The sequence below is a fragment of the Actinacidiphila epipremni genome (assembly GCF_012034175.1).
GTDB lineage: Bacteria > Actinomycetota > Actinomycetes > Streptomycetales > Streptomycetaceae > Actinacidiphila > Actinacidiphila epipremni.
Genome location: NZ_JAATEJ010000014.1, coordinates 1 through 57,671, shown reverse-complemented (window position 1 = coordinate 57,671; position 57,671 = coordinate 1). Strand labels below are relative to the sequence as shown.

The window sequence follows — 57,671 nt, the reverse complement described above, 5'->3', positions numbered from 1 at the left end:
CGAGCTGATGGACCGGCACGGCGTCACCGTGTGGAACTCGGTGCCCGCGCTCATGCAGGCCTGGGTGGACGCCGGTGGCCGCACCGCCGCCGGCAGCCTGCGCACCGTGCTGCTCAGCGGCGACTGGATCCCGGTGGGCCTGCCCGACGCGATACGCGCCGCCGAACCGCGCGCCCGCGTCATCAGCCTGGGCGGCGCGACCGAGGCGTCCATCTGGTCGGTGTGCTACCCGGTCGGCGCCGTCCCGCCCGAGTGGGTGCGCATCCCGTACGGCAAGCCGCTCGCCAACCAGACGCTGCACGTCTACAACGCGGCCTTCGAGCCCTGTCCGGTGTGGACCGCGGGCGACATCTACATCGGCGGCACCGGCGTGGCCAAGGGGTACTGGGCCGACCCGCAGCGCACCGCGGCGAGCTTCGTCACCCACCCGCGCACCGGCGAGCGCCTCTACCGCACCGGCGACCTCGGCCGCTACCTGCCCGGCGGCGACATCGAGTTCCTCGGCCGGCAGGACTCCCAGGTCAAGCTCAACGGCTACCGCATCGAGCTCGGCGAGATCACCGCGGCCCTGCGCCGGCTGCCCGGCGTCGCCGAGGGCCTGGTCCGGGTGGACGCCAACCCCGTCACCGGCGCCCGCCAGCTGGTCGCCTACGTGGTGGGCGCGCCCGGCTCGGAACCCGACACCGAGACCGTACGGGCCGCGCTCGCCGCGGCGCTGCCCGACTACATGGTCCCGCAGCACTACCTGCTCATCGACACCGTGCCGCTGAGCGCCAACGGCAAGGTCGACGTCTCCGCGCTGCCGACCGCGTGGAGCGAGCCGGACCAGGAGGCCGTCGAGGGCCCGCGCGACGACCTGGAGGAACGGCTGCTGGCCATCTGGCGCGAGGTGCTGCAACGCGACGACTTCGGCGTGCTGGACAACCTCTTCGAGATGGGCGCCGACTCGCTGCACGCGGTACGCATCCTCACCCGGCTGCGCGACGACCTCGGCATCGCCACCGAGGGCGACGAGGGCCTGCGGCTGCTGTTCGAGAGCCCCACCGTCACCGAACTGGCCGCCGAGCTGCGCAAGCAGGTCGGGGCGCCGGCCTGATGGCCGCGGGGACGGGCGGCTTCGCCGCCGAGCTGCTGGACCGCACCTGGGACGACGTCGTGGTCGGCGGCGGCTCGGCCGGCTCGGTGCTGGCCGCCCGGCTGTCGCAGGAGCCCGGGCGGCGGGTGCTGCTGGTCGAGGCCGGCACCGACCCCGCGCCGCAGTCCGGGCCGCCCGGCAGCCCGGTGCTGACCGGCGCCAACTGGGACCACACCGCCTCGGTCGGCGACACCGAGCCCGGCGCCGGGCGGCAGTACCCGTACCTGGTCGGCAAGGTGCTCGGCGGGTCCTCCGCGGTCAACGGCGCCATCGCGCTGCGCGGCCTGCCCGCCGACTTCGACGGCTGGGCGGCGGCCGGCTGCGCCGGCTGGTCGTGGGCGGACGTGCTGCCGTACTTCCGCGGCCTGGAGGCCGACGCCGACTACGGGGACAGCGCCCTGCACGGCGGGCACGGCCCGCTGCCGGTGCGCCGCCCCGCGCCCGAGCGGCTGTCGAAGGCCGCCGCCGCCTTCCTCGCCGGCTGCCGCGCGGCCGGCATCCCCGACCGGCCCGACCTCAACGACGGCGGCACGGGCGCCGGGCCCATCCCCGGCAACCTCGCCGGCCGGCACCGCGTCTCGGCCGCCGACGCCTACCTGGAGCCGGCCCGCGAGCGGCCGAACCTGGCCGTCGCCGACCGCGCCGAGGTCACCCGGGTACTGGTCACCGGCGGCCGGGTCACCGGTGTGGAGCTGCTGCGCGACGGCCGCGTCCACCAGGTGCGCGCCGGGCAGGTCACGCTGTGCGCCGGCGCGATCGGCAGCCCGCTGGTCCTGCAGCGCTCCGGCATCGGCGCCGCCGCCCGCTCCGCCGCGCTCGGCCTGCCCGTCACCGCCGACCTGCCGGGCGTCGGCGGCAACCTGATCGACCATCCGATGGTGCCGGTGTGGTCGGCCGCCGCCCCCGGGGTGTGCGCGGACGACGACCCCTGGCACGAGGCGATGGCCCGGATCGCCACCACCGGCGACCTGCCGGACGTCAACCTGCTGCTGGTCGCCAACGTCCGCGGCGCCGCCATCCCCGGCATCGGCGCCGTCCTCGGCTCCGACGCCGGCATCTCGGTCGGCGCGCTGCTGCTCGCCCCGCGCTCGCGCGGCACCGTCGAGCTCACCGACGCCGACCCCAAGGCCGCCCCGGCGATCCGGCTGCGGCTGGCCACCGACGAGGACGACCTGCGGCGGCTGATGAACGGCGTACGGGCCGCCTGGCGGGTGGTGCGCTCCGCGCCGTTCGCGCCGATGGCGGCCAGGACCTTCCTGTGGACCGAGCGCATGGTCGAGGACGACACGCTGCTGCGCCGCGCGGTGGCCAACTTCGTCACCCCGACCTGGCACGCCGCCGGCACCGCCCGGATGGGCCCGGCGGGCGACGACGGCGCGGTCGTCGACGAGCGGCTGCGGGTGTACGGCGTCACCGGGCTGCGGGTCGCCGACGCCTCCGTGATGCCGTCGATCGTCCGCGCCCCGACCAACCTGACCTGCATCATGCTCGCCGAACGGGCCGCCGGGTGGATGCGATGACGGCGCACGAATGACGGGGGACCAGCGATGACAGTGGACCAGCTCACCGAGGCCGTACCCGCGCCGGGCCCGGCGCCGCAGGGCGCGTCCGGCGCCTTCCCGCTCACCGACCTGCAGGCCGGCTACCTGGTCGGCGGCAGCGGCCTGATCGAGCTCGGCGGCTTCCACCCGACGATGTACGTCGAGATCGACATGGTCGACTTCGACGCGGAGCGGGCCCGCCGGGCGATCGACCTGCTGATCGCCCGGCACGAGCACCTGCGCACCGTCGTGCTGCCCGAGGGCGCCCAGCAGGTGCTCGCGCCGGAGGAGGCCGAGCCGTTCGCGCTGCCGGTCACCGACCTGACCGGGCTGCCCGCGGCCGAGCGCGAGCAGGCGCTGCTCGCCGCCCGCCGCGAGCTGTGCGACCGGGGCGTCGATCCCACCGGGCGGCGGCTGTTCACGGTCTCCGCGCACCGGGTGCGACCGCACCGCTACCGGATCCACTTCTCGATGAGCCTGCTGCTGCTGGACTCCGGCAGCACCCGCACCCTCCAGCAGGAGTGGTGGCGGCTCTACACCGACCCGGCCGCCGAACTCCCGCCGACCGGGCGCACCTTCCGCGAGTGCGTGCTCGCCCGGATCGGCTACGAGCGCACCGACGACTACGCGGCGCACTGGAAGTACTGGGCCGACCGGCTGGACACCCTGCCCGAGGCGCCGGTGCTGCCGTCCTCCGGGAAGGTCGCCACCCTCAAGGCCGGCCGCCTGGTGCGCCGCACCCACCGGCTGAGCCGCGAGCAGTGGCAGCGGCTGTCGGCCGCCTTCCGCGCCCACAAGGTGCTGCCGGCCGCGGCGATGATGCACGTCTTCGCCGAGACGCTGGGCACCTGGGCCGCCGCCCCGCACTTCTGCCTCAACGTGCTGCACCAGAACTGGGCCACCGCCCACCCCGAGACCGCCGGCGTCGTCGGGCAGTTCAGCTCCACGCTGCCGCTGGAGGTGGACCTGCGCGGCGAGGGCGGCTTCTTCGCCCGGGCCGCCCGGCTGCAGAGCCGGCTGTGGCAGGACATGGCGCACAGCGAGGTCACCGCGGTCAAGGTCACCCGGGAGCTGGCCGCCCGGCGCGGCTGGACGGGCCGGGCGGCGCTGCCGTACGTCTTCAACAGCATGCTCGGACCGGCCCGCCGCGACACCGGTGCGGCGAGCCCGGCCTGCCGGACGGTGCACAACAACCTGCGCACCCCGCAGGTGCTGATCGACAACCAGCTCGTGGACGGCCCGCACGGCGCGGTGGACTGCGTGTGGGACGTGGTGGACGAGGCGTTCCCGCCGGGCCTTGCCGACCAGATGTTCGACGCGTACGCGCGGATGCTGGACCACCTGGCCGCCCCCGGCGGGGTGACCGCCGACCCCGACCCGGTGCCGGCCGCCCACCGCGCGCTCGTGGCCGCCGACAACGCCCCCGGCGGGCCGCCGCCGCGCGGCAGGCTGGAGGACGGCTTCACCGCCCGGGCGGCCCGGCAGCCGGACGCCCCCGCCGTGATCGCCGCCGGGCGCACCCTGACGTACGGCGAACTCGACGCGCTCTCCCGGCAGATCGCCTCATGGCTGCACGCGCAAGGCGTCGGCGCCGGCAACATCGTGCCCGTCGTCATGGCCAAGGGCTGGGAGCAGGTCGCCGCCGCCCTCGGCGTGGTCCGCTCCGGCGCCGCCTACTGCCCGGTCGACGCCGGGCTGCCGGCCGCCCGGATCGGCGAGCTCCTCGACGACTGCGCCGCACGGGTCGTCCTCGGCCAGTCCCACCACCCGTACGCCGGCGGCACCCGGCCGCTGCTCGAACTCGCCGTGGACGGCCTCGACCCGGCCGCCGACCCCGGGCCGCTGCCGGCGGCCACCGGGCCCGACGACCTGGCGTACATCATCTACACCTCCGGTTCCACCGGCCGGCCCAAGGGCGTGATGATCGAGCACGCCGCCGCCCTCAACACCGTGCTGGACATCAACCAGCGCATCGGGCTCACCCCCCGCGACCGGGTGTTCGGCATCTCCTCGCTGAGCTTCGACCTGTCGGTGTGGGACGTCTTCGGCACCCTCGCGGCCGGCGCCGCGCTCGTGCTGCCCGCCGCCTCCGCCCGGCCCGACCCGCTGGGCTGGGCCGCGACGGCCGCCGCGCACGGGGTGACGGTGTGGAACTCGGTGCCGGCGCTCGCCGAGATGCTGACCGAGGTCGCCGAGGAAGCCGCCGCCGGCGCCGCCGACAACGCCGATGACGCGGGCGCGGACCCGGCCCGCCCGCCGATCCGGTCCTTCCTGCTCAGCGGCGACTGGGTGCCCACCGCGCTGCCCGGCCGGATGCGCCGGCTGTGGCCCGGGGTGCGGGTCACCGCGCTGGGCGGCGCGACCGAGGCGTCCATCTGGTCCAACTCCTACCTGGTGGGCGAGGTGGACCCGGCCTGGCGGAGCATCCCCTACGGCCGGCCGCTGCCGGGGCAGACCATGCGGGTCCTGGACCACCGGCTCGACGTGCGCCCGCCCGGCGCCGCGGGGCGTATCCACATCGGCGGGGCGGGCCTGGCCCGCGGCTACTGGCGCGACCCCGAGCGCACCGCCGAGCGCTTCGTCACCCACCCGGTCACCGGCGAGCGCCTCTACTGGACCGGCGACCTCGGCCGCTACCGCGCCGACGGCGTCATCGAGTTCCTGGGCCGGGAGGACCGGCAGGCCAAGATCCAGGGCTTCCGGGTCGAGCCCGGCGAGGTCGAGGCGGCGGTGCGGGCCTGCCCGGGGGTACGGGACTGCGCGGTCGCGGTCGAGGACGGGCCCGCCGGGCAGAAGCGGCTGGTCGCCCTGGTCGTGGCCGACCCCGGCGCGCAGCGGCCGGCACCCGCGGGGCTGGCGGCGGCGCTGCGCGGCCGGCTGCCGCACTACATGGTGCCCGGCGCGATCCATGTCGTGGACCGCCCGGCGCTGTCGGCCAACGGCAAGGTGGATGTCGCCCGCAGCCTCGCCGAGGCGCGGGCCGCCGCCCGCCGCGAGGACGCGTCCACGGGCGCGGCACCCGGCGGCCGTACCGCGGTGCGGCTGGCCGAGCTGTGGCGCACCCTGCTCGAAGTCGACGCCGTGGGGCCCGAGTCGGACTTCTTCGGCCTGGGCGGCAACTCGCTGCTGGCGCTGCGGCTGGTCAACCGGGTCGAGGCGGAGTTCGGGGTGCAGCTGCGCTTCGGCGAGATCTTCGAGACCCCGGCGCTGCTGGACCTGGCCGAGCGCATCGACCGGGGCGGCGCGGCCGGCGCCGCGGGCGGCTGCTCGGTGCCGCTGTCGGCCCGGGAGGGGCATCCGGTGCACCTGTTCCACCCGGTGGGCGGCGCGGTCAGCTGCTACACCGGCTTCGCCCGCGACTGGGCCGGCCCGGTCCGCGCCTTCCAGCACCCGGTGCTGGCCCGCGGCGGCACGGCCGGCGAGCAGGACCTGGCGGCGATGGCCGCGGGCTACCTGGCCGAGCTGCTCGAACTGGCCCCGCAGGGCCCGTATCTGCTGGGCGGCTGGTCGATGGGCGGGGTGCTGGCGTACGAGGTCGCGGGGCAACTGGCCGCGCAGGGGCACCGGGCGGCGGTCTTCATGATCGACAGCGACCTGGCGAACCTGCGGCAGCCGGCCACCGACACCGAGCGGCACCTGGAATTCCTCGCCGACCTCGCGGGCGGCGCGCTGCCGCCGGACGTCACCGAGGCGGTACGGGCCGCGTCCGGCGACGGGCTGGCGGCGGCGGCGCGCGACGGGGCGGTGCGGCACGGGCTGCTGCCGGCCGAGCTGGACCCGGCGGGCTACGAGCGGCTGATGCGGGTGCACGCCGCCAACCTCGCGGCGCTGGCCCGGTACCGCCCGGCGGCTGCGCCGGGGGTGCCGGTGCTGCTGTGCGTGGCCGGCGCGGTGGACCGCCCCGACCCCGTGCCGGCCTGGCGGGCGCTCAGTCCGGACCTGGAGACGGACGTGTGGCCCGCCGACCACTACTCCATCATGGCCGGCGGCATCGCGCAGGCCGTGCTGGAGCGGATCGCCCGGTGGGCGGGCGGATCCGCGCGATGACCGGTGGGGCGGGCCGGTGAGCCCGCCCCACCGGCCGCTACTCGTCGCCCAGTTCGGCGGTCATCGCCCGTACCAGCGCGGGCAGCCCGACGGCCAGGGCGTGCTGCTCCTCCGGGGTCAGCGCCGCCAGCCACCGCTCGTGCCGCTGCCGCATGGCCTCGGCGATCTGGCTGGCGGCCCGCCGCCCGGCGGGGGTCAGCACGACCTTCTGGAAGCGCCGGTTGTCGGGGTCACGGGCGCGCTCGACCCACCCCTTCTCGGTCATGCCGGCCACCAGCCGGCTCACGGTGCTCTTCTCCAGGCCGAGATACGAGCCGAGTTCGTGCTGGACGCACGGACCGCCGGACAGATAGCCGAGCGCCAGCGACTCCGAGAGCGAAGCGCCGAGGCCCGGCACGACCCGCGACGGATCCAGCACGCCGCGCCGCCTGAACAGGCCGTCCATCGCCATTTCCAGCACATCGTGCGGTCCGGCGGGCATTACCACCTCCGTGGGTTGCACGGGGCAACCCTTGATTGCTACGCTGCCCTACGGCAGTTGTGACGTACAACTATAGGAGCTCGTATGTTATCCGACTGGGGCCGTCTCCTGGTCAGGTTCCGCTGGGTGGCGATTGCGGCGGGGGTCGTCGTCATCCTGGTCGGCGGGGCCTGGGGAGGAGGCGTATTCAAGGTACTGAAATCAGGGGGTTTCGACGACCCGCACAACGAGTCCTCACGGGCCTCGGTGCGGATCGCCCAGGATCTCGGGGCGCGCGACGTGGATGTGGTGGTCATCTACTCAACCACCAAAACCACCGTCGACGACCCGGCCTTTGCGAATTCTGTCAACTCCACGGTCACGGCGTTGCGCGGGCGTCCGGAAGTGGCGTACGTGGCCACGTACGCGGACACCGAGCTGCCCTCGCTGGTCTCCACCGACCGGCACGCCACCAGCATCGCCATCACGCTGCGCGGCAAGGACCAGGACACCAAGTCCGACCAGTACAAGGACATCAAGTCCGCGCTGCCGGCCGCCGGGGTCAAGACCCAGGTGGGCGGCGTCGTCCCGCTCGCCGTGGTCACCGACGACATGGCGCAGAAGGACATCGAGCGCGGCGAGATGATCGCCTTCCCCGCCGTCCTGATCCTGCTCGTCCTGATCTTCGGCGGTGTCGTCGCCGCCACCACACCGCTGCTCATCGGCGTGCTGGCCATCTTCGGCGCCTTCACCGTCACCCGCGTCCTCACCGAGTTCACCGACGTGTCCACCTTCGCGGTGAACACCATCACGCTGCTCGGCCTGGGCCTGGCCATCGACTACTCCCTGCTGATCGTCAGCCGCTACCGGCGCGAGCTGGAGACCCACGAACCGGCCGAGGCCATCGCCCGCACCATGGCCACCGCCGGCCGCACCGTGCTGGTCTCCGGCCTCACCGTGGTGCTGGCGCTGTCCAGCCTGCTCATCTTCCCGCTGGTCTTCCTGCGCTCCATCGGCCTGGGCGGCATGTCCGCGGTGCTGGTCGCGATGATCAGCGCGCTCACCGTGCTGCCCGCCCTGCTGGCGCTGCTCGGCCGGCGCATCAACGCGCTGCGCATCCCGCTGCCCGGCCGCGCCCGCCGCGAGGCCGCCGCGGCCGAGGGCCACGGAGCCTGGGCGAAGCTCGCGCACACCGTGATGCGCCGCCCGGTGCTGTACGTGATCGGTGTCGTCGTCGTCCTCGGCGCGTTCGCCGCGCCCTTCCTGAACGTCCACTTCGCCGGCAACGACGAGCGCGTGCTGCCCAAGAACACCGAGGCCCGGGTCGTCTCCCAGGAACTGGCCGACCGCTTCCCCGGCGGCTCCGACGCCCCGCTGGAGGTCTTCGTCGGCCACGCCCCCGGTGCCACCCTGCAGGCCGTCCGCGACGCCGTCGCCCGCGTCCCCGGCGTCAAGGACGTCACCGTCAGCGCCACCAAGGGCGACGCGGCCATGCTCACCGTCGGCTACGACGGGCCGCGCACCGGCGACACCGCCTACGACGCCGTCCGCGACATCCGGGCCCTGCACCAGCCGCCGGGCGTCGAGGTGCTGGTCGGCGGCCGGCCCGCGATGGACGTCGACCGGCTGGCGACCCTCAAGCACGGCCTGCCGTGGATGCTCGCCATCATGGCCGCCGCCACCTTCGTGCTGCTCTTCCTGGCCTTCGGCTCGGTCCTGCTGCCGCTCCAGGCGGTCGTGATGAACCTGCTGTCGATCGGCGCGTCCTTCGGCGTCATCACCTGGGTCTTCCAGAGCGGCCACCTGTCCGGCGGCCTGGACTTCACCCCGACCGGCTTCCTGGAACCGACCACCCCGGTCCTCATCCTCGCCATCCTCTACGGCCTCGCCACCGACTACGAGCTCTTCCTGGTCGCCGCGATCCGCGAGAAGTGGGACGCCACCCACGACCCCAGGGCCGCGATCGCCGGCGGCCTGCAGACGACCGGCCGCATCATCACCGCCGCCGCGCTGCTGCTCGGCGTCGTCGTGGTGGGCTTCTCCGCCAGCGGCATCGTCTTCACCAAGATGATCGGCGTCGGCATGGTCGTCGGCATCCTGCTGGACGCCACGCTGGTGCGCGTCCTGCTGCTGCCCGCCGTGCTGCGGCTGTTCGGCCGCGCCGCCTGGTGGGCGCCGGGACCGCTGGCCCGGCTGTACGGCAGGGTCGGCATCCGCGAGTCCGAGGGGCCGGCGGCCGTACCGCAGCCGGCGTCCGCCCCGCAGTCGGAGTCGGACCCGGTCTGAGGACCCCGCACCGCCCGGCACGACGGCGGCCGGCCCCCCGCCGCGGGGGAGCCGGCCGCCGTCGCGGTCCGGCCGCGGTGCCGCCGCCGCTCAGCCCTCGGCGGGCACGTCACCGACCAGATAGACGTACATGACACTGCTGTTGACGCCGTCCACCCCCAGCAGCTGGTTGACCGCGTCGTCCATGTAGCCGCTGATGCCGATGCACGAGCGGCCCATCCACGTCGCCACCAGCGACAGGTTCTGCGCCATGTGCCCGCACTCCACCAGCACCAGGCGGTACGCGCGCAGACCGTACGAGAGCCGCTGGTGCGTCAGGTCCGCGACGGGGAACAGCCACAGCGGGCACTGCGCCGCCTCCAGCTTGCCCGTCGCCTTCGGGGCCGGCACCCGCGGGTCCAGCCACGGCGAGGTCTGCAGCAGCTGCGGGCTGATGTCGCCGGGCGACAGCAGCTCCAGCGCGTGGGCCTCGGGGTCGTAGAGGTAGGTGCCGCGCTCCACGCCCTCCACCGCGTGGCAGTACATCGCCAGCCGGATCGGGTAGTTGGCGCCGCCGCTGGGGTAGGTGCGCACCCGGTAGGACGTCGTGGTGCCGGGCTTCTTCATGTCCGACGCGGTGCCGGCGGCGTAATACAGCAGCGTGCTCAGCTCGTCCAGGGTGAAGCTGCCCTGGTAGCGGCCGTGCGTGCTGCGCCGGGCCAGCAGCACCTCGGCCAGGCCCGGGCCCTGCGGGCGGGTGCCGGGGGCGGGCAGCGCGACGGTGGTGCCGGCGCCGGGCAGCTGCTGGCGGCCGAGCACCGGGCCGATGCTCTCGTCGGCCATCTGGTCCTCGCCGCGGAAGACGACGTACTTGCTCTGCTCGTGGTAGCGCCGGTCCGAGGACCGCGCGGTGTCGGCGAAGAAGGGCTCGCGCGGCCCGTCGTCCAGCAGCGCGACCGACAGCAGCCACGCCAGGTACGCCTCGTCCGCCGCGGTCAGCCCGAGCATCCCGTGCAGCGTGGTGTGCACCAGCGCCGAGTAGACCTCGCGGGCCGGCCGCCGCAGCATCCCGGCCTGCTCCATCCCGGCCAGCCGCCCCCACGCCGCCGACTGCCACGCGAACCAGCGGGCGACGACCCCGAAGGGCGAGCCCTCCGCGATCGCGTTGGGCGCGGACGCGGCGCTGCGGACCCGCTCGGCCTGCGCCGACCAGCCGCTCTGGTCGCGCACGAAGCCGGCCTCCGCGGCGGAGCGGGCCTGCGTCTCGTCGGCGAGGCTCAGCCCCTCCTCGCGGGCCCAGGTGCGGGTGTGGCCGCGCAGCCACTGCACCGCGTCACGCCAGGTGCCGCCGGCCGCGAGCGCGCTCGCGGTCAGCAGGTCGGCGGCGGCGCGCAGCCGCCGGGCGCGCGAGCGGTGCTCGGCGAGCGTGGCGAGCACATCGGCGTTCGCCGACGTCCACAGCCGCTCCCCGACGGCCACCCCGGCGGGCCCGCCGTAGCGCGCCGGATCCAGCGGATAGTCCGACTCCTCGGCGGCATACGCCCCCGCCGGGCCCTCGACGCGCTCGCGCAGTTCGGTGAGCTGCTTGTCCTCGGCTCCGCGCAGGTGGACCAGCAGCCGGGGCCGCTCGCCCGCCTCTCGGGTGGCGTACCAGTCGGCCGCCTCGCCGCCCGGCGCGCCGGCCGCCCACGGCCGTACCGTGCCGATCAGGACCTCGTCCAGCAGCCGCGAGGCCGCGGCCGGATCCGCCGCGCCGGCCGCCGTGACGGACAGCGTCCGCCAGGGCGAGCCGGCCGTCGTGGAATTCCCCTGCTGCGTCTGCTGATGCGTGTGCCCGCTCAACTTCCCGCTCCTGCCTGCCGACCCGATCCAGCCGAGAAAGAAGCCGGCCCCGCCGGTGGCCGGGACCGGACCTCACGGGGCGAGCCTCCGGCACCGGCCGGGGGATCGTCACCGTTGAGATTGCTCGAACCGGGCCGCCGCGGCGGGGCGGGGGAGGGGCAAGGGCAGGGGCAGGCGCAAGGGCAGCGGCGCGGCGGTCAGCCGGCGGCGCCGGTGGCCGACTCGGCGCCCGCGGCCGGCTCGGGACCGGCCGCGGGCGCGGGCCGCTCGCCGGGGCCGGCCTTGAGCATCGCCTTGGCGCCGTTGAACGCGGCGCGGGCCACCAGCATGATGACCAGGCCGTTGATGACGTGCAGGCCCATCACGGCCTCGCCGCCGACCGAGCTGTGGGCGTCGTCCCGCCCGCCGATGGTGTTGATCAGGATCTGCACGGGCACCAGCGCGGCGACCAGGAAGGTGATGCCGACCAGCTTGCGCGGCACCTTGGCGATCAGCGCGGCGATGGTGGCGAGCACGGCCAGGGTCGGGATGACCATCATGCCGTTCATCTTGTGCGCGTCGAAGGTGCTGTCGGTCTGCGGCTTGGTGAAGGCCGCGACACCTGCCAGGTAGAACTGCACACCGATCGCGGCGAACAGCAGGATACACAGGACGAAGTAGACCTTGCGCATGGCGGAGGCATCCTTTCGGAATGCACGGGCGTGCCGGATCCCGGCCGCGGCGGGAATGACGCTAGTTATCCTTAACTAGGGTGTCAAGGATAGCTGGAGCGGCCCGGCAATAAGGGACGTGAGTGCGTGTCAGGAGGGGTCGCGCGGCGCCGTGTTGACGCTTCCCGCGGTGAGCAGCGACATGATCGTCGCGGTCACCAGCTCACCGGCCTCGTCGGCCTTGCGGCCTCCCGAGCCGACCTGCTCGGCGGCCAGGTGCATCAGCGTGTAGACCGTCGCCACCAGCCAGTCCAGCGGCAGGTCGGCGCGGAAGGCGCCCTCGGCCCGGCCGCGCGCCAGCAGCCGCTCGATACGGCCCAGCACCATCTCGGCGTATCCGCGCAGCTTCTCCGGCGGCAGGTTGGTCGAGGCGACCAGGTAGAGGTTGCGGTGCCGCTCCAGCACCTGCCAGGAGGAGCCGAGCAGCCGCTCCAGCACCTCCTGCGGCGGCCCGTCGTCCAGCGGCAGCTCGGCCAGCGCGTCATGGGTCTGGGCGAACGCGCGCTGCAACGCGGCGTCCACCAGTGCCTCGCGGGTGGGGAAGTGCGAGTAGAGCGTCACCCGGCTGACCCCGGCCGCGCGGGCGATGGCCGACATGTTGAAGTCCCCGTCCAGGGGCACGGTGTTGAGGGCGGCGTCCAGGATGGCGGCGATGCTCCGCTCGGCGTCGGCGCGGCGGCGCCTTCCGGAGTCGCCGCGCCTGGCCGGGGATGGATCGTGCATGGGCATGAGGATATCCGCGGGGCCGCAGCGGTCAGTGCATCGGCATGGGGCTGTCACCCAGGTCGATCGGCCCCTTGGGCAGCAGTACGGTCGCGGCGGCGGCCAGCGCCGCGGCCCCGATCGCCAGCACCCAGAACGCGTGCCGGAAGCCGGCCGGCGACGGCGCCGTCATGGCCGCGACGCTGGTGGCGGCGACCGCGGAGACCACCGCGATGCCGAGCGAGGCACCCACCTCGTGGCCGGTGTTGAAGACCCCGGAGGCCACCCCGGCGTGCTCCGGGTCGACCGACGACAGGCCGCTGGTGGTCGCGGTGACGAAGGTCGCGCCGATGCCGACCGCCGCCAGCAGGAAGCCGGGCATGAGCGTGGACCACACCCCGCCGCCGATCCCCTTCCACGCCATCAGGCCGAGCCCGATCGCGGCCAGCAGCAGCCCGCCGAACGCGGTCGGCCGCGGCCCGATCCTGCCGACCTGCTCCGAGGCCAGGTGGGCGCCGATCGCGGTGGCGAAGGCGACCGGCAGGAAGACCAGGCCGGCGTGCAGCGCGGTGTAGTGCTCGGCGTGCTGGAGGTAGATCGAGGTCAGGTAGTACGTGCCCAGCAGCGCGGCGGTCGCGAAGACCATGGTGCCCACCGCGCCGGGCAGCGGCGGGCGGCGCACCAGGCCGAGCGGCACCAGGGGCCGGCGCACCTTGCTCTCGGTGAACAGGAAGACCGCCGCCAGCACCACCGCGATGCCGATCGGCACCAGCGCGTCGGCCGAGCCCCAGCCCTTGTCGCCCGCCTTGACCAGGCCGTAGATGAGGAAGGCGACGGTGCCGGTGCCGGTGAGCGCGCCCGGCAGGTCGAGAGGGGTGCCGGGGGTGCGCGGCCGGTTCGGCACCACGGCCGGGACGGCGGCGAAGACCAGCGCGCCGACGGGCACGTTGATGTAGAACGCCCACTCCCAGCCGGGCCCGGAGGTCAGCGCGCCGCCGACGACCACGCCGACCGCGGCGCCCGCCGCCCCGATCGCGGCCCACACCCCCAGTGCGCGGTTGCGGGCCGCGCCGGTGAACTCGGTGGTCAGGATGGACAGCGCCGACGGCGACAGCAGCGCCGCCCCGACGCCCTGGGCGACCCGGGCGGTCAGCAGCTGCGCACCGCTGCCGGACAGCCCGGCGCCCAGCGAGGCCAGCGTGAAGACCGCCAGGCCCAGCTGGAAGGAATGGCGCCGGCCGAGGCCGTCGGCGACCTGGCCGCCGAGGATCAGCAGCCCGCCGAACGCCACGGTGTAAGCGGTGATCACCCAGGGTAGCGAGTCTCCGCTCAGGCCGAGCGACCCGCCGATCGACGGCAAGGCCACGTTCACCACGGAGACATCGAGTACGGCCATGAACTGGGCCAGGCAGAGCACCACGAGCGCGGGCCATCCGGCGGCCGGCGCGGCGGGCTCCTCCCGGCCGACCTGCTGGTCGGCTGCGGTTCTACTCACCACGGGACTCCTTATCCTTACACATATGTTAGGTTTACCGCAGTGAGGTCGGAGGTGCAACAGGAGAGGATTTCGGCCACCCATGTGAGCAACTTGGGAGAGCCCAGGGGACGCTCGGGCGTGCCAGCATCTGAGCCGAAACGGGCTGGGCCCGATCACGACAATCGTCCCCTGTGCCGACGTATACCGACATGGCTGGGCTGTGCCATGCCGCGAAACGCCCTGCGCGGGGGGCAAAAGGGGTGCTGGACATGAATTCATCCGCTGACTCCCCGGCGCAGGAGGGGCTTCGGCGCCGGGCGATGCTCATCGGTACCGCCGGCGGCGCCGCCGCGGCACTGGGACTCGCCGGCGCGGGCACCGCTGCCGCCGCGCCCGCCGGCTCCACGACCTCCACCGCGTCGCCCGAGGCCGCGGCCGACATCGACTGGGACAACGGCAACATCGTCGAGATGGTCATCGTGCCCGAGGCCGAGCCGATCATCCTGACCTACGTCGCCGGCAACGACGCGACGATCATCGTGCGCGTCACCACGCTGCTGCAGCACGCCTGGTTCGACGCGATCGCCCCCTACCACGCGACCGCGGTGGGCGTCACGTCCAAGCTGGGCCGCCGGCCGGCGAGCGAGGGCGTGACCAACCGCAACAAGAACATCGCGATCATGTACGCCTCACTGCGGCTGCTCAGCGGCATGATCCCGGCGGCCACCGCCCAGTGGCGCGCCCTGCTGGCCAAGTACGGGCTGGACCCCGACAACACCACCAAGGACCTCCGCACCCCCGCGGGCATCGGCAACGTCGCGGGCCAGGCGGTCGTCGACAGCCGGCTGCGCGACGGCATGAACCAGACCGGTGACGTCGGCCGCAAGTACCACCCCATGCCGTACCACGACTACACCGGCTACGTGCCGCGCAACACCGCCTACGAGCTGCGCGACCCCTCGCGCTGGCAGCCCAACATCGTGCCCACCGACAAGCAGGGCCAGTGGCGGGTGCAGGAGTTCATCAACCCGCAGCTGATGTACTGCCGCCCGTACACCTTCAAGGACGTCACCAAGTACAAGCTGCCCAAGCCGTACAAGAGCGACGTGCACAACTGGCGGGACTACAAGGCGCAGGCCGACGAGATCCTGTCGATGCAGGCCGGTCTGACCGACGAGCAGAAGATGACCGCCGAGACCTTCGACGACAAGTTCATGGCGCTCGGCATCTCGGTCGGCATGGCCGGCGCCGAGAAGAACCTGCCGTTCGACGACTGGTTCCACTTCCACATGATCACCGCCGTCGCCGTCTTCGACGCGCTGATCGCCGCCTGGTACAACAAGAACGTCTGGGACGCCGTCCGGCCGGTCAACGCGATCCGGCACATCTACGGCGACAACAAGGTCAAGGGCTGGGGCGGCCCGGGCCTCGGCACGGTCAGCATGAAGGCCACCGAGTGGCAGAGCTACCTCGACATCCCCGACCACACCGAGTACCCGTCGGGCTCCACGACGCTCTACCACGCCCACTCGCAGTCGGCGACCCGCTTCCTCGGCGGCGACGCGATCGACCTGCACTTCCCCTTCCCCAAGGGGTCCTCGCGCATCGAGCCCGGCGTCACCCCCGCGCAGGACATCGAGCTGCACTTCACCTCCTGGAAGGACTTCGCCGACGTGGCCGGCATGAGCCGCGCCTACGGCGGCGTCCACTTCACGGCGGCCGTCCATGCCGGTGAGCAGCTCGGCCCGCAGTTCGGCGACCTCGCCTACGAGTTCGTCATGAAGTACGTCAAGGGCCAGGTCTGACCGGTTTTCGCAACACGAGCACCTTCACCCTCCCGACTCGCGACAATCGAGGTCCGATGAGCATCCGAACGTTCGTGTCCACCCGCAGCGCCGCCGTCGTCGCCGCGACCGCCATGGCGTCCGTGGTCGCCATGGCCCTGCCGGCCGCCGCCCACACCCCGGTCATCCTCACCGCCCAGGACCGGCTGCCCTGGGTCGCGCCGCTGGTGCTCCAGGGCACCGACCCGATGGGCCTGTACGGCACCGTGGACATACCCGGCGACGTGCGGTCGGCGCAGCTGCACTTCACCAAGGGCGAGGAGGTCAGCATCGCCCTGATCATCCCGGACGAGGCGCCCGAGAACATCCTCACCAAGGCCCAGCTGCCCACGATCACCCTGATCGACCCGAAGCTGCACGTCACCGAGATCACCCCGGAGCTGCGCGTCCCGATCACCGACGACGACAGCGGCAACGACTTCATCATCCTGGCCAGCTACGACACCACCGCGGTCACCGGCACCTACTCGGTGATCGTCTCCGCCCACGCGCCGGAGCGCTTCGCGCTGTCCACCGGCATCGAGGACACCGGCTTCCACGGCCTGGCCCGCGCCACCGTCGCCGACGAGGACGCGGTGCAGGAGTGGTACGACACGCCGGCCGCCGCACCGCACCACCACGGCTGACGCCGGGGGCCTCGCGACCACCGGTCGATGAACCCTGACGCACCGTCCGTCCGCCGTCCGCAACCCGCCTCGCGCGCGGGTTGCGGACTGCGGCGTGTTCACCCACCGGAAACCGCGAGACAGGAACGAAGACACCCCCAGTGACCGCCAACCTGATCACTTTCGACCTCGTCGCCCTCGTCCTCACCGCCGCCGCCTGGATCGCGGCCGGCGCCACCGCCGCCTCCAGACTCGCCCTGCCCGCCGCCGGGCTCACCGCGCTCGGCCTGCTGCTCACCGTCGCCCGTATCGCGCTGACCGTGCTGCTCGGCACCGACGGCGGCTGGTGGTTCGTCCAGGAGAAGGTCGTCCTGGAACTGCCCCTCCAGGTGGTCACCGCCGCCGCTGCCGCCGTGCTGAGCGCGCCCCGGCTGATCCGGCCGGCGCTGGCCCGCGGCACCCTGGAGGGCGAGCCCGCGCCGGTCGCGGTGCCGCTGTTCACCGCCGGGTACGCCGCCGCCGCGGGCCTGGTCGTCACGCTGCTGATCGGCTATCCGGCGACCGCCGCCGTCGCGCTGCTGACGCTCGCGCTCGTGGTGCTCGCGGGGCTGGTCACCTGGCGGCTGCTGGACACCAGGCCGCGCGGCATCCGGCTGAGCGCCGGGGGAGTGGCCGCCGTCGTCGGCGTCGCCGGCGTCCTGGCCACCTTCGCCGGCGCCCCGGCGACCGACGCCGGGGGCGGCCCCGCGGTCGCCTACCCGGCCGCCAAGGGCGCCTCCGTCGCCTCGCTCACCGGCCCCGCCGCCCCGCAGCCCGGCGGCACGGTGCGCCGCTACACCCTCGACGCCAGGACCGCGACCGTGAAGCTCGCCTCGGGCAGGAAGGTCTCCGCGTGGACCTTCAACGGCACCGTGCCCGGCCCGCCGATCACCGCCACGCAGGGCGACCTCGTCGAGGTCACGCTGCACAACACCGACATCGCCGCGGGCGTGACCATCCACTGGCACGGCTACGACGTCCCGGCCGCCGAGGACGGCGCCGCCGGGCTCACCCAGGACTTCGTCGCCCCCGGCAAGACCTTCGTCTACCGCTTCCTCGCCGAGCAGACCGGCACGTACTGGTACCACACCCACGAGGACTCCAACGAGGGCGTGCAGAAGGGGCTCTACGGCTCCCTCGTGGTCACCCCGCGCGGCACGACCCCCTCGCCCACCGACCTGACGCTGCCGGTGCACACCTTCGCCGGCGCCACCGCCGTCGGCGACCACGACGGCGTCGACACCCGGCAGCTCGCCGCCGGCAGCCCGGTGCGGCTGCGGGTGATCGACACCGACAACGTCACCCACCGGCTGGCGCTCGCCGGGGTGCCCTTCACCCTCTCCGCCGTCGACGGCAACGACGTGCACGGGCCGGGCCGGCTGACCGGGACCGCGCTGAGCCTTGCCGCGGGAGGCCGCTACGACCTCGCCTTCACCATGCCGTCCACGTCCGTCGCGCTGCTCGTCGACGACGACACCTCCGACGGGCTGCGCCTGGTCCCGGCCGGCACGAAGGCCGCCGCCGCACCGGACACCGCCGGCTGGCCGGAGCTCGACCTGACCTCGTACGGCACCCCCGGAACCCCCGGGACCCCCGGCGCCCAGCCGCTCACCGCGGCGAGCCGCTTCGACCGCCGCTTCACGCTGGTCCTGGACCGCGGGCTGTCGCTGTCGGGGCAGACCAAGGGCCGCGACTGGACCATCAACGGCCATGCCTTCCCCGACGTGCCGACGCTCGTGGTGCGCAAGGGCGACGTGGTGGAGATGACGGTGGTCAACCGGAGCCTGGCCACGCACCCCTGGCACCTGCACGGCCACTCGGTGTGGGTGCTGTCCAGGAACGGCGATCCGGTCAGCGGCAGCCCGCTGAAGATGGACACCTTCGACGTCAAGCCCGGCGAGGTGTGGAAGGTCGCCTTCACCGCCGACAACCTGGGCCTGTGGATGGTGCACTGCCACAACCTGGTGCACGCCTCGCAGGGGATGTCGATGAACCTCGCCTACGACGGGGTCACCGACCCGTTCGACATGCACCAGATGCACGGCGACTGACGCCGGCCGCCCCCTGAGGACGACCCGCCCGCGGACCGCGCCGAGACGCGTCCGCGGGCGGAGTCATGCGGAGGGGAACCGTCTGCGAAATTCAGCCGTTCGGCGCAGCCGGCACGGCGGTGCAGGACCGGATGGCGCGCCGGCCGGCCGCCACCGCGACCACCGAGACCGCGAACTCGGCCGCCACCAGCAGCCAGCCGGCCCGGTAGCCGCCGTGGTCCGACAGCAGGCCGAAGGCGCTCGGGCCGAGCACGAAGCCGGCGAAGAAGCCCATCGACACCAGGCCCGAGGCGTGCCCGGTCCTGCCGAACCCGCCGCCCTGGGTGACCGCGACCATCGTCACGGCGTTCGCCGCGGCGGCCGAACCGCCCAGGCCCACCGCGCCCACCCAGACCAGCCAGTGGCCGCCGGTCGCCACCGGGATCAGCACCGCGAAGACGATCGAGGTCAGCGCCAGCACCAGCAGCGACCAGGGCACGTCCGCCATCTTCCCGGCGTAGCGCGCCCACAGCAGCCGGGAGGCGACCCCCGACACGCCGATCGCCGAGATCAGCCAGCCCGCCTCGGTGCTGCCCAGCCCCAGCCGCTCGTGCGCGTACAGGGCCAGGTAGGTGTTGAGCGAGGCGAGCCCGGCGCCGATGAAGAGCGAGTAGCCCATGAGCCACTGCGTGGCCCGGTTGGGCGGCGCCGGCAGCGCGAACGCCCGGCCCTGGGTCCGTGCCGCGTCGCGCGGCAGGCCGATGGCCGCGAGCGCGGCGACCGCCGCGATCGGCACGACCAGCAGCACCGCGGTGCGCCAGGACGTCCAGCGCGCCAGGCTGGGCAGCACCAGGCCCGCGGTGAGCGCGGCCAGCGGCACCCCGGACTGCTTGACGCCGACCGCGAACGCCCGCTGCTGCGGCGGCACATGGGCGGCTATCAGCTTGTTCGTCGAGGGGTTGGACAGCGCCTGCGGTATGCCGGCGAGGAAGACCGCGACCAGCAGCAGCCAGTACGTGTGCCCGGCCGCGACCAGCGCGAAGTCCAGCGCGATCAGCGTCGTCAGCAGGATGAACGCGCGCCGGGCGCCGAAGGTGTCGGTGAAGTGCCCGGCGAACAGCGACAGCACGGTCGCGGTGCCGAAGGCCGCCGAGGTCAGCGCGCCCAGCTGCGACTTGGTGATGTGCAGATCCGCAATGAGGAACGGCGCGAGCGAGCCGATGGTGTAGAGGATGAACATCGACAGGCCCATGCCGCCGGCCAGCAGCGGGACCAGTACGCGCGGCGGTGCCTTCGCCGGTGCGACGGCTTTTTGTACCGAGTCGGTGGTCATAGGCCCTTCTCCTGTCGGTCGGTGGGCGCACCGGGGGACATCAGCCTTGCCGCAGCGCCGTGGATCCTCGACTCCTGGATTGCGCCCGCCCGGCCGCCGGGCACGGGGGCGCGCACGCATGACGGACGGGACCGCCGTCGTCCACGGCGTCCCGTCCGCGAGGGGTGGTGCGTGCTGCTCAGACCGCGCCGGGCATGCCGTTGCCGGCCAGCGCCGCGAGGTCCTCCTTGCGCATCTTGATGGCGAACACCGACACCAGGAAGGCCACCCCGATGATCACCACGCCCGCCAGGTAGGCGGTCGTGACGCCGTGGGTCAAGATGGCGTCGGCCCACTTCGCCGGCAGCGCCTGGGTCTTGGCGAAGGCGGCCTTCTGCGCGGCGCTGCCGTGCGCCATGAAGTCCGCGATCTGCTTCTTGCCCTCGGTGCGGCCGGCCGAGCTGTTGACGGTCACCAGTATCGACAGGCCCAGCGCGCCGCCGACCCCCTGCATCGCGTTGAGCAGCCCGGAGGCCGCGCCGACCTGCTCCTGGGAGATCCCGGAGACCGCGGTCAGGGTGAGCGTGACGAAGGTGAGCCCCAGCCCGAGACCGAAGACGATCATCGGCCCCATGACGCCGCTGACGTAGTCGCTGCCGGGGGAGATCTGGGTGAACCACACCATCGCCACCGTGGTGATCGCGGTGCCGGCGATCAGGAACGGCTTGGGCCCGAACCGCGGCAGCAGCTTCTGCGCCAGTGTCGCGGCCACGCCGATCGCGGCGGTCACCGGCAGGAAGCCGATGCCGGTCTTGATGGCGCTCCAGTCCAGCACCGTCTGCACATAGATGACCAGGAAGAACACCAGCCCGAGCAGGCAGCCGCCGAGCGCGAGCATGATGACGTAGCTGCCGGCCCGGTTGCGGTCGGCGAACAGCGACAGCGGGGTGATGGGGTTGGGGGTGCGGCGCTCCTGCACCACGAAGGCCGCCAGCAGCACCACCGCCGCGACGAAGGCGCCGATCGTCCAGCCGTCCCGCCAGCCCTGGTCGGCGGCGCGGATGAAGCCGTAGACCAGCGAGGCCATGCCGAGCGTCGAGGTGAGGGCGCCCGCCAGGTCGAAGCGGCTGGCCTGCTTGGGGGACTCGTCGATGTACAGCGGCGCCAGCAGCGCCACGGCGAGCCCGATCGGCAGGTTGACGAAGAAGATCCAGCGCCAGTCCAGATACTGCACCAGCAGCCCGCCGGCCAGCAGGCCGATCGCGCCGCCGCCGCCGGAGACGGCCGCGTAGACACCGAACGCCTTGGTGCGCGCCGGCCCTTCGGGGAAGGTCGTGGTGATCAGGGCCAGCGAGGTGGGGGAGGCGATGGCGCCGCCGACGCCCTGCACGGCGCGGGCGGCCAGCAGCTGCCAGGGCTCCTGGGCGAATCCCGCCGCCAGTGAGGCGAGGGTGAACAGCGAGATGCCGGCGATGAACACCTGCCGCCGGCCGAGGATGTCACCGGCGCGCCCCCCGAGCAGCAGCAGCCCGCCGAACGTCAGGGTGTACGCGTTGACCACCCAGGAAAGGCCCGAGGTGGAGAAGTTCAGCGCGTCTTTGATGTGCGGGTTGGCGATGTTCACAATCGTTGAATCGAGAACCACCATCAGCTGGCAGGTCACGATCACCGCAAGCGCGATTCCGGGCCGTCCGGCCCGGCGGGCGGCGCCCTGGGCCGAGGCAACGGATAACTGGTCCGTAGTCAAGAGTGCTCCTGTTGTGGTCCGGTGATTCCGGAGGGGCGGGAACGGATCACTGTCAGCGTGGCACCCGTGCCATGCCATGCGCCAGTTGTACAGGTCAACTCTCCCATAAAATTGAGCAATCGTGGCGATGACCCGCCACGAGCCCCCGCGCAAGACTCGAAGCCCCTGCCACGCCAGCCCCGCGGCATGGCACGACCCGACGGAAGGAACACCGTGTCGGAGCAGATCAAGGACCTGGTGGGCAAGCTCTACGACGGCCTGAGCAAGGCGGACGTCGAGGCGATCGTCGCCCTCTTCGACCCCGCGGTGGAGATCGAGACGCCCCCGTCGCTGCCGTGGTCCAAGGGCAGCTACACCGGTATCGAAGGCGCCGTCGCGTACTTCACCAGCGCGCTGGAGTACCTGGAGGAGACCGGCTTCATCGTCGAGCAGGTGAAGGTCGACGGCGACTGGGCCGCGGCCATCGGCCGCTGGACCGGCCGCTTCCGCGCCTCCGGCGGCGAGTTCGACGTCGCCTTCGTGCACTTCTGGGACTTCCGCGACGGCAAGGTCGTCAAGGGCTCCGGAATTTCCGACACCGTCGGGATCGTCCGCGCGTACGCGCCCGAGTCGCTGCCCGCCGCGGGCTGACAACCGCATTCGCCCTTTGCCAAGTCCTTGCCGATTATTTCCCGTGGCCGAAGTGCGGGAAGCGGCCGGTGAGACAGAGCAATGCGGAAGTCGCAGCCGGCCGCCCCGGTTCCTACGATCGGCTCACGGACCAATCTGAGGAGGGCCTGTCGTGGCTGCACAACGAAAGGCGACCGCACCGCAGGAGGCACCGCGGGAACGCATACGCGCGGATGTGTGCGTGATCGGCTCCGGCATTGTCGGGCTGATCAACACGCTTGCGATGGCCAAACGCGGACTGTCCGTCGTCTGCGTCGACCAGCCCTCCGAGAAGCAGCTGTCGAGCTACAAGGTCGGCGAGTCGCTGCTCATCTACACCAATGCGTTCCTGCGGGTGCTCGGCGAACTCGACGACGAACTCAACGACTCCTTCCACAAAGCCGGCTTCTGGATGGCCTACGGCATGGAAGGCCGGACGAGTTTCGACGAGAACGTCTCCGAGTGGGCCTTCGAGAGCGAACTCCCGCAGCGCTGGATCGACAACTACTACGACCCCAGGTTCGCCCGGTACATGTTCCAGGACTCGCAGATCGTCCGGCCCGAGATCGAGGCCGTGCTGCGCGACCGGGTGCGGAACACCGAGGGCGTGACCTACCTGGACCGCGGCCTGGTACGCGAGGTGGACCTGGGGTCCGGCGACGGCGACCACCTGCTGACCTGGATGTCCCGGGACCGCAGCGAGAGCGGCGAGATCGCCGCCCGCTGGATCGTGGACTGCTCGGGCCGGGCGCAACTGCTGGCCAAGAAGTTCGGCCACGACACCCCGCTGCGCGACGACTTCAGCACCACCGCCGCCTGGGCCCAGTTCCAGAACTGCACCGACGACCTGTTCGACGAGCGCTGGCAGTACGAGTTCGCCGACGGCGTCGTCACCCGCCGGGACCGCAACACCCTGCACCTGTGGGGCGAGAACTACTGGATCTGGATCATCCGGCTGACCGGCGACCGGGTCAGCGTCGGCGTCTCCTACCACCGCGGCCGGCCCCCGGAGGACGGCAACGCCCGGGACGTCTTCTGGAAGATCCTGCGCCGCTACCCGGTCCTGGACTGGCTGCGCGAGGACGACGTCCTGGAGTTCAGCGCCTACAAGGACGTCCAGCACATCACCGACACCTTCGTCTCCGACCGCCGCTACGCCATGGTGGGCGACTCCTCCTCGATCATCGACGCCTACTACAGCCAGGGCATCTCGCTGTCCATGGTGGGCTCCTGGCACATCGCCAACATCGCGATGCAGGACGTCAAGGACAACCGGCTGGACACCGACTACATCGACCACGTCAACAACTCGCTGACCGCCGACTGGCGGATCATGCGCTCGATGGTCCAGTCGAAGTACAGCCCGGCGATCGCCGACAGCCGCTTCTTCCTGCTGGACCACCTGCTGGACCTGACGATCTTCGGCGCCGCCATGCTCGGCCGCTTCCGGGCCACCCGCTGGCTGCTGGAGACCGACGGCCGGATCGCCGCGGAGAAGGACGAGCACCGCCGGCTGCGCAGCGGCCTGACCCGCCGGCTCTACCTGTCGCAGTCCGCGCCCTTCCACCGGCTCGACCCGCAGCGCGTCGCGACCATCGTCGAGAACTGGCACAAGGGCCTGGAGCGCCGGGCCGTCTGGCGCCTGGAGCACGGCGAGAAGCTGCCGTCGATCAAGTCCGTCCAGCGCGCCTACGCAGCCCTGCCGGAGCTGTGGCGGCTGCCGTTCGCGGAGAAGGCGCCGCGGCCGGACCTGTCCATGACGCCCAGGGACGAGCCGGAGTGGACGTACGTCAAGGGCAACGAGTACCGGCCGCCCCTGATGGCCGTCTCCGGCACCATGCTGGTGGCCCTGCTCACCGCGGGCACCGCCTACGACATCGCCGACACGCAGTACCGCAAGCTGCGCCGGACCTGGCGCGGCCTGCGGGCGATGCGCGGCCGGCGCTGAACCACCACCACCGTCACCACCCCCACCACCGTCACCACCCGGGCCGCCACCGGCGCAGGTCCGCCGCGCCCCGCACGGTTCCAGAATGCATATAGAAATCAGTCAGACCCCGCGCGGAATAATATTTCCCAGTGCGGTTGATGAGCGCAACCGACCAGAAGTCGAAATGCCGCTGCGCGGTAGAAGGACCGCGACCGGATCGGACTAGCGGAAGGTCTTCGCATGCGACCCAATCTCTACGGGGTACCGGAAGAATACGATGTCATCGTGATCGGCGGAGGGCCGGCCGGTGCGACGACCGGCGGGCTTCTCGCCAAGCAGGGCCACAAGGTGCTCGTGCTCGACCGCGAGCGTTTCCCGCGCTACCACGTCGGCGAATCGCTCATCCCCGCCTTCATGCGCCCCATGGAGGAGCTGGGAATCACCGAGCGCATGGACCAGCGGGGTTTCGAGCGCAAGTACGGCGGCACCCTGGTGTGGGGCAACGAGCAGGTCCCGTGGAACTTCTCCTTCGTGGAGGGCACCCGCTACCCGCACGCCTTCCACACCCGCCGCGCCGACATGGACTCCCTCATCCTCGACCGGGCCCGCGAGCTCGGCTGCTTCATCCTCGAGGACTGCACCGTCAAGGAGCCCATCGAGGAGGACGGCCGCGTCACCGGTGTGCGCTACACCATGCGCGGCGCCGACAAGCCGTACGAGGCCAAGGCCAAGCTGGTGATCGACGCCTCCGGCCAGTCCCGGCTACTCAGCCGCCGGTACGCCGACGTCACCTGGCACGAGGAGCTGCGCAACGTCGCGGTGTGGACGTACTTCGACAACTGCGAGCGGCTCGCGGGCGACGAGTACACCAACATCCTCATCGAGGGCCTGGACGACGGCTGGTTCTGGGCGATCCCGCTGGACAAGGGCACCATCAGCGTCGGCTACGTCACCCGGTCCTCGCTGGCCGGCCAGTCGGACGAGAAGCTGCCCGACCTGTTCATGTCCGAGGTGGAGAAGTCCACCAAGCTCAAGCGGATGCTCGGTCCGGCCAACCAGGCCGCCGGCTGGCGCTCGGCGCGCGACTGGTCGTACACCAGCACGCAGTTCCACGGCAACGGCTGGGTGTGCGTGGGCGACTCCGCCGCCTTCGTCGACCCGCTGTTCTCCACCGGCGTGGCGCTGGCGACGCTGGCCGGCAGCGTGCTGTCCAAGATCGTCCACCAGATCCTGGAGCACCCGCACATCGAGGCCGAGGCGCTCAACCGCTACGCCGGCGCCTACCACAACTTCTTCGACGAGATCCGGCTGTTCGTGGAGCGGTTCTACGACCGCACCAAGTACAAGGAGTTCTACTACAGCCTCGCGCAGGAGATGGTCGACCCGGAGAAGGAGCGGACCCCCTCCGCCGACTTCGTGCAGCTCATCTCGGGTCTGAGCGGCAAGCACCCGATGCTCAACCTGCACCTGGAGGACCTCATCGGCGACGAGGCCGCCGCGGAGTTCACCGCCTCGGCCTGACCCGCCGGGCACCCGACATCCACAGCCGGTCCGCATCCATGCCCATGCGGACTGGCTGTGGATTTCCGGCGTCCTCCCGCGCTTTTCCCGGAAACGAAATACCGGTGAAACGGAAGCGGGGTGGCAGCCGTTCACCCCTAGCCCGTGGTAGGGGTTTTCCCTCCCGAATTGCGCCGGTCGGATCAGGGGGTTTTCCCGGCGGAAGCGCGCTCCGTAGGGTAGTGGCGGGCGCGGTGTTTTCCGCGGTTCCCCCCGACATTCCACGTGGCTGTTGACGACCGCCCCGGTCAATTCCGCCGGGCACGACGAAAAGGCTACCCATGCACGCGGACACTGCGTACGGACCGGAAGACCTGATCGCCATCGTCGGCATGGCCGGACGATTCCCGGGCGCCCCGGACACCGAGAGCCTGTGGACCCTCCTCATGGAGTCCCGCGAGGCGATCGTGCCGGTACCCGCGCAGCGCTGGGACACCGGCCGGCCGCTCGACCCGGACAAGGACATCCAGGCGGTCGGCGGCTTCCTCGACGGGGTGGAGAACTTCGACGCCGCCTTCTTCGGCGTCTCGCCCCGCGAGGCCGCGGCCATCGACCCGCAGCAGCGGCTCATGCTCGAACTCGGCTGGCGCGCCCTGGAGGACGCCGGCCAGCGCGCGAGCGACCTGGCCGGCACCCGCACCGGCGTCTACGTCGGCGCCAGCTGGCACGACTACGAGCTGCTGCGCATCCACCGCGGCGCCCGCCCCACCCCGCACAGCCTCTACGGCAACGCCCTGGACATGATCGCCACCCGGATGTCGTACTTCCTCGGCGCGATCGGCCCCAGCCTCACCGTCGAGACCGGCTGCTCCTCCTCGCTGGTCGCCCTGCACCTGGCCGCCCAGGCGCTGCGGACCGGCGAGGTCGAGGCGGCCCTCGTCGGCGGCGTCAACCTCATGCTCGACCCGCATGTCACCATCGGCCTCACCCACTTCGGCGGGCTGTCGCCCGACGGGCGCTCCAAGGCGTTCTCCAAGTACGCCAACGGCTTCGTACGCGGCGAGGGCGTCGCCGCGCTCTACGTCAAGACCCTCGCCCGGGCGCTCGCCGACGGCGACCGCATCCACGCCGTCGTCCAGCGCACCGTCGTCAACAACGACGGCGGCGGCGACAGCCTCGTCACCCCCAGCCCCGCCGGCCAGCGCGACCTGCTCACCCGCGCCTACCTCGCCGGCGAGCGCCCCCTCGTCCCGTCCTACGTCGAGGCCCACGGCACCGGCACCGGCCGCGGCGACCCCATCGAGGCCACCGCCATCGGCGAGATACTCGGCGGCAAGCGCGCCCCCGACGACCCGCTGTTCATCGGCTCGATCAAGACCAACATCGGCCACCTGGAAGCCTGCGCCGGCATGGCGGGCCTGTTCAAGCTGCTGCTCGCACTGCGCCACCGCACCGTCCCGCCGAGCCTGCACGCCGAGGAGCTCAACCCCGCCATCCCCTTCGACGAACTGGGCCTGCGGGTCGCCCGCGAGGCCGTCGCGCTGCCCGCGGACGGACCCCTGCACGTCGGCGTCAACTCCTTCGGCTGGGGCGGCACCAACGCCCATGTCGTGCTCACCACCCCGCCGCAGACCCTCGCCACCCCGCTGCCCGTGCCGCCCGCCGCGCCCGCCACCGGGCTGCCCGTCGTGCTGCCGCTGTCGGCCAAGGAACGCCCGGTGCTCGCCACCCGCGCCGCCGACCTGCTCGCCGCCGTGCCCGCGGACGCCTCCGGCGAGGTGCTGTCCGCGATCGCCGGCACCCTCGCCAAGCGGCGCGACCACTTCCCCGTACGCGCCGCCGTGGTCGCCGCCGACGCCGCCGAACTCGCCGCGTCCCTGCGGGCGGTGGCCGGCGCCGCCGACACCGAACCCGAGGCGCCCGGCGTCGTCACCGGCCGGGCCGTGCCCCGCCGCCGGGTCGCCTTCGTCTTCCCCGGCCAGGGCTCGCAGTGGAAGGACATGGGCCTGGCCCTCTACCGCGACAGCCCGCTGTTCGCCGACGTCGTCGCCCGCTGCGCGCAGGCGCTGCGCCCGCACTGCGACTGGGACCTGCTGGAGATCTTCGCCGGCCGGGCCGGCGACGAGTGGACCACCCGTATCGACATGCTCCAGCCCACCTTGTGGGCCATGTCGCTGGGCCTGGCCGAACTGTGGCGGGCCGCCGGCGTCGAGCCCGACGTCGTGCTCGGCCACAGCCAGGGCGAGATCACCGCCGCCACCGTCGCCGGGATCCTCTCCTACGAGGACGCCGCGCTCGTCATGGCCCGCCGCAGCGCCATCGCCCGCCGCACCTCGGGCCAGGGCCGGATGCTCGCCGTCGACCTCGACCGCGAGAGCGCGCTCGCCGCGCTGGAGGGCTTCGAGGACACCGTCTCGCTCGCCGTGCACAACGGGCCCAGCTCCTGCGTGCTGTCCGGCGAGGAGGACTCCGTCCTGGTCCTGAAGGAACTGCTGGAGGCCGACGGCACGTACTGCCGGCTGGTCAACGTCGACTACGCCTCGCACAGCCCGCAGATGGACCCGCTGCGCGAGGACCTGCTCGCAGCGCTCGCCCCCGTCCGGCCGCGGGCCGGCACCACCGAGCTGATGTCCACCGTACGGGTGCGCTCGCTCGACGGCCCCGAAATGGACGCCGCCTACTGGGTGGAGAACCTGCGCAGCCCGGTGCTCTTCGCCGACACCATGGGCGCGCTGCTCGCCGACGGCGTCACGCATGTGGTGGAGATCAGCCCGCACCCGGTGCTCGCGCCCGCCGTCGAGCAGATCGCCGCCGAGATGCCCGACTCGATGGCCGTCCTCACCACGCTGCGCCGCGACCAGGGCACCCCCGCGCACTTCGCCCTCGCCCTGGCCCGCGCCTACACCCGCGGACTGGAGCCCTTCGCGGCGCTGCCCGGCGACCCGGGCGTGCCGCTGCCCGGCTACCCGCTGCGGGAGGACCCGTACTGGCCGCAGGAGCGGCGCGGCGGCACCGGCGCCGCCCGCGGCTTCGACGTGCCCGTCACCGCCGTCCCCGGCACCGACGACACCTGGCAGGCCGCGCTCGAACTCTCCCTGACCGACCAGCCCTGGCTCGGCGACCACCGCGTGTACGGCACCGCGGTGCTGCCCGCCGCGGCGACGCTCTCCGTCGCCCTCGACACGATCGGCCGCCGCACCGGCGCGCTGCCGGCCCGGCTGGAGAAGGTCACCTTCGACCGCGGCGTGACCCTCGACGACGGCGTGACCCGCCTCACCGCCCGCTGGCGCGAGGACATCACCGGCGGCGGCGGCTTCCGCCTGCTCTCGCTGCCCGAGGACGCCGACGCCTGGCAGCCCAACGCCGCGGCCCGCGCCGCCGTGACGCGGGGGCAGGAGGCCGCGCCGCAGTTCCCGGCGTGGGCGCAGGACGCCGCCGGCGCCGCGCCGGACGCCGCCGGGGACCTCGGCGCCGAGGTCGACACCGCGGACTTCTACAAGGCGTGGGCCGCGCGCGGGCTCGAATACGGCGACGCCTTCCAGGGCATCACCGCGCTGCGGCGCGGGCCCGGGCGGGAGGCGCTGGGCGACATCCGGCTCGCCGACCGGCTGCGCTCCGGCGCCCGGCCCGGCACCCTGCACCCCGCGCTGTGGGACAGCGCCCTCCAGGTCGCCCTCGCCCTGCACGACGACACCCCGGCCGGCACCGCACTCGTCCCGACCGCGATCCGCCGCGTCGTGACGTACGCGGACCTCGCCGAGCCGGTGACGCAGGTGTGGTCCCACGCGGTGCGGACGCCGGACGGCCGCACCGACGTCACCCTCTACGCCGCCGACCGCACCCCGCTGCTGGCCATGGAGGGCGTCGACCTGCTGCCGCTGGCCCTCGGCGACGCGGCCAACACGGTGGAGGGGGAGCGGCTGCACCGGCTGGAGTGGATCGAGCTGGGGGCGGAGAGCGCTGAGGGCGCGGAAAGCGGCGGGGGGACGGAAGGCGCCGAGGATGCCGCGGAGGCCGGGACGCCCGGCTCGGCGGCGGGTGCGCACGCGGCCGGCACGCCCGGCAGCGCGGCCGGCACCGGCGTGGCACCCGCCGGTACGGCCGGCGGAGCCCTCATCGGCGACGGAGCCGCGGCTGTCGCCGGCACCTGGGCCGTCGTCGGGCACGACGGGCTCGCCCGCGGGCTCGGCGCCGTGCTCGCCGCGGCCGGCGCGCGGAGCGCCCCCGCCGAGGCGGCCGACTCCGTCGTCTTCGCCGTGCCGCCCGCCGCAGCCGGGCAGGACGCCCAGCGGGCCGCGCTGGAGGAGCTCACCGCGCTGGTCCCGGGCCTGGCCGACCGCACCGCGCCGCCCGCGCTGACCCTGGTCACCGTCGGGGCGCAGGGCCCCGCCGAGGGCGACCTGCCCGACCCCGGGGCCGCGCTGTTCTGGGGCTACGGGCGGGTACTGCGGCGCGAGCACCCGGAGCTGACGCCGCGGCTGCTGGACCTCGACGGCTCGGCCGCCGACCCCGCGCAGGGCAGCGCCGCCGCGCTGGCCGCCGAGGACGGCGAGGACCAGACCGCGCTGCGCCAGGGCCGCCGGTTCGCCGCCCGGCTGCACCGCGGCGAGCCCGCGCCCGGCGCCGCCGACACGCTGCCGCCCGCGTACACCGCGCCGCAGCCCTTCACGCTGGAGCCCGCCGTGCCCGGCACCGCCCCGCTGGCCCTGCCGCTGACCCGGCGCGCACCGGGCGAGGGCGAGATCGAGATCGAGGTCACCGCGTCCGCCCTGACCGGCTCGTGCGCCGGCCGGGTCACCGCGACCGGCCCCGGCGTCGAGGGCTTCGCGCCCGGCGACCGGGTCGCCACCCCCGGCACCGGCGCGCCCGCGAGCCATGTCACGGTCCGCGCCGCGCTGGTGCGGCCCGTGCCGGACGGCCTCGACGACACCGCAGCCGCCCCGCTGCCGCTCGCGCTGTCGCTGGCCGGCTACGCCCTCGCGCACCTGGGCCGGCTCGACACCGGCGAGTCGGTGCTGGTCCATGTCGCGGACGGCGACGCCGCCGCCCGTACCGCGGTCCTCATCGGCCGGCTGCTCGGCGCCCGGGTCCTGGCGACCGCGCCCTCCGCGGCCGTACGGGAGGCGCTGCGGGCCGCGGGCGTCGCCGACGTCTTCGACAGCGCGGACCCGGCGTGGACCGACCAGGTGGCCGCGGCCACCGAGGGCCGCGGCGTCGACCTGGTGATCGGCCTGCCCGCCGGCACCGCGCCCGACGCCGGCGCGGCCGTACTGGCCCCCGACGGCCGGCTCGTCGTCCTCGGCCCCGTCGCCGCGACGCAGGGCCCGCTGCCCGACGGGCTCACCCTCGCCTCGGTGGACGTCCAGGGCCTGCTGGAGCGGGCCCCGGCCCGCTTCGTCCGCGCCCTGGACTCCGGCTGGAAGCTCGTGGCCGGGGGGAAGTTCCCGGCACTGCCGGTCGCCGCCCGCGGCTTCGCGGAGGCCGCAGACACAGCGGCGGACTCCGCGGCGATCCCCGTGCTCGTCGGCCCCTCCACCGTGGAGGCCGTCAGCGCGGTGCCGCTGCCCGGCGGCCGGTTCCGCCCCGACGGCACCTACCTCATCACCGGCGGCCTCGGCGAACTGGGCCTGTCCCTCGCGCAGTTCATGGCCGAGCGGGGCGCCGGGCGGCTCGCGCTGCTCGGCCGGTCCGCGCCCCGCCCCGAGGCCGCCGCCCGTATCGAGGCGCTGCGCGCCACCGGCGCCGAGGTCGTCACCCTCGCCTGCGACGTCGCCGACCGGGCCGCCCTCGACGCCGCCCTCGCGGACCTGCGCACCGGCGCCCACCCGCTGCGCGGCGTCGTGCACGCCGCCGGCCTCCTCAACGACGCCACCATCCGCAACCTGACCCCGGCCCAGCTCGACGACGTGCTGGCCCCCAAGGCCGGCGGCGCCGCGAACCTCGACGCCGCCACCGCCGCCGACCCGCTGGACCTGTTCGTGCTGTTCTCCTCGGCCGCCGCCCTGGTCGGCAACGCAGGACAGGCCGCCTACGCCGCCGGCAACGCCTTCATGGACGCCCTCGCCGAGTCCCGCCGCCGCCGCGGCCGGCCGGCCCTCAGCGTCCAGTGGGGCCCGTTCACCGGCATCGGCCTGGCCGCCCGCGACGAGCAGCGCGGCGACCGGCTCGCCGAACGCGGCATGGGCGGCTTCCCCGCCGCCGACGCCTGGCCCGCGCTGCTGCGGATGCTGGAACGCGGCGACACCGTCACCGGGTACGTACCGATCCAGCTGCGCCAGTGGTTCGACGCCTACCCCGACACCGCGGCGCTGGGCAGCTGGCAGGACCTCTACGCCGCCTCCCGCGACAACACCGCCGCCACCGGCGGGGAGTTCCTGGCCGCGCTGCTGCGCACCGCCCCCGCCGAGCGCACCGCCCCCGCCGAGGACAAGATCCGCGAACTGGCCGGCCGCATCCTGCGGATGGACCCCGCCCGGGTCGAGCCCGACACCCCCTTCAAGGCGCTGGGCCTGGACTCGCTGATGAGCCTGGAGCTGCGCAACCGCCTGGAGGCCGCCTTCGGCCTCAAGCTCTCTCCCACGCTGCTGTGGGCCTACGGCACCCCCCGCGCCCTGGCGGGCGCGCTGTGCGGGCAACTGCCCGCGACGGACGGCACCCGAGCCGACGCGACGGCCTGACCGACAGCGAGGACACCCACCATGGACGACAAGAGCACCGCGGCGCCGGCCAAACAGACCCCGCTCACCCGCGCGCTCGACACCATCCGCCAGCTCCGGCAGCGCCTCGACGAGCAGCAGGGCAACCAGCCCGTCGCCGTCGTCGGCATCGGGCTGCGGCTGCCCGGCGGCATCGAGGACCTGGACGGCTACTGGGCGGCGCTCGCCGAGGGCCGCGACCTCGTCACGACGATGCCCGAGCACCGCAAGGGCCCCTTCGGCGCCGAATGGGACGGGCTGCCGCAGCGCGGCGGCTACCTCGACGAGGTGCTGGACTTCGACGCGGCATTCTTCGGCATCAGCCCGCGCGAGGCCCGCCACCTCGACCCGCAGCACCGGCTGCTGCTGGAGGTCGCCTGGGAGGCGCTGGAGGACGCGGGCCTACCCGCCGACCGGCTCGCCGGCAGCCGCACCGGCTTCTACCTGGGCATCATGTGGCAGGACTACCGCGACTGGCTCGCCGGCGAGCCCGACGCGTACTGGACCACCGGCAACGGCCACAACTTCGCCGCCGGGCGCATCGCCTACGCGCTCGGCCTCAACGGACCCGCGCTGTCGGTCGACACCGCCTGCTCGTCCTCGCTGGTCTCGGTGCACCTGGCCGTGCAGGCGCTGCGCCGCGGCGAGTGCGAGACCGCTTTCGCCGCCGGCGCCAACCTGATGATGTCGCCGCGCTCGATGCGGCTGGTGCAGGAGACCCGCTCGCTGTCCCCGGACGGCCTGTGCCGCACCTTCGACGCCCGGGCCGGCGGCTTCACCCGCGGCGAGGGCTGCGGGGTTCTGGTGCTCAAGCGCCTGGACCACGCGTTACGCGACGGCGACCGGGTGCACGCCGTGATCCGCGGCACCGCCGTCAACCAGGACGGCCGCTCCGGCGGCTTCACCGCGCCCAACGTGCTCTCGCAGGGCGCGGTCATCGAGCAGGCGCTCGCCGAGGCGGGCCTGGAGCCCGCCGACATCGGCTACGTCGAGGCGCACGGCACCGGCACCGCGCTCGGCGACCCCATCGAGATGGAGGCCCTGGCGATGACGCTGGGCCGCCGCAACGGGGGCAGGCAGGTGCAGGTCGGCGCCGTCAAGACCAACCTGGGCCACCTGGAGTCCGCCGCCGGCGTCGCCGGCCTGGTCAAGGCCGTGCTGTGCCTGCGCGAGCGCAAGATCCCGCCGCTGGTGCACTTCCGCACCCTCAACCCGCGCATCGACCTTTCCGGCACCGGCATCACCGTCCCCGCCGAACTCACCGACTGGGCACCGGAGTCCGGGCAATATGCGGGCGTCAGCTCGTTCGGCATGAGCGGCACCAACGCGCATGTCGTGCTCGGCGCCGCCCCCGAGGCAGCCCCCGTCGACGTCCCGGCGCCGGCCGGCTTCCCGGTCTCCGCCCGCACCCCGGAGGCGCTGCGCGCGCTCGCCGCCCGCTACGCCGCGCACCTGGACACGCTGGACGGCGCGGACTACCCGGCGTTCGCCGCGAGCGCGGCGACCGGGCGGACCCGGATGGAGGAGGTGGCGTGGATCGCCGCCCCCGACGCGCGGAGCGCGGCGGCCAAGCTGCGGGCGCTGGCCTCCGGGGCCGAGGAGCCCGCCCCGGTGCCGGACGGGCTGCCGGAGGCGCCGCGGGTCGTCGCCGCCCTGCCGCCCTACCCCTGGCAGCGCCGCCGCTTCGCCCCCGAGGCGGCGGAGCCGCCGGCCGGCACTGCGGCGCCGGCGGCCACGCCCGCGCTGCCGGTGCACCACCGGCTGACGTGGACGCAGCTGCCGGCGCCGGAGCCGGGGGCGGCGGGGGCGCTGTGGGGGACGCCCCCGCGGGCCGCCGCGGCGCCGGACGCGGGCGGCACGGATGCGCCCGGGGCCGCGCGGGCATCCGCGCCCGGGGCCGCGCCCGCCGCGCGGTTCGTGCTCGCCGGGGACGACGCCGGGCTGCTCGGCCGGCTCGCCCGGGCCGCCGACGCCGCCGGGGTACGGGGCACGCTGCTCGCGCCGCCCGGCGTGGACGTACCCGACGGGTGGGCGCACCAGGAGCCGCCCGGCGACGCCGCCGGGTGGGACGGCTTCTGGGCCGCCGCCCCGGCCGGGGACGGGACGGCCCTCGTCCTCGTGCCCGCCGCCGCCGACTTCACCGACTTCACCGACGGCGCCGGCCCCGGCCTCACCGCGCCCGGCGCCGCCCAGTGCGCCGCCGTCACCACCGCGGTCGCCGCCCTCGCCCGCACCGGGCACGGCCGCGCCACCGTCGTGACCTCGGCCGTACGAAGGACCGCCGACGAGCCGGCGGTGCGGGCCGGGTCCGGCGGCATGCTGCACGGCCTCGGGCCCGTCCTCGGCCTGGAGTTCCCCGAGACGTGGGCCGGCCTCGCCGACCTGCCGGACGCCCCCGACGACGCCGACCTCGCCGCGCTGCTCGGCCACCTCGCCGCCCAGGCCACCACCGCCGAGCCGCTGGAGGACCTCACCGCCGTCCGGGCCGGCGCCGTGCACGCCGCCCGCCTCACGCCCGCCGAGGCGCCCGCGCCGCCGCGGGTCACCGCCGACGCCACCTACGTCGTGACCGGCGCGCTCGGCGCCGTCGGCCGCGAGCTGACCGACGCGCTGGTCCGCCAGGGCGCCCGGCACCTGCTGCTGCTCGGCCGCCGGGACCGCGCCGCCCTCACCCCCGAGGCCGCCGCCTTCCTCGACCGGCTGGAGCAGGCCGGCGTCCAGGCGGTCTACCGCGGCGGCGGCAGCGACACCCCGCAGGCCCTGGAGGCGGCCCTGTCGGCGCTCAGCCGCATGCCGGCCGTACGCGGCGTCGTGCACGCCGCCGGCGTCGTCCACCACACGCCCGCCGCCGAGCTGACCGCCGAGGGCATGCGCGCCGAGCTCGACGCCAAGGCCGCCGGCGCCTGGTGGCTGCACCTGGCCTCCCGCGACTGGCCGCTGGACTTCTTCGTCCTGGTCTCCTCGGTCTCCTCGGTGTGGGGCACCGAAGGCCACGCCGCCTACTCCGCCGCCAACGGCGCCCTCGACGCGCTCGCCGCCCACCGGCTCTGCCTCGGCCTGCCCGCCGCGAGCGTCGCCTTCGGCCCGTGGGACCTGGCCGGGCAGGGCATGGCCGACACCGAACTGCGCGAGCGCTCCGCCCGGCTGGGCATCGGCGCCCTCGACGCGACCGCCGGCCGCGCCGCCCTGACCGCCGCCGCGCCCGGCCCCGACGGGCTGCTCATCGCGTGCCCGCTGGACACCGCCCGGCTGCGCGCCACCATGGCGGTGCTGCGCCCCCGCGGCCTGCTCACCGGCCCCGCCCGGCCCCCGGCGCCCGCCGCCCCCGGCGTCCCCTCCCTCGCCGCGGAACTGGCCGCGCTGCCCGAGCGCGACCGCGCCGAGGCCGCCCGCGCCCACGTCGCCCGGCTCGTCGCCCGCCAGCTCGGCCACGCCGACGCCGCCGACCTGCGCACCGACGTCGGCTTCTACGACCAGGGCCTGGACTCCATCACCGCCGTCGACCTCGCCGTCTCCCTCAGCGCCGCGTTCGGCACCACCGTCCAGGTCACCGACGTCTTCGACCACCCGACGGTCGCCGCGCTCGCCGCCCACCTGCTCGCCGGACCCGCCGCCCCGGCCGCCCCGGTACGCCGCCCGGCGGCGCCCGCGCCCGTACGGCAGACCCCGTCCGCCGCGCCCGGGGAGCCGGACGCGCCGCACGGCGACCGCAACGCCGAGCCGGTCGCGATCGTCGGCATGGCCGGCCGCTTCCCGCAGGCCCCCAGCGTCGAGGACTTCTGGACGCTGCTGGCCGAGGGCCGCGACGGGGTGACGGCGCCCCCCGAGGGCCGCTGGGACGAGGCGACCCTCGGCTCGGAGCGCATCACCACGCTGGAGGGCGGCTACCTCACCGACGTCGACCTGTTCGACTCCGCCTTCTTCGCCGTCCCCGCCCGCGAGGCCGACAGCCTCGACCCGCAGCAGCGGCTGCTGCTCGAATCGGCCTGGCACGCCCTGGAGGACGGCGGCATCCCCCCCGAGCGGCTGCGCGGCACCCGCACCGGCGTGTTCGTCGGCATCGGATACGCCGACTACGCCCGGCTGCTGGCCCGCGGCGGCATCCCGCACATCGACGCCTACTACAGCACCGGCACCGCCCTGAACGCCGCGGCCGGCCGGATCGCGTACACCCTCGGGCTCAACGGCCCGGCGATGGCCGTCGACACCGCGTGCTCCTCCTCGCTGGTCGCGCTGCACCTGGCGGTGCGGTCGCTGCGCTCCGGGGAGAGCGACACCGCGCTCGCCGGCGGCGTCAACATCCTGCTCGACCCCAGCTCCTGGACGGCCGTCAGCCAGGCGCACATGCTCTCGCCGACCGGCCGCTGCCGCACCTTCGCCGCCGACGCGGACGGCTTCGCCCGCTCCGAGGGCGTCGGCGTGCTGGTCCTCAAGCGGCTCTCCGACGCCCGCCGCGACGGCGACCGGGTGCTCGCCGTCATCCGCGGCAGCGCCGTCAATCAGGACGGCGCCTCCTCCGGCCTGACCGTGCCCAACGGCACCGCCCAGGAGGCGATGCTCACCGCCGCCCTCGCCGACGCGGCCACCGAGCCCGGCGAGGTGTCGTACCTGGAGGCGCACGGCACCGGCACCTCGATCGGCGACCCCATCGAGGTCGGCGCCGCCTGGCGGGTGCTCGGCGCCGGCCGCGACGCCGGCGACCCGCTGCTGCTCGGCTCGGTCAAGAGCAACGTCGGCCACTGCGAGACCGCCTCCGGCATGGCCGCGGTCTTCAAGACGGTGCTGGCGCTGCGGCACGAGACCATCCCCGCCGACCTGCACTTCGGCGCCCCCAACCCGCATGTGCCGTGGGACGCCATGCACGTCAAGGTCGTCGACAGCGCCCACCCCTGGCCGCGCGGCGACCGGCCGCGCGTCGCGGGCGTCTCCGGTTTCGGCTTCACCGGGACCAACGCCCACCTGGTGCTCTCGGACGCGCCGTCGTCCCCCTTCCTCGACGACGCGTCCGAGACCGGGCCGCAGCCCGGTGAGACCGCCGCGTACGAGCACCACCTGCTGCCGCTGTCCGCCCCCGACGCCGACGGCGTGCAGCGGCTGACCGCCGCCTGGCGCGAGCGGCTGGCCGGCTGCGCCGACCAGGACGTGCCCGCGCTGGTCGCCCGCGCCGGCGCCGGCCGCAGCCACTTCCCGTACCGCAGGGCGGTCACCGGCCGTGGCCGCGAGCAGCTGCTCGCCGCCCTCGACGCGCCCGGCGCCCCCGCGCAGGGCCGCCCCGGCGGCCCCAAGGTGGCCTTCCTCTACACCGGCCAGGGCAGCCAGTTCTTCGGCATGGGCCGCGAGCTGTACGAGACCGAGCCGGTCTTCCGCGAGGTCTTCGACGCCTGCGACGCCGTCGTCGCACCCTCGCTCGGCGCCTCGCTCACCGACCTCGTCCTCTACGGCGACGACCGCACCGCGGTCAACGAGACCCGGGTCACCCAGCCCGCGCTGGTCACCCTGCAGACCGCCCTCACCGCCCTGTGGGCCTCCTGGGGCGTGACACCCGCGGTCGTGCTCGGCCACAGCGTCGGCGAGATCTCCGCGGCCATCACCGCGGGCGTCGTCGACCGCGCCACCGGCCTGGCGCTGATCGCCGAGCGGGCCCGCCTCATGCAGGGCACCCGGCGCGGCGCGATGCTCGCCGTCGCCGCCCCCGAGGAGCAGGCCCGGGCCTGGACCGAGGGCCTGGAACTGGACGTCGCCGTGCTCAACGGCCCCGAGGCCACCGTGATCTCCGGCGACCCCGACGCCGTGGACGCGCTCGCCGCCCGGCTGAAGTCCGAGGGCGTCAAGGCCCGCAGGCTCACCGTCTCGCACGCCTTCCACTCCCGGCTGCTGGACCCGGCGATGGACGACTTCAGCGCCGCCTTGCGGGAGTTCACCTTCGCCGACCCGCACACCCCGCTCATCACCAACGTCACCGGCCGGCTCGCCCGGCCCGGCGAGATCGACGCCGGCTACTGGCGGCGGCACGCCCGCGGCACCGTCCGCTTCCTCGACGGACTGCGCCAGCTCGGCGAACTCGACGTGGACGTCTGCCTGGAGATCGGCCCCGACCGCACCCTGGTCAACATGCTCAAGGGCGCCGGCGTCACCCCGCCGCGCGGCACCGCCACCAGCCTGCGCCGCGGCTCCGCCGACCGGGCCGCCCTGCTCAACGCGGCCAAGGTGCTCTACGAGGCCGGCCAGGACCTCCACTGGGCCCGCCTGCACCCCGCGCCCGCCCACGACGGCACCGCGCCCCGCTACCCCTTCGCCCGCACCCGGCACTGGGCGCCCGCCGAGCTCGCCGCCCTGCCGCCGGCCGCCGCGCCGCAGCCGCAGGCCGGCCCGCCGTGGGGCACCCGGCTCAACTCGCCCGGCCTGCGCGGCCGGGTGTGGCGCACCGAGCGCACCACCGCCTACCCCGCGCACCTCACCGACCACCGGCTGTTCGGCGTGGTCTCCGTGCCCGGCGCCTCGCAGACCGCGACCGCGCTGTCCGCACTCGGCGAGGGCGGCGCCCCGGTCGAGCTCGCCGACCTGTACTTCCCGCGCGCCCTGGTGCTGCACGACGGCGAGACCTACGAACTCCAAGTCGTCGACGACCCCGACACCGGGCAGGTGAGCATCCGCAGCCTGGTCGACGCCGCCCGCGGCGAATGGCAGCAGCACCTGTCCGCCCGCGTCCTGCCCGCCACGGGACCCGCCGCCACCGCCCCCGACCCGCAGCGCTTCGCCGCCGCGGCCGAACGCCGGCTCACCGGCGAGGACTTCTACGGCCACCTGCGGGCGCTCGGCTACCACCTCGGCCCGTCCTTCCGCTGGATCGACGAGGTGTGGATCCGCGGCGACGAGGCCCTGATCCGCTACGCCACCCCCGACGACCCGCGCGAGGACCCCGCCTCGTACGAGATCCACCCCGGGCTGCTGGACTCGGTGCTGCAGAGCGCCGTGGTCTTCGCGGTACGCCCGGCCGCCGAGGGGCTGCCCGAGGAGGAGGCCGCGCTCGCCATCCCCTTCGCGCTCGCCCGGGTGTCCTTCCCCGGCCGCCCCACCGCCGGCCGCACCCTGTGGGGCCACATCACCGCCACCCGGCACAGCGCGGACGGCGACGGGCTGATGCAGGTCGAGTCCGCGGACCTGCACCTGTTCGACGACACCGGCCGTACGGTGCTGGCCGCCGACGACTTCCGCTTCCGCCGCGCCCCGCGCACGGTGCTGGAGCGCTCGCTGCGCGGCGGCGTCCCGCACGCCTACCAGCTCGTCTGGCGCGACACCCCCGCGCTGCCGGCCGCCGACACCGCCGCCCGCCCGCTGCGGATCGCGCTGCTGGGCGGCGAGGGCAAGGCCGGCCGGGCGCTGCGCGACGCCCTGGAGGCCCGCGGCCACCAGGTGGTCGCATCCGGCGCCGAGCTGGTCGTCGACGCCCGCTTCGCCGAGGACGCCTGCGCCCCCGCGACCGCGCAGACCGCGCTGGCCGCAGCCGGCCGACTCGCCGGCTCCCTGCGGGAGTCCGACCTGCCCTACGCGGTGCTTGCGCCCGAGGCCGACGAGCATGCGCCCGTCACCGAGGCCCTGTGGGGCATGCTCGCCTCCGTCGAGGCCGAGCAGCCCGGCCGGCTGCTGCTGCGGCTCACCCTCACCGCCGACTGGCAGCCCGCCGTGGCCGCCGCGGCGCTGGAACGGGAGACCGCCGCGGCCGTGGCCGAGCCCCGGCTGCTGATCGGCGCGCACGGCGTACGGGCGGCCCGGCTCGCCGCCGCGGCCGAGACCGGCGACGGCGCCCCCACCGGCGGGGCCGCGCTGATCACCGGCGGCCTCGGCGCCCTCGGCCTGAGCGCCGCCCGCACCCTCGTGGGCGCCGGCTGCACCGCCGTCACCCTCATGGGCCGCTCCGAGCCGGGCCCCGACACGCAGGCCGCGCTCGACGAACTGGCCGCCGGCGGCGCCAGGGTGGCGACCGTACGCGGTGATGTCACCGAGCCGGCCGACTGCCGGGCCGCGATCGCCGCCGCCGGCGCCCACGCCCCGCTGCGGGCCGTGCTGCACCTGGCCGGCGCCACCGCCGACCGCTCCTTCGACCAGCTCACCGCCGACGACTTCGCCGCCGTCTTCGCCGCCAAGGCCGCCGGCGCGGAGAACCTCGCCGCCGCACTCGGCGAAGGGGGAGGGGACGGCGACCGGGGCGAGGGGGCCGCGCTGGTGCTGTTCTCCTCCGCCTCCGCCGTCCTCGGCTCCGCCGGCCAGGCCAACTACGCCGCCGCCAACGGCTTCCTCGCCGGGCTCGCCCGCCGGCTGCGGGCCTCGGGGGTGCGGGCGAGCGCCGTCGACTGGGGCCCGTGGATCCCGGCCGGCGGCGGCGGACTGGCCGACTCCGCCGCCGCCCGGGCCGCCGTCGCCCGGCAGGGCCTGCGCCCGCTGGGCGACGACGAGGCCGGCGACCTGCTGCTGGCCGCCCTCGGCGGCACCCCGCAGCGCCTGGTCGCGGTCGCGCTGGACGCCGACGCCTACGCCGAGGCGCGGGCCGCCCGCACCGGCGGCGCCCTGGCCGGGCTGCTGGACACCGCCCTGCTGCGCCGCCCGGCCCCGCCCGCGAGCAGCCCCGCCGCGGGCACGCCCGCACGCGGATGGCTGTACGAGGACCTGGCCGCGCTGCCCGCCGAGGACCGCGACGAGCAGCTGCGCGCGCAACTGCGGCGGATGGTCGCGGCCACCGTCGGCGCGGAGACCGCCGCCGACGACGACCTCGGCTTCGCCGAGGCGGGCCTGGACTCCATCATGATCATCGACCTGCGGGGCGCCCTGTCCGAAGCGCTCGGCCGGGACTTCCCGGCGACCGTCGCCCTCGACCACCCGACGGTCGCCCGGCTGGCCGCGCACGCCCTCGGCGTGCTCTTCCCCGCACCCGCCGGGCCCCCCGTACCCGACCCCGGCACACCCCCCGTCCCCGGCGACGACGCCGGGACGGACACCCCGGACCTCGCCGGCGACCCCGGCGGGCAGGCCGGCGCGGATCTCGCAGGACTGTCCTTCGACGAACTGCTGCAGGCCGTACAAGCAGACGTGACCCGAGAGAAATGAGGCGGGAAACCATGGACGCCGATCAGATACGCCGGCTGATGGAGGACCAGCTGAGGCACTCCCGCCGCCTCCAGGCCAGAATCCAGGAGCTGGAGGAGGAGCGGCGCGCCCCGCTGGCCGTCGTCGGCATGGCCCTGCGGCTGCCCGGCGGCCTCGACTCGCCCGAGGGCTACTGGGACTTCCTGCGCGGCGAGGGCACCGCCTACGGGCCGATCCCCGAGGACCGCCCGGGCCTGCGCGCGGTCTACGACCCGGTGGTCGGCAAGCCCGGCCGCTCCTACGCCGACCAGGCCGGCTTCCTCGACGACATCGCGCACTTCGACGCCGACTTCTTCGGCATCTCCCAGCGCGAGGCCAAGCTCCTCGACCCGCAGCAGCGGATGCTGCTGGAGACCGCGTGGGAGGCGCTGGAGCGGGCCGGCATCCCGGTACGCCGCCCCGACCGGCTCAACGTCGGGGTCTACCTCGGCATGATGGCCTCGGAGTACCTGGAGCGGCTGGAGGACCGCAGCGACACCAGCGGCATCGACCCGTACTTCACCACCGGCGGCGGCCTGTGCTTCGGCGCCGGGCGGATCAGCCACACCATGGGCTTCAGCGGCCCGGTGCTCAGCGTCGACACCGCCTGCTCCTCGTCGCTGACCGCGCTGCACCTGGCCGCCCGCGGCCTGCGCGCCAAGGAGTGCCGCTACGCGCTGCTGTGCGGCTCCAACCTGCTGCTGTCGGCGAACCTGATGGTCTCGCTCAGCCAGACCAGGGCGCTGTCGCCGACCTGCCGCTCGCACTCCTTCCTCGCCTCCGCCGACGGCTACGGCCGCGGCGAGGGCGTCGGGGTGCTGGTGCTCATGCGGCTCGCCGACGCCGAGGCCGAGGGCCGGCCGATCCTGGCCGTGCTGCGCGGCACCGCCGTCAACCACGACGGCGCCGCCTCGGGCCTGACCGCCCCCAACGGGCCCGCGCAGCAGGAGGTCATCCGCGCCGCCCTCGACGACGCCGGCGTCGACCCGGCCGAGATCGGCTGGATCGAGGCGCACGGCACCGGCACCGCGCTCGGCGACCCGATCGAGGTCGGCGCGCTCGACGGCGTCATCGGCGACGCCGTGCGCGCCCGCGGCTTCCCGCTGCCCATCGGCAGCGTCAAGTCCCGGCTCGGCCACCTGGAGGCCGCCTCCGGCATCGCCGCGCTCATCAAGGCGGTGCTGATGCTGCGGCACGGCGAGATCCCCGCCGCCGCGAGCCCCGACGACGGCCCCCTCAACCCGCACATCCCCTGGGACACCCTCGGCTTCACCGTGCCGCGCGCCAACCAGCCCTGGCCCGAGCAGCTGCCGCGCCGCATCGCCGGCGTCAACTCCTTCGGCATGAGCGGCACCAACGCGCACGCCCTGCTGGAGGCGTACGACACCGGCGCCGCCGCGGCGGACGCGCCCGCCGGGCCGGGCGCGGTGGACGGCGGGCCCGAACTGCTCACCGTCTCCGCGAAGGACCCGGTCGCGCTCGGCATCCTCGCCGGCCGGCTCGCCGACCGGCTGCGCAAGGGCGATCCCGCGCAGGCCCCGTCGCTGTGCCACACCCAGCGCTGCGGCCGGGCCGCCCACCCCGTACGGCTCGCGGTCACCGCGACCTCCGCCGCCGCGCTCGCCGACGAGCTCGACGCCGCCGTCGAGGGCCTGGCCCACACCGCCGCACCCCGCGCCGACCGCACCCCGCGCGACCTGACCCTGCTGCCCGGCGGCGACGAGGCCGCCCTCACCGCCGCGTTACGCGAGCTGGTGCGCGCCTACCCCGCGCTCCAGGGCGACCAGTCGCAGCCGCCCGCCGCCGGGCTGGCCGCGCTGCTCGGCCGGTTCGGGCTGCGGGTCGGCCTCGGGGCGGCCGGCGCGGGACCCGCGCGGCTGACCTGGCAGTCCGCCGGCCGCCCGCACACCGCCCCGCTCACCGGCGAGCGCCCGCAGGACGCCCAGGGCCTGCTGCTGGCCGCGCTCGCCGCGCTGTTCACCGCCGGCGCCGAGCCGCGCCTGGACGCCCTGCGCGCACCCGGCGCCGAACTGCTCGGCGACCTGCCCACATACCCCTTCCAGCGGCGCCGGTTCTGGATCGACGAGCCCGCGATGTTCGGCGCCGGCGCGCAGCAGGGCGGCGACGGCGGGGGAGCGGCGGCCGGCGAGGCCGCGCCCGACCCGCTGGACACCGCGGCCGTCGAGGCTTTCCTGCTGCGGCAGTTGCAGGACGTGCTGCACGCCGACGAGCCGCTGGACCCGGAGCTGTCCTTCCTGGACGGCGGCGGCGACTCGTTCATCTCGACGCTGTTCATCACCCGCGTCGAGGAGCACTACCGCTTCGGCCTGACCGCCGAGGAGCTGCCGCTCGACCTGCCGCTGACCGAACTGCTCGGCTCGCTGGCCCGCGACATCACCGCGACCGCGCAGGCCGAGCGGGAAGGGGCCGGCCGCAGCGGGGCCGAGCACGCGGGAGCCGCGTGATGAGCGGAGGCTCGCTCGCCGACCACACCATCGGCGCCTTCGTCCGCCCGCGGGTCCTGAGCGACCCGCGGGTGCGGCTGGTGGTCGTCCACCACGCCGGCGGCTCGGCGGCTGCGTACTTCCCGCTGAGCCGGCTGCTGCCGGACGACTGGGAGCTGCTGCTGCTGGACCTGCCGGGCCGCGGCAAGAGCCACACCCAGCCGCCGCTGGCCGACATGTCCCGGCTCGCCGCCTGGGCCGCCGACCGGCTGCGCCCCTGGACCGGCGACGTACCGCTGGCGCTGTTCGGCCACAGCCTCGGCGCGGTCGTCGCCTACGAGGCGGCGCTGCTGCTCCAGGCCGAGGGCCGCCCGCCGGTGTGGCTGGGCGTCTCCGGCCGGGCCGCCCCCGGCCACCCGGTGCCCGACGGCCTGCCCGACACCGAGCTGCCCGACGACGAACTGATGCGCCACCTCACCGACATGGGCGGCATGCACCCCCGTATCGCCGAACTCCCGGACTTCAAGGCGCGCTTCCTGCACCTGGTGCGCAACGACCTGCGGGCGGTGGCCGACTACCGCCCCGACCCCGCCCGCCCGCCGCTCGGCATCCCGCTCACCGTCTTCGGCGGCAGCGACGACCATGTCGCCCCGCCCGGAACCCAGGTCGGCTGGGTCGCCCAGACCCTGTCCCGGTTCGAGCGGGTCGTCGTCAACGGCGGGCACTTCCACTTCCTGGGCCCGGCCTTCCCCGACTTCGCCGCCCTGCTGACCGAGGAGATCTCCCAGGCGCTGCGGGTGGCCCCCGACAACCCCTGGGAGTACCGCACGAGCGACGCCTGACATCGCGGGCAACCGCACATCGCGAGCAACCACGACGAACCGCGCGCCCCCACCAGCACCCACGATGGACTGCGAGCCACCACGCGGAACGACAAGGAACCGCAGGGAACCATCTAAGGAAGGGAAGGTTCCGGCCATGACGCAGCATCCCGTCCCCGACATACGCCCGTTGATGAGCGCGTTCCCGACCGGCGTGTCGGTCATCACCTCGCTCGGCGCCGACGGCGTGCCCTGGGGCATGACCTGCACCTCGCTGTGCAGCGTCGCCCTCGACCCGCCCACGCTGCTGGTGTGCCTGCGGCGCGGCAGCCCGACACTGCAGGCCGTCCTGGAGAGCGGCGCCTACACCATCAACCTGCTGCACCAGGCCGCCCGCGGCACCGCCGAGCTGTTCGCCTCCGGCGACCCCGAGCGGTTCGACCGCACCCCGTGGACGATGGACGGCGACGCGTGCGGGCCGCACCTGGTCGAGGCCGCGCACACCATCGCCGACTGCCGGGTCGCCGACGTCCACGAGATCGGCGACCACGCGGTCGTCATGGGCGCGGCCGTCGCCGTCAGCCAGCTGTCCTCCCAGTGGCCGCTGCTGTACGGCATGCGCCGCTACGGGGCCTGGGCCGAGTCAGGACAGGACGTCCACCTCTACTATGACTTCATCTCCTGACCGGGCGGCCGGCACGGTCGCGCCCCCGGCATCCCGAGCGGCCGAACGCCCGCTCCAGCTCACCGCACAGGCCGCAGGGCAGCTCACCCTGGACGCGATGTTCGCCCGGGTCGCCGCCCGGCGGCCCGACCACACCGCGGTACGGGTCGGCACCGGGCGGCTGACCTACCGCGGCGCCGAGCAGCGCGCCCGGCAGCTGGCCTCGCTCCTGGTCCTGGGCGGGATGCAGCTCGGCGACCCGGTCATCATCTCCTCGGCCGACCACCGGCGCTCGCTGATCGCGCAGCTCGCGGTGCTCAAGGCCGGCGGGGTGTGCGTGCCGGTGCCGGCCGGCACCCCCGACTCGGCGCTGCGCGACATCGCCCGGCTCAGCGGCGCCCAGACGGTGCTGTGCGGGCACGCCCAGCGCACCGCCTTCGGCGACGTGGCACTGGCCCTGCCGATGGACGACCCGGCCACCTGGCAGCGCGCCGAGGCCGTACGCCCCGACGGGTCGCTGCCGCGCTCCGGCCCGATCGACCCGGCGTACCTGCTGATCGCGCCCGGCACCGGGGCGGTGCCGGGACCGGTCGGCGAGCTCGTCGACCACCGGGCCTGGCAGCTGGCCTCCGCCGCCCGGATCCAGCGGGTCGGGGCGGCCGAGCACGGCGTCGAGATCCGGCAGCCCGCGCCCGGCGGGCCCGCCGCGCTCGCCGCGATGTGGTGGGCGGTCGCCTCGGCCGGCACGCTGTACTGCGGCCCGCCCGACGGCGCGCTGACCCGCTCGCCGGCCGCGGTCCTCACCCCGGCCGAGTACGACCGGCTGCTCGTGCCCGGCACCGCGGGGCCGCGCACGGTGGTGCTGCTCGGCGAGCCGTGCCCGGCCGAACTCGCCGCCCGGCACCGCGAGCTGCTGCCGGCGTCCCGGCTGTGGGCGGAGTTCGCGCCGTGCGCCGGCGCCCTGCCGTGGACGGCCCGCGAGCTGACCCGCGAGGAGGGCAGCCCGGACCGGCGGCGGCGCGGGCGCAGCGTCGGCCAGGCCGTCGCCGGCGTGCGCATCGAGGTGCTCGACGAGCGCGGCGGCTCGGTGCCGCCGGGCGGCGCCGGCGAGGTGTGCGCGGTCGGGCCCGCGCTCGCCTTCGACCGGGTCTTCCCGACCGCCTCGGGCCGCCCCGGCAACCCCGACCCGGGCCCGGTCCTGCACTCCGCCCTGCGCGGCCGGCACGGCCCGGCCGCCGACGTCACCGTGCTGCCCGCCGTGTGACCGGGCCGCCCCCGCGCCAGGGGGCGGCCCGCGGCACGTACGGCCGCTCCTCGGGAGGACGGCACAGGGAAAGGCCCCGCCGGACCTGCGGCGGGGCCTTCCTGCGCGGTGCCGGGGGGCTTCCCCGCGGGGCCTACTCGGCGCGGGCGGCGGGGGAGTGGCGGGCCGCCAGCAGCGAGCGGACCGCGGGGCCCGGGCGGAAGATGGACGTCGGGCGGGCCAGCAGGTGCTGCATGTCCAGCAGCGTCATATGCGCCTCACGGGACACGTGCGTGGCGAGCATCAGCTGCCGGACGTACCGGTTGACCAGCGCCGTGCCCGCCGGACGCGGGCCGACGGTCTCGGGGTACATGAAGTCGCTGCCGGTGGACATCTGCCACGGCGTGGCCAGCACGTGCGCCACCCGCCGGTAGTACGCCCGCGCCATCGCCGCCGAGGCGCGCCGGTGCTCGTCGAGGGTCCGGCCGAGCGCCACCGCCTCCATCGCGCCGGTCGTCATGCCCTGGCCGTAGAGCGGGTTGAAACTGCAGATGGCGTCGCCGAGGGCCACGTAGCCGGTCGGCAGTGTGCGCAGCCGCTCGAAGTGCCGGCGCCGGGCCTGGGGATAGGTGAACTTGTGGGCGCGCGGCCCGTCCAGCGGCTCGGCGGAGGCCAGCAGCTTGGCCACGTGCGGGTCGGGCAGCGACTCGGCGAACTGCATGAAGCCGTCCGGGTCGGTCGGCGCGTGCGAGCGGTGCCAGCCGCCGAGCGTGACCATCCACCGGTCGCCCTCGACGGCGAAGACCGCCGCGGCGCGCTTGTCGTGCGGTGGCACCGCCGACATCAGGTAGAGCAGCCCGCCGCCCTCGCCGCCGATCCGGTCGCCGGGCTCGCGGCGCAGCACCCGGGTGGTGTAGCCGACGTCCACCTTGAGCTTGGTGACGGCCGGCGCCGGGCACTCCAGCCGCGCCAGCCACGCGTCGGTGCGGTCGCCGCTGCGGCCGGTGGCGTCGACGACCAGGTCCGAGCGCAGCACCTCGTTGCCGTCCAGGACCACGCCGCTGACCCGGCCGGCGGTGCCGTGCAGGTCGATCACCGAGACCTGGTCGCGGATCGTCACATTGGGCAGCGCCCGCACCCGCTGCCGTACCGTGTGCTCCAGGTACGCCCGGGTCAGGCTGATGCCCAGCTTGCCGCTGCTGAAGCGGGTGCGCAGCGCGCCCATCTGATGGAAGAGCAGGTCCCACCCGGCGTCGTAGGGCACCGCACCGCCGCGGATCAGCTCGTCGGTGAGGCCGGGGAAGATGCCGTCCAGCACCTGCCGGCCGCTGATGAGCAGCGCGTGCGCATGGCCGCTCTGCGGGACGCCGCGGCGGTCCGACGCCTCGTCGGGCAGGGTGTCCCGGTCGATGACGGTGATCCGTTCGAAGCGCCCGGAGAGCACCGCGGCGGCGTTCAGCCCGCCCATGGAGGCGCCGATCACGACCGCGTGTCCACCTATTGTGCCCACAGATCCTCCAAGGCCTCGCGACCAACTGGACAAAGAGCAGACTCGGACCAAAGAAGTCCACTGTCGATTCTTCGTCCCAGGAGGGGAAGGGGCATCTCCCGTATTGCTTGCCTGCCCTTGCGCGGCCAATGCCGGGCCGCGCAAGGGGAACTAGCAGTTGAAGAGATTCGGAACCGCGAGTCCGAGCTGCGCCCGGTCCGGCTCGATTACCCGGAGTTTCGACGGCGCCGACAAAACCACATCGACGTTGACGACACTGCCGGGTGTTATCCGAAAGGGCCCGGCCTGCCCCACCACGACATCATGGCGCCCGCCGCCCACGGTCCGGGAAACCGCCTCGATCAACCAGCTCCCGGACGGGATGTGGGCGATGTTCCAGGGATCGGTGGAGTTTCCGCTGCGGCAGCAGCGGGTGGCTTTACGCCCGACCGCCGACATCGGAAACGCGGCGATGTAGACGGGCTCGCGGGTGAGCCCGTCACTGCGGAGGGTCCGGCCGGTCACCGAGCCGTAGGTGAAGTACGTCGGCGCCTCGGTGCCCGTCACCATGTCGACGATACCGCTGCCGAGCGAGCTCAGCCGCCGGTACTTGCCCGGCGAGACCCCGGTGACCTTGGTGAACCGCGAGGTGAACGCCCCGAGGCTGGCGTAGCCCACCTCGTCGGCGATGTCCGCTATGCTGCGCTCCGACTTCAGGAGCTTGCGCCGGGCCTGCTCCATACGTACTGCGAGCAGGAAACCAGATGGAGTCAGTCCGGTCTCCTGGTGGAACAACCTGGCCATGTGGCAGGGGCTCAGCCTGGCCATCCGCCCGAAGTCGGCGATGGACAGGTTGCCCTCAAAGCCCTCATGAATGCCTTGAACCACCCATTCGATCTCGGTCCGCACCCGTGCTCAGCCTCCCCGTATTGGGCCGCACGTGACAACTCGGTCACGATAACCACCCGCGATGTTCGAGGTCAAGGCATGCCAGGCGCACGGTTGTCGAACGGAACTGAGCAATCCGGGCGATGCGTACACCGCTACCTGGCACGCACGCTGGTGGTGTCTACTCGAATGAGCAACGAGGTCTGGACGGGGGATCATGCAGCTGGAATTGTTAGGCCCCATTCGCTTCTGGCGACACGGTGAGGAGGTGTCACTCGGCCCTCCCAAGCAGCGCGCGGTGCTCGGCCTGCTGGCCGGCCGGCTCGGCGAGGTCGTCAGCGTCGAGCAGATCGTCGACGGGGTGTGGGGCCGCGACGTCCCGCAGTCCGCCGCCAGCGGGGTGCACACCTACGTGGCGGGCCTGCGCCGGGTGCTCGACCCGGCCCGCGGCCGGCGGGCCTCGGGCGGCGTGCTGGTCTCCGGCAGCGGCGGCTACTGCCTGCGGCTGCCCGCCGAGGCGGTCGACGCTCAGCTGTTCACCCGTCACCACGCCGCCGCCCGCAACCTGCTGGCGAACGGCCAGACGGAAGCGGCCATCGGCCAGTTGGAGCGGGCGCTGGGCCTGTGGCACGGGGACGCGTACGCCAGCGTGCCGGGCCCCTTCGCCGAGATCGAGCGGGTGCGGCTGACCGAGGCACGGCTGGTGGCGGTGGAGGAGTGGGCCGATCTGCTGCTGACCGCCGGCTGGCACAACCAGGTGATCCCGGCGCTGGTCGGGCATGTCGGGCGGGAGCCGCTGCGCGAGCGGCTGCGGTCGCTGCTGATGCTGGCGCTCTACCGCTGCGGGCGCCGGGCGCACGCGCTGGGGGTCTACCGGGAGACCCGGGAGCTGCTGATGAGCGAGCTGGGAGTGGAGCCGGGCCCGGAGCTGACGGCGCTGCACGAGCAGATACTCAACGGGCACCCGGCCCTGATGCCCCGTACGGTCCCCGGCAGCGTCCAGCTGCTGCGGTCGATGACGGCGGCGCCGGCCGGCGGTGCCGACGGCTGGTCCGCGGCCGAGCCGCGCCCGCGGCCCCAACTGCAGCCGCAGCAGCTCCAGCCCCAGCCGCAGCCCCAGTTGCAGCCGCAGCCCCAGCCGCCGGCCAGGATCGCACCGGCCCCTGCGGCCGGGGCGACCGCCCGCAGGGTCCCGTACGCCCGGCGGCCGGCCGGCTACACCGCGGTGGCGGAGGGCTCGCGGTAGTCCTGGCGGAGCTGCTGGTGGACCGTGAACGGGATCTGGTGCGGCAGGGCGAGCAGCACCGGCGGGCGGAACCACTCGGCGGGCCGCGGGGTGAGGATGGTCCGGTCGTGCCGCTCGCCGTGTGCCCCGTCCTGCTCCCGGATCACGAGCGGCCCGGTACAGTCCACCAGCTGCACCGGTTGCCGCCACTGTCTGCTGCGGCAGCCGGCGGAGCCCGCCTCGGGCAGCGAGGCCGCGTGCAGGTACCAGGTGCCGGCCGGCACCTCGGCGAGCCGGAAAGGGCCCGGCGCCTCCAGCGCCGTGCTCACCACCGGTTGGCCCTGCAGGATGGGGCTGTCGAACAGCCCGACGAAGACCTCGGCCCGGCCGGTGCGCCAGGGCCTGACATAGCCGGAGACGGTGCCCCGGCCGGTGCCGGCCGCCGGCTGCACGAGCGGCAGCGGGACGTCGGTGGCCGCCTGGCGGTACTGCGTGGGCGGCAGGCCCACCGACTCGGTGAAGCGCCGGGTGAAGCTGCCGATGCTGCTGTAGCCGACCTGCGCCGAGATGTCGGACACCTTCAGTGACGTGTCCAGCAGCAGCCGCTTGGCCTCGGCCAGCCGCACGGCGCTCAGGAAGCGCCCCGGGGTGACACCCGTCGTCCGCCGGAAGGAGCGCAGGAAGTGGAACTTGCTGACCAGCACCATTCGCGCCAGTTCGTCGAGGGTGAGCGGCTCTCCGTACTTGTCCCGGATGACCGCCACTGCGCGCTGAACTATGTACTCCATGAAACAACTCCCAGGTCGTGAGGGTTCATTCGAAATACTCACAAACCGACGGGGCAGCCAGAGTGGCGCACGACCGCATAAGGAAGTACTCGGGTTAATCACTTATTTCGCGCCTGTTATCGGCGCGCAAATAGCACGTTTCATCCCAGAGTCCCCCGTGAGTTCCCGTCACGCTCTGTGCTTTAGAGGCGGTACTGTACCGGTGTGGCGTGAGTTGATCCTTGCATCTGAGCCGCCCCGGTGTCTTCTTCATCCTTGCGAATCGGCTGGCCGGAGCCGATATTCGCAGGTCAGGGCGTTCCAGTGGGCATATAGACGCTCTTTAGGGGCGGCCCGCAGAATCGACAGACGCCACGTGGAATCGTAGAGCAAGGTTGTACCGCCACCCGGCGGCGCGCAGTGACGACGGACGCTCGCGGCAACCGAGAGGCCCACTCATGTCGAGTCACGAAGTGCAGATGTTATTCGCTGACCTCGCCTTAATCGTGATCGTTGCACGTGTGCTCGGCCGTGTCGTCGCCCGTTTTGGGCAGCCTGCGGTGATCGGTGAGATCCTCGGTGGAATTCTGCTCGGTCCTACGGTTCTGGGCGGCGCGGTCGACTCGGTCTTCCCCGCGGGAGTACGTCCGCTGCTGACCGGGATGGCCGATGTCGGTGTCGCGCTGTTCATGTTCACCGTCGGCCTGGAGATCGAGAGCCGGCACCTGCGCGGCCGGAGCTGGCTGACCACCGGATCCGCCCTGGGGTCGACCCTGGTGCCCTTCGGCCTCGGCATCGCGCTGGCGTTCTACCTGCTGGACCAGCACCCCACCGACCGGCACGGGGTGTTCATCGTCTTCGTCGGCCTGTCGGTGTCGGTGACCGCCTTCCCGGTCCTCGCGCGCATCCTCACCGACCGCGGCCTGTCGCGTACCGCGCTCGGCGGTATCGCGCTCGCCAGCGCCGCCGTCGTCGACGTCATCGCCTGGACCGGGCTCGCCGGGGTGCAGGCCGTCGCCGCCGACGACGGCAACCACTGGAAGCTGAGCCTCGCGGTCCCGTACGGGCTGGCCGTCGTGCTGCTGGTACGCCCGCTGCTGCGCCGCCTGGTCGGCGACGGCACGCCCATGCGCCCGCAGCACCCCAGCGCCGTGGTCGTCGTCATGTGCGGCATCCTGCTGTCGGCCGCGGCCACCGAGGCGATGGGCCTGCACTTCATCTTCGGCGCGTTCATCTTCGGCCTGGTCACCCCCAAGGGCGCGGCCGTGCACGCCTTCCACGGCGAGATCACCGACCACGTCGGCCGGATCTCCGGACTGCTGCTGCCGGTCTACTTCATGGTCGCCGGCCTCGGCGTGGACCTGCGGCACTTCGGCGTCACCCAGGCCGGCGAGCTCGGCGTCATCCTGCTGGTCGCGATGGTCGGCAAGTTCGGCGGCACCTACCTCGCCGCCCGGCTGCTGAAACTGCCCGCCCGCCCGGCCGCCGCGCTCGCCGCGCTGATGAACACCCGCGGCCTGACCGAACTGGTGATCCTCGGCGTCGGAAAGCAACTCGGGCTGCTGGACGGCCCGCTGTACTCGCTGATGGTCGTGATGGCCGTCGTCACCACCATGATGACCGGCCCGCTGCTCACCCGGATCTACCACCGCCCGGTCGAGGTGCCGGACCCGGCGCCCAGGGCCCGCTACCGCGACGCCGAGAAGGTGCCGTCGGCGTAGCCGGCGACACGGGGAGGAGCACCGATGCGGCTCATCGAACGCGACGGCGAACTGGCCGAGCTCGCCGACCTGCTCGCGCAGTCCGCCGCGGGCACCGGCGGCGCCGTGCTGATCAGCGGCGCCATGGGATGCGGCAAGTCCGAACTGCTGACCGCGCTGGTCAAGCGCGCCTCGGAAGAGGGCTATGTCGTCCTGGACGCCGTCTGCTCCGCCGCCGAGCAGCGCTCACCCGGCGGGGTGCTCAACCAGCTGCTGCGCTGCACCGCGCCGCTCACCGGCACCGGCGACACCGCCGGCGTCTCCCCGCTGCTGGAGCAGGTCGGCGCGTTCCCGCCCGGCGCCGACCAGGAGACGCTCAGCGACGAGGCGTCGTTGCACCCCGCCGTCACCGAGGCGCTGCGCCGCCTGGTGCGCTGGGTCCTCGGCACCGCCGAGCACACCCCCGTCCTGGTGTGCGTCGACGACATCCAGCTCGCCGACGACATCTCGCTGTACTGGCTGCTGCAACTGGTACGCCAACTGCGCTCCGCCCGGATCGCGCTGGCCCTCACCGAGTGCCCGCTGTCCCGCCCCGTCTACCCGCGGCTGCGCGCCGAGCTGATGCGGCAGCCCCACTACCGGCGCATCACGCTGGGCCCGCTCACCCCCGCCGGCGTCACCGCGCTGACCGCCGACCACCTCGGCCGGCTCGCCGCCCACGAACTGGCCGCCGAATGCCACGCCGCCACCGGCGGCAACCCGCTGCTGGTACGGGCGCTGGCCGAGGACAACCTCGGCGCCGCCCCCGGCCACCGCCACCACTCCGACGTCCGGCTCGTCTACGGCGAGGCCTACCGCGACATGTTCCTCAGCCTGCTGCACCGCGGTCGCGGCCCGCTGCTGCGCCTGGCCCAGGTCCTCGGCGTCCTCGACGGCGACCTCGGCGACGCCCTGGTGCCGCCCGGCGCGCTGCTGGACGCCGAACCCGCCGAGGTCGCCCGCGCCGAGCAGGCACTGGAGGCCGCCGGGCTGCTCAACGGCCGCAGGCTGCGCGGCCCCGCCGCCCGGCAGGCCGTCCTGGACAGCCTCAGCGCCGCCGAGCGCGGCGACCTCCACCAGCGCGCCGCCCAGCTGCTCTACCGCGAGGGCGCCTCCGTCACCCGGGTCGCCGCCCACCTGCTGGCCTGCGACGAAGCCGGCCAGCCCTGGGCCGGCACCGTGCTGCGCGAGGCCGCCGAACGCCACCTGGCCGGCAACCGCCCCGCCGAGGCGCACGCGTGCCTGGACGCGGCCCTGCGCATCTGCGCGGACGAGAGCGAGCAGGTCAGCCTGAAGGCGCTGCTGGCCTCCACCGCCTGGGCGCTCAACCCCTCGATCAGCGCCCCGCACCTCGGCGAGCTCGCGGTCGCGCTGCGCGACGGCCGGCTGCCCGACCGGCACGCCCTGATGCTCGCCAAGTACCTGCTGTGGCACGGCAGGTTCGACGAGGCCGTGGACGCCGTGCAGCGCATGGTGGAGCGCGAGGAGCACGCCGACCCCGGCTGGGCCGTCGAGGTCCGCGCCACCCGCGAGCTGCTGTCCGCCTCCTACCCCGTGCTGGTCGGCCGGGAGGCCCGCGGCCGGCGCCCCGCCCCCAGCGTCGGCCACCGCAACCGCTCCGACGAGGACCCGCGGGTGCGCGGCGCCGCCGCCCTGTCGTACGTCCTCGCGCACGGCCCCGACGACGCGGTCGCCGCGGTCGCCGAGGAGGCCATGCGGGCCATGCGGCTGGGCAAGAACACCCAGGAATGGCTCATGTGCGCCGTCGCCGCCCTGGAGTTCTCCGACAAGCTGGAGGCCGCCGGCAGCTGGTGCGACCACTGGCTGGAGGAGTCCCGGGCCCGGCACGTACCGCTGTGGGTCGCCGAGTTCTCCTCGCTGCGGGCCGGCATCGCGCTGCGCGAGGGCCGCCCGGTACGCGCCCGGCTGCTCGCCGAGGCCGCGCTCGCCCAGGTGCCGGCCGACAGCTGGGGGGTGTGCATCGGCGGGCCGCTGGCCAACCTGGTGCAGGCCGCCACCGACACCGGCGACGTCGAGGCCGCCGCCGCGTACCTGCAGTTCTCCTTCCCCGAGGGGATGTTCTCCAGCCGCTTCGGCCTGTACTTCCTGCAGGCCCGCGGCTCCTACCACCTGGCCACCGGCCGCCCCTACGCCGCCCTCGACGACTTCATGGCGTGCGGTGACCTGATGACCCGCTGGGGCTTTGACCAGCCCACGCTGGTGCCCTGGCGCAGCGAGGCCGCCCGCGCCCACGTCATGCTCGGCGACCAGGGGCGCGCCCACGCCCTGGCCCGCGAGCAGATGGACATGGTCGACCTGCGCCCCACCCGGGCCCGCGGCATGTCGCTGCGGGTGCTCGCCGCGGCCGGCCCGCCGGCCGCGCGCGTGCCGCTGCTCAGCGAGGCCGTGGAGGTGCTGAACGTCTGCGGCGACCGGCTGCAGCTCGCCGGCGCCCTCGCCGACCTCGGCCGCGCCCACACCGAGTCCGGCCGCCCCGGCCGGGCCCGCGGCCCCCGCGAGTCCGCCCTGCGGCTGGCCCGCGAGGCGGGCGCGGCGACCCTGGAGCGCGAACTGCTGGCCGAACTCGCCGGCAGCGACTCCCCGGCCGGCGAGCGCGACCCCCGGCTCGCCGGCATCGCCCAGCTCAGCGGCGCCGAACGCCGGGTCGCCGTGCTGGCCGCCCGGGGCCACACCAACAAGGAGATCTCGCAGAAGCTGGTCATCACCGTCAGCACGGTGGAACAGCACCTCACCCGGATCTTCCGCAAGCTCGGCGTGACCACCAGAACCCAACTGCCGGCCGAGAGCACGCTGGCGGCAGTTCCCGACCGGCAGACGTGTTGACAAGGAAGGCTAGGTGAGGGACGTGCAGCAGTCCACATCCGCCCACGCGCGCAGCAACGAATACGACGTGGCCATACTCGGCAGCGGCATGGCCGGCGGTCTGCTCGGCTCGGTGCTCGCCCGCAACGGCGTCCGCGTGCTCCTGCTCGACGCGGGCACCCACCCCCGGTTCGCCGTGGGCGAGTCGACCATCCCGTACACCTCCGGCATGACCCGGCTGCTCGCCGACCGCTACCAGGTGCCCGAGCTCATGCCGCTGTCGAGCTTCAAGGGCATCCAGAAGCACGTCACCCGCTCGTGCGGCCAGAAGCAGAACTTCGGCTTCGTCTACCACCGCGAGGGCGAGAAGCAGAACCCCCAGGAGATCAACCAGCTGGTCGTGCCCTCGGCGATCCGCACCGAGACCCATCTGTTCCGCCAGGACATCGACGCGTACCTGTTCAACGTCGCCGTCAAGTACGGCGCCACGCCGCGCCTGGGCACCCGTATCTCCGACATCGACATCGACCCGGCCACCGGGGCGGTGCTGCGCGCCGACAGCGGCGAGGAGTTCCGCGCCAAGTACGTCGTGGACGGCAGCGGCTTCCGCTCGCCGCTGGCCGAGCGCTTCGGCCTGCGCGAGACCCCGACCCGCGCCAAGACCCACACGCGCTGCATGTTCACCCACATGATAGGCGTCAAGCGGTTCGACGACTCGCCCACCGCCCAGGCGCACGACAAGCCCAACCCGTGGCACAACGGCACCCTGCACCACGTCTTCGACGGCGGCTGGCTGTGGGTCATCCCCTTCGACAACGCCGAGGGCTCCACCAACCCGCTGTGCAGCGTCGGGCTCACCTACGACCCGCGCAAGTTCCCCAAGGGCGACCTGAGCGCCGAGCAGGAGTTCAACGCGTTCCTGCAGCGCTTCCCGGAGATCGCCTGGCAGTTCGAGGGCGCCAAGGCGGTCCGCCCGTGGGTGTCCACCGGGCGGCTCCAGTACTCCGCGCACCAGGTCGTCGGCGAGCGCTTCTGCCTGACCTCGCACGCCGCCGGCTTCATCGACGCGCTGTACTCGCGCGGCCTGACCAACACCCTGGAGGTCGTCAACGCCCTCGGCTGGCGGCTCATCGCCGCCTCCCGCGACGGCGACTGGTCGATGGAGCGGTTCGGCTACGTCGAGGCGCTCCAGCAGGGCCTGTTCGACTTCCACGACGACCTCGTCTACAGCTCCTTCGTGGGCTTCCGCGACTACGAGCTGTGGAACGCGGTCAACCGCACCTGGATGCTCGGCACCATGCTCGGCAACGTCATGCTGGAGGACGCCTACTACCGCTTCATCAAGAGCGGGCGCGACGACGTCTTCCTGGAGCTGGAGCAGTCCAAGTACCCCGGCTCGCCGCTGCCGGTCAGCGCCGGCTTCAACGACATGGGCCGGATCGCCCGCGAGCAGTGCCAGCTCGTCGAGGAGGGCAAGACCGAGGCGCGAGCCGCCGCCCACAAGATCCTCGACCACATCAGGAACGCCGACTTCATCGCGCCCTCCTTCCGGCTCGGCGAGCGCGAGAGCCGCTGCTTCAACATGTCGCCCGGCAAGATGGCCCGCAACGCCGTCTGGTGCCGCCGCGAGGCCCCGCCGGAGATCGGCCCGCGCATGATCAACGCCAGCAAGGGCCTGGTCCGGATGCGCCTCAAGGGCGGTGAGTGACGCGCCGCGCTGAACGTACCCGACGGGGCGGCCGGCGTGGCCGCCCCGTCCCGATCCGGCCGTCAGGAGGCCCAGTAACGTGACCAGCCAGGTCGAAGAGGTGCAGCACCCGTCGGCCGACACACCGTCGTCCGCCGCGCCGTTCGGTTCCACCAAGAAGGTCCAGAGCGTGGATCGTGTGATCATCCGGTTTGCGGGTGATTCCGGTGAT

30 protein-coding genes (1 of these 30 running past the window's edge) are annotated in these 57,671 nt (G+C 74.2%); 20 read left to right on the top strand and 10 right to left on the bottom strand.

The window, feature by feature from the left end:
• The 3 genes in view from HCN08_RS18165 to HCN08_RS18155 are tightly spaced (at most 27 nt apart) and all read left to right on the top strand, a layout consistent with a single transcriptional unit that may run on beyond the window.
• Positions 1 to 1,096 carry the end of a non-ribosomal peptide synthetase gene (locus HCN08_RS18165; protein ID WP_167984180.1) on the top strand. Its footprint begins 2,279 nt before the window's first position, so only the last 1,096 of its 3,375 coding nucleotides appear in the window; the start codon falls outside the window, past its left edge; it ends in the stop codon at positions 1,094 to 1,096.
• Positions 1,096 to 2,655: a GMC family oxidoreductase gene (locus tag HCN08_RS18160; protein ID WP_167984179.1), complete on the top strand. Its 1,560-nt coding sequence runs from the start codon at positions 1,096 to 1,098 to the stop codon at positions 2,653 to 2,655. Before HCN08_RS18165 ends, HCN08_RS18160 begins: the two co-directional genes overlap by 1 nt.
• Positions 2,656 to 2,682: 27 nt before the next feature.
• Entirely contained in the window at positions 2,683 to 6,723 is a 4,041-nt protein-coding gene (locus HCN08_RS18155) for a non-ribosomal peptide synthetase (RefSeq protein WP_167984178.1), read from the top strand.
• Between the two features lie 37 nt (positions 6,724 to 6,760).
• Here HCN08_RS18155 and HCN08_RS18150 read toward each other — a convergent pair whose 3' ends face one another.
• Positions 6,761 to 7,204, bottom strand: a complete 444-nt coding sequence (locus tag HCN08_RS18150) for a MarR family winged helix-turn-helix transcriptional regulator (protein ID WP_167984177.1) — start codon at positions 7,202 to 7,204, stop codon at positions 6,761 to 6,763.
• A gap of 84 nt (positions 7,205 to 7,288) precedes the next feature.
• Here HCN08_RS18150 and HCN08_RS18145 point away from each other — a divergent pair, with 84 nt between their 5' ends.
• Positions 7,289 to 9,469: an MMPL family transporter gene (locus HCN08_RS18145; RefSeq protein WP_167984176.1), complete on the top strand. Its 2,181-nt coding sequence runs from the start codon at positions 7,289 to 7,291 to the stop codon at positions 9,467 to 9,469.
• A gap of 90 nt (positions 9,470 to 9,559) precedes the next feature.
• Here HCN08_RS18145 and HCN08_RS18140 read toward each other — a convergent pair whose 3' ends face one another.
• The 4 genes from HCN08_RS18140 to HCN08_RS18125 form a co-directional block, all read right to left on the bottom strand.
• The gene (locus HCN08_RS18140) at positions 9,560 to 11,290 is read right to left on the bottom strand and encodes a SagB family peptide dehydrogenase (protein ID WP_167984175.1); all 1,731 of its coding nucleotides are present in this window, start codon (positions 11,288 to 11,290) and stop codon (positions 9,560 to 9,562) included.
• A gap of 197 nt (positions 11,291 to 11,487) precedes the next feature.
• Positions 11,488 to 11,961 (bottom strand): DUF6220 domain-containing protein, encoded by a 474-nt coding sequence (locus HCN08_RS18135; protein WP_167984174.1) that lies wholly within the window; start codon positions 11,959 to 11,961, stop codon positions 11,488 to 11,490.
• A 129-nt stretch (positions 11,962 to 12,090) separates the two neighbouring features.
• A complete protein-coding gene (locus HCN08_RS18130) occupies positions 12,091 to 12,723 on the bottom strand; it encodes a TetR/AcrR family transcriptional regulator (RefSeq protein WP_167984173.1) in 633 nt (210 codons plus the stop codon).
• A gap of 31 nt (positions 12,724 to 12,754) precedes the next feature.
• Positions 12,755 to 14,197: an MFS transporter gene (locus HCN08_RS18125; RefSeq protein WP_167984172.1), complete on the bottom strand. Its 1,443-nt coding sequence runs from the start codon at positions 14,195 to 14,197 to the stop codon at positions 12,755 to 12,757.
• Positions 14,198 to 14,448: 251 nt separating this feature from the next.
• Here HCN08_RS18125 and HCN08_RS18120 point away from each other — a divergent pair, with 251 nt between their 5' ends.
• The 3 genes from HCN08_RS18120 (at position 14,449) to HCN08_RS18110 (ending at position 18,718) form a co-directional block, all read left to right on the top strand.
• Complete coding sequence (locus tag HCN08_RS18120) at positions 14,449 to 15,984, top strand: DUF6851 domain-containing protein (RefSeq protein ID WP_167984171.1); 1,536 nt, start codon at positions 14,449 to 14,451, stop codon at positions 15,982 to 15,984.
• Positions 15,985 to 16,040: 56 nt separating this feature from the next.
• Complete coding sequence (locus tag HCN08_RS18115; RefSeq protein ID WP_167984170.1) at positions 16,041 to 16,649, top strand: hypothetical protein; 609 nt, start codon at positions 16,041 to 16,043, stop codon at positions 16,647 to 16,649.
• 140 nt (positions 16,650 to 16,789) lie between these two features.
• Complete coding sequence (locus HCN08_RS18110) at positions 16,790 to 18,718, top strand: multicopper oxidase family protein (protein WP_167984169.1); 1,929 nt, start codon at positions 16,790 to 16,792, stop codon at positions 18,716 to 18,718.
• A gap of 91 nt (positions 18,719 to 18,809) precedes the next feature.
• Here HCN08_RS18110 and HCN08_RS18105 read toward each other — a convergent pair whose 3' ends face one another.
• Entirely contained in the window at positions 18,810 to 20,030 is a 1,221-nt protein-coding gene (locus HCN08_RS18105; protein WP_167984168.1) for an MFS transporter, read from the bottom strand.
• A 178-nt stretch (positions 20,031 to 20,208) separates the two neighbouring features.
• Positions 20,209 to 21,756, bottom strand: coding sequence for an MFS transporter (locus HCN08_RS18100; protein ID WP_265738230.1), 1,548 nt, complete (start codon positions 21,754 to 21,756; stop codon positions 20,209 to 20,211).
• A 213-nt stretch (positions 21,757 to 21,969) separates the two neighbouring features.
• Here HCN08_RS18100 and HCN08_RS18095 point away from each other — a divergent pair, with 213 nt between their 5' ends.
• The 9 genes from HCN08_RS18095 to HCN08_RS18055 all read left to right on the top strand — a co-directional run bounded on the left by HCN08_RS18095 (position 21,970) and on the right by HCN08_RS18055 (position 46,842).
• The gene (locus HCN08_RS18095; RefSeq protein WP_167984166.1) at positions 21,970 to 22,386 is read left to right on the top strand and encodes a nuclear transport factor 2 family protein; all 417 of its coding nucleotides are present in this window, start codon (positions 21,970 to 21,972) and stop codon (positions 22,384 to 22,386) included.
• Positions 22,387 to 22,537: 151 nt separating this feature from the next.
• Positions 22,538 to 24,352, top strand: coding sequence for an NAD(P)/FAD-dependent oxidoreductase (locus tag HCN08_RS18090; RefSeq protein WP_167984165.1), 1,815 nt, complete (start codon positions 22,538 to 22,540; stop codon positions 24,350 to 24,352).
• 222 nt (positions 24,353 to 24,574) lie between these two features.
• A complete protein-coding gene (locus tag HCN08_RS18085) occupies positions 24,575 to 25,855 on the top strand; it encodes an NAD(P)/FAD-dependent oxidoreductase (protein ID WP_167984164.1) in 1,281 nt (426 codons plus the stop codon).
• 320 nt (positions 25,856 to 26,175) lie between these two features.
• Complete coding sequence (locus HCN08_RS18080) at positions 26,176 to 32,511, top strand: type I polyketide synthase (RefSeq protein ID WP_167984163.1); 6,336 nt, start codon at positions 26,176 to 26,178, stop codon at positions 32,509 to 32,511.
• A 21-nt stretch (positions 32,512 to 32,532) separates the two neighbouring features.
• The gene (locus tag HCN08_RS18075) at positions 32,533 to 41,631 is read left to right on the top strand and encodes a type I polyketide synthase (RefSeq protein WP_167984162.1); all 9,099 of its coding nucleotides are present in this window, start codon (positions 32,533 to 32,535) and stop codon (positions 41,629 to 41,631) included.
• An 11-nt stretch (positions 41,632 to 41,642) separates the two neighbouring features.
• Positions 41,643 to 44,114: a type I polyketide synthase gene (locus HCN08_RS18070; protein WP_167984161.1), complete on the top strand. Its 2,472-nt coding sequence runs from the start codon at positions 41,643 to 41,645 to the stop codon at positions 44,112 to 44,114.
• The gene (locus HCN08_RS18065) at positions 44,114 to 44,935 is read left to right on the top strand and encodes a thioesterase II family protein (protein ID WP_167984160.1); all 822 of its coding nucleotides are present in this window, start codon (positions 44,114 to 44,116) and stop codon (positions 44,933 to 44,935) included. The genes HCN08_RS18070 and HCN08_RS18065 overlap by 1 nt, the downstream gene beginning before the upstream one ends.
• Positions 44,936 to 45,071: 136 nt before the next feature.
• The gene (locus HCN08_RS18060) at positions 45,072 to 45,599 is read left to right on the top strand and encodes a flavin reductase family protein (RefSeq protein WP_167984159.1); all 528 of its coding nucleotides are present in this window, start codon (positions 45,072 to 45,074) and stop codon (positions 45,597 to 45,599) included.
• Positions 45,583 to 46,842, top strand: a complete 1,260-nt coding sequence (locus HCN08_RS18055; RefSeq protein ID WP_167984158.1) for an AMP-binding protein — start codon at positions 45,583 to 45,585, stop codon at positions 46,840 to 46,842. The genes HCN08_RS18060 and HCN08_RS18055 overlap by 17 nt, the downstream gene beginning before the upstream one ends.
• A 133-nt stretch (positions 46,843 to 46,975) precedes the next feature.
• On the opposite strand, the gene HCN08_RS18050 is transcribed toward HCN08_RS18055, so the two are convergent.
• Both HCN08_RS18050 and HCN08_RS18045 read right to left on the bottom strand, forming a co-directional pair.
• Positions 46,976 to 48,304: an FAD-dependent oxidoreductase gene (locus tag HCN08_RS18050; RefSeq protein WP_167984157.1), complete on the bottom strand. Its 1,329-nt coding sequence runs from the start codon at positions 48,302 to 48,304 to the stop codon at positions 46,976 to 46,978.
• A gap of 177 nt (positions 48,305 to 48,481) precedes the next feature.
• Positions 48,482 to 49,219 (bottom strand): helix-turn-helix domain-containing protein, encoded by a 738-nt coding sequence (locus HCN08_RS18045; RefSeq protein WP_167984156.1) that lies wholly within the window; start codon positions 49,217 to 49,219, stop codon positions 48,482 to 48,484.
• Between the two features lie 247 nt (positions 49,220 to 49,466).
• Between HCN08_RS18045 and HCN08_RS18040 the strand changes: the two genes are divergently transcribed.
• A complete protein-coding gene (locus HCN08_RS18040) occupies positions 49,467 to 50,444 on the top strand; it encodes an AfsR/SARP family transcriptional regulator (protein ID WP_322974526.1) in 978 nt (325 codons plus the stop codon).
• On the opposite strand, the gene HCN08_RS18035 is transcribed toward HCN08_RS18040, so the two are convergent.
• Positions 50,414 to 51,211 (bottom strand): helix-turn-helix domain-containing protein, encoded by a 798-nt coding sequence (locus HCN08_RS18035; RefSeq protein WP_167984155.1) that lies wholly within the window; start codon positions 51,209 to 51,211, stop codon positions 50,414 to 50,416. The genes HCN08_RS18040 and HCN08_RS18035 overlap by 31 nt on opposite strands.
• 485 nt (positions 51,212 to 51,696) lie before the next feature.
• Between HCN08_RS18035 and HCN08_RS18030 the strand changes: the two genes are divergently transcribed.
• Genes HCN08_RS18030 through HCN08_RS18020 form a run of 3 tightly spaced genes read left to right on the top strand, consistent with a single transcriptional unit; the run spans position 51,697 to position 57,460 of the window.
• Positions 51,697 to 52,911 (top strand): cation:proton antiporter, encoded by a 1,215-nt coding sequence (locus HCN08_RS18030; protein ID WP_322974525.1) that lies wholly within the window; start codon positions 51,697 to 51,699, stop codon positions 52,909 to 52,911.
• A gap of 24 nt (positions 52,912 to 52,935) precedes the next feature.
• Positions 52,936 to 55,773 (top strand): helix-turn-helix transcriptional regulator, encoded by a 2,838-nt coding sequence (locus HCN08_RS18025; protein ID WP_167984153.1) that lies wholly within the window; start codon positions 52,936 to 52,938, stop codon positions 55,771 to 55,773.
• Positions 55,774 to 55,786: 13 nt separating this feature from the next.
• Positions 55,787 to 57,460, top strand: coding sequence for an NAD(P)/FAD-dependent oxidoreductase (locus HCN08_RS18020; protein WP_322974524.1), 1,674 nt, complete (start codon positions 55,787 to 55,789; stop codon positions 57,458 to 57,460).
• The last annotated feature ends 211 nt before the right edge of the window (positions 57,461 to 57,671 follow it).

What these genes read in the sequence shown, in the direction of transcription:
- HCN08_RS18160 (WP_167984179.1), top strand. Translation starts at nt 1,096, where the DNA reads ATGGCCGCGGGGACGGGCGGCTTCGCCGCCGAGCTGCTGGACCGCACC.
- HCN08_RS18155 (WP_167984178.1), top strand. Translation starts at nt 2,683, where the DNA reads ATGACAGTGGACCAGCTCACCGAGGCCGTACCCGCGCCGGGCCCGGCG.
- HCN08_RS18150 (WP_167984177.1), bottom strand. Translation starts at nt 7,204, where the DNA reads ATGCCCGCCGGACCGCACGATGTGCTGGAAATGGCGATGGACGGCCTG.
- HCN08_RS18145 (WP_167984176.1), top strand. Translation starts at nt 7,289, where the DNA reads ATGTTATCCGACTGGGGCCGTCTCCTGGTCAGGTTCCGCTGGGTGGCG.
- HCN08_RS18135 (WP_167984174.1), bottom strand. Translation starts at nt 11,961, where the DNA reads ATGCGCAAGGTCTACTTCGTCCTGTGTATCCTGCTGTTCGCCGCGATC.
- HCN08_RS18130 (WP_167984173.1), bottom strand. Translation starts at nt 12,723, where the DNA reads ATGCACGATCCATCCCCGGCCAGGCGCGGCGACTCCGGAAGGCGCCGC.
- HCN08_RS18120 (WP_167984171.1), top strand. Translation starts at nt 14,449, where the DNA reads ATGAATTCATCCGCTGACTCCCCGGCGCAGGAGGGGCTTCGGCGCCGG.
- HCN08_RS18115 (WP_167984170.1), top strand. Translation starts at nt 16,041, where the DNA reads ATGAGCATCCGAACGTTCGTGTCCACCCGCAGCGCCGCCGTCGTCGCC.
- HCN08_RS18105 (WP_167984168.1), bottom strand. Translation starts at nt 20,030, where the DNA reads ATGACCACCGACTCGGTACAAAAAGCCGTCGCACCGGCGAAGGCACCG.
- HCN08_RS18085 (WP_167984164.1), top strand. Translation starts at nt 24,575, where the DNA reads ATGCGACCCAATCTCTACGGGGTACCGGAAGAATACGATGTCATCGTG.
- HCN08_RS18080 (WP_167984163.1), top strand. Translation starts at nt 26,176, where the DNA reads ATGCACGCGGACACTGCGTACGGACCGGAAGACCTGATCGCCATCGTC.
- HCN08_RS18075 (WP_167984162.1), top strand. Translation starts at nt 32,533, where the DNA reads ATGGACGACAAGAGCACCGCGGCGCCGGCCAAACAGACCCCGCTCACC.
- HCN08_RS18070 (WP_167984161.1), top strand. Translation starts at nt 41,643, where the DNA reads ATGGACGCCGATCAGATACGCCGGCTGATGGAGGACCAGCTGAGGCAC.
- HCN08_RS18065 (WP_167984160.1), top strand. Translation starts at nt 44,114, where the DNA reads ATGAGCGGAGGCTCGCTCGCCGACCACACCATCGGCGCCTTCGTCCGC.
- HCN08_RS18060 (WP_167984159.1), top strand. Translation starts at nt 45,072, where the DNA reads ATGACGCAGCATCCCGTCCCCGACATACGCCCGTTGATGAGCGCGTTC.
- HCN08_RS18055 (WP_167984158.1), top strand. Translation starts at nt 45,583, where the DNA reads ATGACTTCATCTCCTGACCGGGCGGCCGGCACGGTCGCGCCCCCGGCA.
- HCN08_RS18035 (WP_167984155.1), bottom strand. Translation starts at nt 51,211, where the DNA reads ATGGAGTACATAGTTCAGCGCGCAGTGGCGGTCATCCGGGACAAGTAC.
- HCN08_RS18025 (WP_167984153.1), top strand. Translation starts at nt 52,936, where the DNA reads ATGCGGCTCATCGAACGCGACGGCGAACTGGCCGAGCTCGCCGACCTG.